Raw genomic sequence first — 57,671 nt, 5'->3', positions numbered from 1 at the left:
ACGGGTGAGTGTTGGCCCCACTGCGTGATCGGTTAATTGCGTTCTGGTGAGTTTTGGCCCCACCCGCAGGCTTGTGGTGAGACTCTCGATGTGCCCGATGGCGAGGGGGCACGTGGTGGGTCTGAAGACCAAGGTCGAGTTGTATGCGGCGATCCGCCGACGGGCCAAGTCCGCTACGACAACCTGACCTCCCGGTCCCGGTGGTGGCCACGCTCGCGGAGCTGAATGCCACCTCGATGAGTGGGACACCGTCGATGACCAGCGGCGGATCGGCTCGCGTGCGCACACTGTGAGCGAGAGTTTCACCATCGAGCGCCCCCTGCTGCGGCCGCTGCCCGACGATCGATTCGAGACGGGCCGCGTCTTCCATCCCCATGTGAACCGTCATTCGCTGGTCTGCGTCCGGATGAACTACTACTCGGTGCCAGTACGGCTGGTGGGCCGCAAAGTCCGGGTACTGCTACACGCCTCGGAACTGGTCATTTTCGACGGCAAGACCGAAGTCGCCCGCCACGAGCGGCTGATCGCCCGGGGTAAGCCCCGGCTGAGGCTGGATCACTATCTGGAGATTCTGCTGCGCAAACCAGGCGCGCTGGCCGGGTCAACGGCGCTGGAGCAGGCCCGCCAGCTGGGAACCTTCACCACCGTCCATGACGCCTGGTGGGCTGCGGTCCGCAAGGCCCACGGCGAGGCCGAGGGCACCCGCGCGCTGATCGAGGTGCTACTCCTCCATCGCGGCATGGCCCACCGGCACGTCGTCGACGGCATCGCCACCGCGCTGCCGGTCGGCGCATTGACCAGTGACGTCGTCGCGATCGAGGCCCGCAAGGCTGCCCACGCCGAGACCGGAATGGCCTCCGCCACTACCTCCTCGCCGACCGGTCCGGTGGGCCAACCGGCCGCGTTGCCGCCGCTGCCCTCGCTGACCGAGCGGCGCCTGGCCGCGCTCCCACCCGACAGCCGACCGCTGCCGTCGGTGGCCGCCTACGACCAGCTCCTGCGCTTTCGTCCACCCGCTACCGGCCAGGGAGATACCCCATGACGATTCACCAGCGTGGTCTCACCGAGCCGGCCGCCGAGACCGCGATCGACCAGGCCTGCAAGATGCTGCGCCTGCCCACCATGCGCAGCCAGTTCGTGGCCATCGCCGACGCCGCCGAGCGCGAACAACTCACCTACCGCGGCTTCCTCGCCGAGCTGCTGATGGGCGAGTGCGAGGACCGAGAGCGCCGCCGCTCCGAGCGGCGCATCAAAGCCGCCGGATTCCCCCGCCAAAAATGGCTGTCCGACTTCGACTTCGAGGCCAACCCCGACATCCCCGCAGCGACCATTCACACCCTGGCCAAATGCGAATGGGTCAAGAACGGGCACCCGCTGTGTCTGATCGGCGACTCCGGCACCGGCAAGTCACACCTACTCATCGCCCTGGGCACCGAGGCCGCCATGGCCGGATACCGCGTCAAGTACGTCCTGGCCGCCAAACTCGTCAACGAACTGGTCGAAGCCGCCGACGAGATGATCCTCAACAAGACCATCGCCCGCTACAGCCGCTACGAACTGCTCTGCATTGACGAACTCGGCTACATGGAACTCGACAAACGCGGCGCCCAGCTGCTCTTCCAGGTCCTGACCGAACGCGAAGAGACCGCCAGCGTCGCCATCGCCTCCAACGACAGCTTCGGCGGCTGGACCAAAACCTTCACCGAACCCCGCCTCTGCGCCGCGATCGTCGACCGGCTCACCTTCAACGGCTCCATCATCGAGACCGGCACCAGCTCCTATCGACTCGCACAGACACGCGCACGCCAGGCAAGCGGAGCCTGAGTCCCAGCCTCCGACCATCCACGCCACCCGATGCCATCGACGGCCGTGCGTTTGGTTTCGTTCGTGAGAAGTGACCGCACTTGTTCGTGAGTTCTGACCGCACTTGAGGGCTGGGACCATGATCAATGTTCGGGAGAGCCGACCGCACCAATTGGGTGGAGGTCGCGGGGTCAGGGGGGCTGGTTTGTCAGTGCTCGGCCCTAGCATGCGGAGCATGAAACGATATGTCGACGAGGACCTGCACGGTGCAGAGTTCCGCGAGTGCGATCTGACCGGGGCACGCCTGATCGGCGTCGTCATGCAGGACGCCGTGATCGACGGGCTTATCACCAACCTCGTGGTGAACGGGGTCGAGGTCACCGAGTACGTCGAGGCAGAGCTCGACCGGCGTAATCCGGTGCGGCTGCTGATCCGCTCCGAGGACCCTGCCGATCTGCGCGAGGCAGCGCGTCAGCTCCATACCCGCTGGTCCGCCACGATCGAGCGAATCCGTCGTACGCCCGGCATCGAGCGCCGCAGCGTGAACGACGAGTGGTCGGCTGTGCAGACGATGCGCCACCTGGTCTTCGTCCACGACTCGTGGTTCCGCCGTTGCTGCCTGGGCTCGACGGAGCTGTTCACGCCGATGGGCATCGGGACGACCGTCGAGCCCTACCGTGGAGCGCACGGGCTTGACCTCTCGCTCGATCCGTCCCTCGACGAGATCGTGAGCGTGCGTGAGGCACAGGCCTCCGAGCTTGAGGCCTGGCTCGACGGGGTCACCGCTGGGCAGCTCGCCGGGCGAGCGCCGGTGCCCGACGACGATGTCTGGCCGCCGTACGCCCGGGGCCGCTCGGTGCGGCGGTGCCTCGGCACGGTGCTCAACGAGACCTTCGAGCACCACGGCTTCTGCGTCCGCGACCTCGACCTGATCGAGGCACAGGACGCTGAGTAGGACCGGCCACGGACTCACGCGGTACTTCTCGAGCATCCGGCGGTACTTGCCTCACATGCCTGATGCTCCGCAGGCACCTTTGATAACGGGCGGCCGCCCGGACGTCAGCGAGCTCGTAGAGGTGCGCTGCCCTGGAGGCCGGCGATGCGGTCCATGAGTGCGGTCGAATCCCACGAACAACGACTTCGCCCAACCATGCCCGCGGTCACAGCCGGCGAACAACCGCGGTCAGGTCACGCGAACGAAACCAGCGGGACGAGCCCACTGCCCAACATGACCACCGAAGCCGATCCGGGCAGCCTACTTGCCTAACGTGACTGACAGCCCCTCAAACAGCTGACCAGAAAGTTCGCTTGAGAACCCAGAAAACAATCGGCCTCGTAGGTGGTGGCGCGGTGCATGTCCTTCATCGCGGTCATCGCCGTTCGGGCGGCCGACATGGACCTGGCCGGGGAACCTGTCCCGCCAGCTTCGGCGCCCGCAGGCAGTAGCTCTCGATGAGCAGCTCGGCGATCTCGTCCCAGTCCGCGTCCGGTTCGATCACCATGCCCACGACCTGCGGGTGCCACCTCGGTTTGTAGAACGGGTGGCCGGTGCCGACGAGCGCGGCGAGCTCGGCACCGTCGGAGCGGAAGGTCAGGACGGTGGCATCCCCGACGAACGGCGCGTCGCGGGTGTAGGCGGGCGGGTACTCGTCGCTGATACCGAGGACGTGGGCGAAGGTCTTCTTGCGGACCAGCCAGCGGGTGCCGACCCAGGCCTGTTCCTCGTAGACGCCGGGGAGTGCGAGGCACAGCGCGCGGAGGCGGTCGAGGACGTCGTCCGGCACGTCGGGGCTGTCCGGCATCGGCGTCTCCCAAAATTGTCGGTGCTCTCGTGCATGATGCCCCGCCATGAGCCTGAACCACGTCGACATCGTCCTGGCGGCTGACCCACTTGCCTGACATGCCTTACCGATCATCAACCGCTGAACAGCCGGAACGCTCAAGACCCTGAGGCAGGCGGCGGAGACCTTCAGTGATGCATCAGCGTCAGGTGGCACTCTCGCTGACTTGATCAACACCTGAGCGAACGCCACTCGATCAACACCTGAGCGAACGCCACTCGCCATGACCTTAGAGCCCGGGTGAGGCACGTGGCGGCCTCTTGGAACGCCACTCGACAGCGGCCGAGATCGGTCCACTTGCCGCACTTGCCTTACAGCGCTGCAGACCACTGACCAGCGAAGTCGCTCGAGAACCCAAGATAACCATCGAGCCGACGAAGGAGGCCCTGCGGCGCCGATCGCCCCGGCAACCCCCCGGCCATCAGCCACAGCCAGCGATCGTCACGGGCTCAACCCGCCATCAAGGCCTCAGCTATGCCTCGGGTGGGGCCAAAACTCACCCGTGATCAAGACCCCCAAGATCGCTAAATGGGGCCAAAACTCGCCGGTAGGTGGAGCCAGCTCTCACCCCTGAAATCAGCACCTTGTGCGGCGCCTCCCACAGTGAGCGCGGCAGTGAGGCCCGCGGCCTTGCCGGGCTCCAGATGGTCGTCTTCGACGAGCCGCCGGCTTACTCAGGTTCCGAGTAGGGCTCTGCTCTCAGCCCGCGACTTCGGCTCGTATCCGGGGCCGTTCGGCGATGAGCTCAACCTTTGGACAGGCTCTCGATGTGCGCAAGTGCCATGTCGATTGCTGTTGCCATCGGTGTGACATCGTGCGCAGTCTGGGCCAGCATGTACCCGCCCTGGAGGGCGGCCATGAGCCCGGTCGCGAGCTGGTCTATCGACGCCTCGGGCGGAAGCGCGCCACCGTCTTGAAGCCGTCGCAACACGCCTGCCAGGAGTTCCTGCCATTCTGTGAACAGTCGAGACAGGGCTTGGCGTGCGAGAGCGTCGTGATCGGAGACCTCGGAGGCCAGCGAGCCGAGCGCACAGCCGTAGGCGCCATGTCGGAGGGCATTGTTCTGGACCAACGCGTCCCGCCAGCGTCGCAGGCCCCGGATCGTCGAGACATGGCCGAGGGCCGCGCGCTCGCGCTCGATGACGCGTTCTCCCACGTGGTCGATGACGGCCCGCACGAGCGCGTCCTTGCCGTCGAAGTGGTGGTACAGCTGCGACTTGCTCACTCCGCTCGCCGCCAGCACGTCATCAAGCGTGGTAGCCCCGACTCCCTTTATGTACATCAGGTCGGTTGCCGCGGCGACGATCCTTGCCCGCGTCTTTGCACCGCGCGCCGTCAGGCGTCGGCCATTGTGCGAGTCGGCGGTCGTCACGGGTTCATGCTACCGATCGGACTACTTGTTCCCGTCCTTGCGGGGCTGTTGTCCTCGGCCGCCGCAAAAGGCGCGAGCGCGAGGTCGAGCGCGGCGTTGAGTGGCCAAGGGTCTTCTGTGATCTGACTCAGGGTGCTGCCTCCATGCAGCGCCGCAAGAATCAGCACCGCGGTCTTCTGGGCGTCGACATCGGCCCTCCGAGTCTGGCCGGAGAAGGAGTGTGTGTCGCCCGTCGCGCCGGACTGCAGCAACCGGTCCACCGTCTCGGCGATGAGCTCGCGCCACCGATCGAGGAAGTCGGCTCGCTCAGGAATATCACCTGTTTGTCTCAGTGCAGACGCGTACGGCGACAGGGGGGTCATGATCTCCTCGACCACCCGGCGGCGCCAGCCGGCCAGCTTCGCCCCGTCAGTGACTCCAGCCAGACATGCGCTCTCGCGGGCCAAGACTTCCGCGAAGTGCGTCCTCATCAATCCCTCCCCGCCAGTCGACACGCTCACGTATCCCGCGATTAATAGGACTTTTTAGTCCACTTTACATCGGCACTTCACTGCCGTCGCACTCCGTTCGGCTAGTACGTGGGCTCGCTCTCACGCGTGCGCCTTGACGATTTGTCGGGACGGGTGCGCCGTCGCCGTGGGCGATCCGTTCGGGGCCTCGGGAACCGCTACCTGCTCACCCTCGCCATCTCGATGCGGGAGCGGAACGCTCGCCACGGCGGTGTGTGCGCGGGCTCAGGGCAGGGTGTGGCCCTCCCGCTCGAGAACGACCGGGAATGAACCGGGATCAGCGTTCGACGGGGCCCGGCTCGAGCGCGGAGGTGTCCAAGTCGCCCTTCCGCAGCCGAAAGACCTGAAGACGCAGGTCGTAGTACCTGTCCGTTTCTCCGACCCACTCCATCCCGATGCGGCGGGCGGCGCGTGTGCCGCGCTCGTTCTTGGGCCGTAGGACGGCGAAGACCTCCTCCTCGCCGTTGCCGAACGCATAGTGTGCCAGGGCATGACCCGCCTCGGCTGCCAAACCCCGGCCCCACGCCCACGGGGCGAGCTGGTAGCCCAACTCCAGGTCGTCGCCCTCCGGCGGCAGCGGAAGAATCTGACCCGAGCCTGCGACGCGCCCGCTCTCGGTCTCCTCGATCACCCACCGACCACTCGGGCGCCCTCCGGATCGCAGAGGTGCGGCGATCCATCCGGTGATCACCGCACGCATCTGGTCGAGGTCGTTGACGTGATCCATCGCGGGGCCGGCCACCGGGAGACCTCAGAGCTGCCGTAGACGTCGAGCGCAGCGGCTGCGTCATCGTGATGCCACGGACGCAGCCGCAACCGGGGCGTGCTGATGGTCGAACCGGCGATAGTGACCTCGTGAGCCAACGCTGCTCCTCGATGCGGGGACGGGGCACGCCCGACGGCGCGCTTAGCGGTTGATAACGCTACGCCGTATTGGACGAAGTCGTCCATCTAGAGTCCGCGCCGGGTGACGTCACAGCGAGCCGGAGACAGCAGACGAAAGAGATGCGGCCTCCTCGGCACTAATCGAAAGAGAGTCAGGGACAGACATGATCTGGGCCAGCCGACAGCGAGGCCCAGAGCGGTCGAGCGCCACGTCCGAAGTGAGGTCGAGGCGCATGGGCGGCGGTACCACCACGTGGTGTCGAACGACCCGCAAGATCGGCCAGCTGAGGTTTCGCCGCCGACACTGATCACCAATCCTCACCAGCAGGAGAGTTGCAGATGGACCCAACCCGCGCACATGAGTTGATCGAGGGTGAGCATGAACGCATCAAGGAACTTCTCGCGTACTCAGCCGGTCAGCGGGCGGCTGACCTGGAGGCGGCCGCCGATGCGAGGACCTCGGTCTTCGATTCGGCGACCCCGCTCGCCCAAGAGCTTCTTGACGATGCTGTAGCCGAGCAACTCAGCGCGCGGTTGGCTGCACTCGATCGGGCCGGCGAGCGTCTGCGGGCCGGTACCCACGGAGTTTCGTTGCTCAGCGGCCGGCCCATCCCGGACGAGCGGCTTGAGGCTGACCCTGCGGCGGAGCTCCTTGTTGATGAGGTCGGGCGGGACGGCATCGCGAAATAGCGCGGTGCTCGCTTCGATTGCCAGCACCTACGCCGGCCCTCCAGGCAACGTCGCTCTCGCGCCACAGGCCCTATCGATCAGCGTGGTAAGAAGCCGAGATCTAGGTGCCCCGAACACCGGTGAACCGCAGATGTCATGCAGGCGAGATTGGATACAGGGAGCTGCCGGATGATGGCGATCGTGGTGACGGATCAGACCACGGCACGGCCGTGATGACGCTGGTCGAGCGGCCCGAGCCGGAGGCGGCGGGGAACGATGTCCTCGTTGAGGTACATGCGTCGGGATTCATCCCCGGCGAGCTGACGTGGCCTGGAACCTGGACCGATCGCCTCGGCCGCGACCGCATGCCGTGGATCCTCGCCCACGAGGTGGCCGGTGTGGTGCGGACCTGGCTCACCGACACCTCCATGGTGCGCAGCTACGTCGACGTGCGCAATCCGAAGCCTCCAGAAACTCCGGGGTGGTTCAGACCAATGGAAAGGCACCGCCCGATGCAGAACGTGACACCAGCGCTTAACCAGGCTCGTCGGGGCAGAACGATCCGGCTGGCATTCTTATCCGCGGTGGTATCCCTGGTGGCCGCGTTTGCCGCGGTGGGGTCGACGATCCCGCTGTTCAACATCTACCGGGCCGAGGACGGGTTCACTAACGCCGGCATCTCCCTGACCGTCGTCGCCTACTCCGCCGCCACCCTCGCCGCATTGTTGGTGCTGGGACGACTGTCCAATCATCTGGGCCGACGCCTCACCTCGATCGCGAGCCTCATCCTGCTCCTGCTGGGCTGCCTGGTACTGCTGAGCGTGCACGACATCGGCATCCTGATCGCCGGTCGGCTCCTGATGGGCCTCGGTGCCGGGCTGGCGGGCAGCAGCCTCACCTCCTACATCGTCGATGCCGCACCGGCCAGGCCGGCCTGGTTGGCCACCGTCGCGTCCAGCCAGACAGTCATGCTCGGCCTCGCCGTCGGCGCCATCGCGTCCGGAGCCCTGGTCCAATTCGGCCCCTGGCCGCGCGAGCTCATCTACCTGGTTGCCGTCGGCTTCCTCCTCCTGTCTGCCGCGCTCGTCGCTGTCAGCCCGGAGACGGCAACTCCGTCACCGGGCGCTTGGTTGTCACTGCGTCCCCAGGTCCGCGTACCGGCCCGGGTAAGGCGTCTGCTCCCCGTCGCGGCAGCGGTGTTCCTGGCCACCTGGGCGACCGGGGCCTTCTACCAAGCCTTCGTGCCGGCGCTCGTTGAAGATCAACTCCACACGCGCAGCCCGCTCGTCCTCGGGCTGGTGTTCGCCGCCTACATGGGTCCCAGTGTTCTCGGTGCTCCTCTCGGCGGCCGGTTCACATCCGCGGCCGCCCAACGCCTCGGCATGATCATCTTCATGGCCGGATGGGTCGGCATCGTCACAGGTATCGCCACCGGCACACTGGTGCTGTTCATGGCCGCAACCATCGTCGCGGGCGCGAGTCAAGGCATCGCCATCAGCGCCGCCACCCGCGGCCTGCTGCACGGCAGCACCCTGGCCGACCGGGCACCGATCTTCAGCGCGATCTACCTGCTCTGCTACAGCAGCGCTGCTATCCCCGCCCTGGTCTCCGGCCGACTTTCCGACACCTTCTCACTGCCGCAGATCGCCCTTGGATACGGCGTACTTGCCCTCGTCGCCACCGTGTTCACTGTCATCGCTGCACGCAACCCGCACCCCGACACGAGCGAGAACAGCCAGCACGGGAGTAATCATGACGAACCTCACCGTCATGCAGACCTCACTCGACCCTGAGCAGGGTGCCGCCGGCCCTCGTCGACGCCCGTCGATCGCCGTGCGGATCGGCGCAATGGGCCAGAACCGGATCGGCGCCCCGCTCCTCCTCGTCCCGACGCTTGCAGCGATCGTTTGGGCCAACGTGTCCCTGGCGTCGTACGAGACGTTCCGGGAGACCCATCTGATGGTCGGTGGAGGCGACCTGCACCTGGACTTCACGCTTCACGCAATGGTGAACACGCGCTGATGGCGGTCCTCTTCACGGTCGGGCTCGAAGTGCGCGAACAGCATCCGCGAATCCATCTCGATCAACGAGCGACTCCAGTCGGCCTACGCCCCGTACGTCGCGTACGTCATCCTTCCGCTGTTCGCCCTCGCCAACGCGGGCGTCGTACTGAGCTCCGAGGTCCTCGCCGGCGCTGCCGGCCCCACCCTGACGTGGGGTATCGTCGTGGGCCTCGTCGCCGGCAAGCTCCTCGGCGTCTTCGGATCGAGCGTCCCCACGCTCTTCATCAACGGCCGCCGGCATGTCGGCCCGTACGACGCGCGATCGCTGCTACGAGCGCTGACGACCGCGACCGACACACCGGTCGCCGAGGAACGGATGCCGTAGTGCCCCAACGATCAACGGCGGGGTACGGCATCCCCGCAACGACCGAGGGCTGTCAGCGGGGCGGTTCGAGCGCAGTGCAACTACACATTTGGAGGAATGAATCGATGAACGGCGAAGAACAGGTGCCGGTAACCGAGGAGCTGATCGACAACGCCGACCAAGGCCGCTTTGAGCTCCATCGCGACGGCGACCTAGTCGGGTGGCTCTACTACACCCACCTGAAGCCCAACCGGTACGCCCTACTGCACACCGAGGTGGAGTCGAGTCATCAGCATCAGGGCGTGGCAGGCGCGATGGTGCGGCGAGTGCTCGACGAGATCCGCGCCCGCGAGGGCACGATCACCGTAATCTGCCCCTTTGTGGCCGACTACCTCTCGCGAACGACCACCTATGCCGATCTGATCGACGCCCGGCATCCTGGCTACTCCGATCGTGCTGCTGCCGAGTCAGCGCGCGCGAAGTCCGGTGGCTGAGACCGCCAGGTCGTGCTCTGCAGAGCCCTCGAACGAGCACTATCGAGGCCTCGCGACTTGGTCGCGCGCCGGCCTGGTTCCTCGGCAGCGTTCTGGGAGATCACCGCAGCGGCGCTCTCATTTTCGCGGCGGTCGTGGTGCTCTCGTTGCTCTGGGCAGTCCGCCGGTCGATCTACCACTCGTTCCGGGACGCCGAGAGGTCAGTCGCCGTCTTAATACAGACGTTGGTCTCGAAATGGGGAATGTCCCGCCGAGCGGACCTCAGGTGCCTCGGGCAAGGTGGCCACTCGCCACCAGCGCCGCGCGGAGCTTCTTCCGGGCGTCGAAGAGCACCTTGTACAGCGCGTTGTGGGTCGAGCCCAGTTCGTCAGCCAGAACATCCATCGGCATGCCGTTGAGGACCGTCGCGACGAACACGATGCGCTGTCGCTCCGACAGATTCTCTTCGACCGCGGTCGAGACCGCCGCCGCGAACTCCCGGACTTGCGCCTCGTCGTCGGGGGCCACGTCGAACCTCGAGGCGATCTTGGACCAATCCTCTTGATCGTAGGGGACCTCCTGGCGACGCCAGAAGTGGCGGTTCATCTTGGTGGCCACGTTGAAGATCACGAATTTGCTCGCCCATGTGGTGAACCGTGCCTCGCCTCGAAATGTGTCCAAACGCTCGGTGATGGCCATCAACGCGTCAGCGGCGGCCTGGCGGGAAATGTCTTCGAGCTCCGGGCCGTCCAGCTTTAGGGTCGGCGCACGCCGACGGGCCTCAGAAATCGCGATGCGAAGCAGCAACGGATAGAGCTCCCTGCACGCCGCCTCTCTGACGGGGCCGGCAGCAGCGAGATCACGCACCCATCGGCGGTTCTCCCGATCAGTTTCTGGGTCGTCCACTGCCTCCTCTTTCGCCAGAGCATCACAACGCCGCGCGCGCTTGTCAGGTCACTCCTCACGCGACACCTGAGCAGTCGAATATTGGACGATTTGGTCCATATATCGCCGTCGACGACAGCCGGTTGTGGTTACGCGGCGTGCACGCCAGGACGTGGACCAGTCCGATCACGTGTTCCCGTACGAGCCGCCCAACCTGGCCGCTTGATCTGGCCATGATCCACGAGGAAGGCGGGACCGCTCGCCGTCCTCGAGTCCTCACGGACGAACGCGGATGATCGTCTTCCCCCTGCGTCGCTCGGTCGGGTTGAGGGCGGCGACGGCATCGTCGAGGGGCGCGACTTGGCCGATGTTCGTCCGCAGTCGTCCGTCACGCACCCGCTGGACGATCTCACTCAGTTGGGCGCGATCGGACTCGACGACGAAGTCGATCGCCAGGCCGTCGTCGGGCCGCGCCTCGGGTGGCCCGACGACGGACACCAGTGTTCCTCCGGCTCGAATCAGGCGTGCGGACCGCCTCTGGATGTCGCCGCCGATGACATCAAAACCCAGATCGACTTCGCCGACGTCTTCCAGCGCGTCGTTCTCGAGGTCGACGAACTCCTGCGCGCCGAAGTCGAGCACCTTCTGACGGTCGGCGGCGCGTCCGGTGCCGATGACGTACGCACCGAACTCACGCGCGAGCTGCGTCGCCATCGTCCCGACTGCGCCGGCCGCGCCGTGGACGAGCACGCTCTGCCCTGCCTGAAGTCGGCCGTGGTCGAACAATCCCTGCCACGCGGTCAGTCCCGAGATCGGCAGGCTCGCGCCCACCGTGAAGTCGACGTCGCCCGGGAGCGGCGCGAGGTTGCGTGCCTCGACGGCCACATACTCCGCCAGGGTGCCGTCGCGATGCCAGTCCGTGAGGCCGAACACCCGCTGTCCCACCGACAGCCCCGTCGTGCCATAGCCGAGGGCGGTGACCACTCCGGCCAGCTCGTGCCCAGGAATCGACGGTGTTCGGTCACGGTCGCGGCGATCGGTCCAGGTCGAGGGCCATTCCATCTCAGTCGGGACGAATCCCGACGCATGAACCTCAACGACGACGTCGTTTATCGCTGCGGGCGGCTCGGGCCGCTCCACCAGCGTCATCCCGGCCGTTCCCGCAGCCTGGTCCGTCACCACGATCGCTTTCATGGGAATCGTCTCCTCGGTCATATGTCTTTTTGATGGAGATGTTGCAGGGACAGAAGCCCGTCCGACATCTCGTGCCAGGGCCATAGAGCGCAGCCGGTCGATCTGGACGGTGCCGGCCGGCCGCGTGCATCGATGGGCGCGTGTCGCTCACGGACGGACGCGCTGATCATCTTGGTGTGGTTACAGACAGTTGTTGTGATGGAACCGGCTGGACACTAGCATAGTGGACGCAATCGTCCAATCTAGTCAGTGCAGCGGCTGTTCGTGGAGGCGTGCCGCCAGCTTGACTTGCCCCTCGTGTCGAGGTGATGCACGCGCCCAGCGAGACCATCGGGCTCCACACACCCTTCCGGGTCTGGCACGGATGCGGTGTGTGGTCAGTTCGCCTAGGAGAGCAGAACGCGCTGTCGTAGCAGGGCGAAGCCGGCGCTGGTATCCGTGCCTTCCGTCGGGCCGTTGCTGTGGGGCAGGGTCAGCCCGGCGACGACGGCCTCTGCGTCCTTGTCCAGGCCGAGAGTGAAGCTGTGCAGGGCAGGCAGGTCATCGGGCGCGTACTGCGCTGATCCACGCGTCAAGGTCATGACCACGACGCTGACACGCTCAGCACCGCCGGCACCAGCCCGGTTGTGACGGGATTGACGGACCCTGGCCTGGTGCCTGGCCTTGTGCGGGGCGTCAGCATCGGCTGCGGCGCTGTGCCCTCGTTGGCCCATTCGGGCAGCGGTGGGGTGACGCTACTTCTGATGGCCGGGGTGGAGGAGCAGCTCGGCCAGTTCCTGGACGCGGGCGCGGGTGATGCCGGTCCGCTGCTCGACGGCGAGGGGATGGCCGGTGGGCTCCAACTCGACGGCCGGGCGTAGTCCGACCGGCCGAGTGTGGAGGTTGGTCTTGAGGTTGAGCGTCGTCGGTTCGTAGGTCGGCAGATCGGAGGAGAGCCAGCCGAAATATGGAGGTTCGGACTCACGGCCCGGGGTTTCCCACAGCTGGCTCATCCGCGCGAAGCTGTCCCGGCTCAGTGAGACCCATACACCCCAGGTGAACGTCTCGGCAGTGTCGATGATGGGGATCTCGATGAGGCTGTGGACGAAGAAGTGCTCTCCTTCGATCACACACTGGTCGGAGGAGAGCACGCTGTCGGACGCGTCGGCCATCTCAGGGGTCCAGTAGGCGGGCGCGGGCATGTGGTAGCTCAGCGGGAGCTCATCATGGTCCCGGCCGCAGCAGGAGCAGGAGAAACCAGAATCAATCGACACGGGCGTCAGCGTAGCGAAGGCGCGGGATCGGGGGAGTCTCCTCTACGCTGTCGGCGACGTGCATGCGGGTTCCGGTGAGCGAGGCCTCGGTTCGCCGGAACGCGAACATTTCGCTCAGGACATGCCGTTTCCCGTACTGCCAGAGACGTTATCGGGAACACGTGCGCCAAGGCCGCTGAGCACGTGGCGGATGGCTACGTCGACTGCCGGCTCACCGATCGGCCGGAGCTGTCCTGCGAGGCGCTTGCAGTTTGTAGAGCGTGCATTTTGCGGGGAAGCGGCGACCTCTGCGGTGACGCCGCTCCCGTCTATTCGGCATGCCGTACTCGCCGTCTGGGCGACAAGGAGATCCCTCGCAATATCTGCGTTGAAGGAAACGCTGAGTATGAGATCTGCCGGAACGGCTGGGGAGTCACGGCGAAGGGCGACGTCTGCGTGGCGGCCACGGCGGTCTACGAGAACTGTCGCGTGCGGTCGGATACTTCCGTGTGCACGGTCAGGCGCACTGGCCATGCGAAGGAAAACTTCGGCTGAGCCGGTCCAGATGGGCGAGGTAGCGCTCGGCGCGACTGGGTGCAGTGCGATCCTCCCAGAACGCTCAATCCCACCAGAATTCCCATGTGTTGAGTTGCATGAGATGTTCGGCGTAAGCGGCCAGGGTGTAGGGCGCCTGCCCCTGCCAGATGTTGTCCGGAGACAGCGCGAAGTGTTCGGCAGCGACATGGAGTGCCTCGTCCAGGGTGGTCGGTGGTGCGGCGACACTCAGGAACAGTTCCGAGAAGCCGGCTCCCACGACTCGTACGCCATAGCGGTCTTCCCAGCCACGTACGACGGCGGCGATCTCGCCGGTGTCGTTGGTGTAGTTCATCGGGCCGCTCCACCCGCAGGCTGACAGTGAGTCGGCTCCGCGTCCGGCAGCCACCAATCCGAGCCGCATAGACGGGTCCCGGGAGACCAGATGGGCGGCGTACTCGCCAGCCAAGACGTCAGGGTCCGCCTGGATCACTCCTGCGGGGGCCAATCCTGGCCACTGTCGGCCGAAAGGCGCAGTCACCGCCAGTCGTTCCGTCTCTGGTAGAGGGTCGCTCTCGGCATCGGATTCCGTGTACTGGCTCCACCATGCGGCCAGCAGCGCGGCGGGATCGTGGAGGTCCGGCGAGGAGATCAAGCTCAGATACAGCTCACCTGACTCCCACGGCCTGAGTGCTCCAGCGTTGTAGTCATCAGACAACGAGCTCAGCATGAGCGGCCACAACCCCGAGCGTTGATGCTCGGTGTGCAACTGCGTCCACAGGTCGCTCGACGCCGGTTCTTCGGTTATCCACAACGCCGGCTCACCTTTGCCTTCGTCGGAAAGGATGATCCTCCCGGGAGGCAGGGCCACGGACAGGGTTCGACCCTTGCCCATCTCTTCGCCGAAGAGGTCGCCGAGACCATCCTGCAGGGGCACGCTGTTGCTCACGCGGGCACCTTAGGACATCGCCGCACGAATCACATCAAAAGAGTCCTGAGTCATAAGCGCCTTGGGCTGTGGCGAGTCGCGGTCCCGTTGGGGGACCACCGCCCGGTGGCGGTCTTCACGGCTGGCAAGCCGGCGGCGAGAACGTATCAGGTCCCTCGGAAGCATCGGCCGCCGGCCTTCGGCTGCTTCGAGGGATAAGGGGATGCCGTGTGATGGACGTCACGCGGTCAGCGCGTATTTGTACGCCGAGCCGAATTCCGTCGATGCCTACCGTCTAGGACATCCAACCCGTAATGAACGGAGTACAACCATGTCCATCACATCTCGGCCGATGCTCTCGAAGCGTCTAGCGACCATCGCCGGCACCGCGGCCATCGCCGCGGGAGCGCTCCTGACCGGTGGGGCCGGCCCCGCCCAGGCGGCGAGCGAGGACCTCCAGGTCACGCTGGTCCTGTGCACCCAGTTCAAGAACACTTTCTCGTGCGCGCAGGACTTCGTGCTGGCCAAGGACCCGATTCCGGCGTCCTCGCCTTTCCGCAGGAACTACTCGCTGATCCACCGCCCGAACAGCGTGATCCAGAGCAACTTCAACGTGCAGGTCTTCAGGAACGTCGCCGACGGGCCGGTGATCGCGCAGACGAAGTCCGTCCTCCTGGTCGACAGGCAGACGGGCAAGACGCTCTCCAAGGCGGTCGGGCCCCTGGTCACACTCACGGCCAACAAGCTGTCGGTGAATAACCTGTCGGTGTCTGAGCCCACCAACCCCAGCCAGGCGAACAGCGGCTTCCAGATCACCTGGCACAAGTGATCCACCTCGCCGGGCCGCACGTGAGTCACCGGTGGTCGGGCAGGCGCGAGTTAGATCCGGTACTGGCCGACCATCGCCAGGTAGGCCGTCAACGCGCCGCCTGCCCAACCACCGGGCCTCCGGGCGTGTCAGGTGTCGCGCCGGCACCATTTCGTAGCGTCCCCACCGTGGCGGCCTGCCGTCCCAGCCGGGCGGCGATCACCTCGTCCTGTTCGTCGAGAACGGCGCGGCGATCTCCTCCTGCAGTTGTCGACGGCGAACTCGGTGAGGGGCGTGGGGGCGTCGTCGGGCCAGGCTCCGTACAGGCCCGGCCAGTGGACCTCGACCGGCGTTTCGTCGCCTGGGCTGTAGACGTGGACGAACCCGTCAAGACGCTGTTGCCGGTGAAAGCAAATAGGTTTCGTGAAGCCCTTCCTGGGTCGCCGCCGGGAAAGAGTAATTGTCACAGTCTGTGGATCGTGGGTGGTTCAAGGGCGTCCTCACCGAATGGGAGAAGCGGCCCGTCGACGTCGAGGAAGAGCAACGGGCGTTCGGTATTACCGGTCATGCCGCGCCAACCTCGTCACATTCGACGAGGACGCCGCGTTACAAGCGGGCTCCGGCACGCAGGAGAGCCACCAGGTGAGGTGTGTTGGCCGAGCGCCAGCACTGTTGGGTGGACTCCATGAGATTGAACGTCGTCGCCAGACCTTCCGCACGGGAGCCGGCGCCGAGAGCCGCCGGTGGTCGAGGGGCAGCCGCGGTGCGTCGCGTACGCGCCGCGCGTAGGTGGCGAAGCTCATGGCGTGGTCTGCAGGGCGTCGCGGGCTGCCATCAGTGCGAATCCGAGCAGGTTCAGGCCCTGCCAGGTCGCCGGGGAGGCGGCGCGGTCGTCGGTGGCGGTCAGCCCGATGCCCCAGATCCGGTCGCGGGGGCTGGCCTCGACCAGGACCCGGTTCCGGGTCGCGAGCAGGAACCGCCTCAGCTCCGGGTGTTGCTCGAACTTGGCGATGGTGCCGCGCACCACGACGTCGAAGCGGTGGGCGTTCCACACCTGCTCGTCGAAGCCGCGTACGGTGCGGCCGAGTGTCTTGGCCTCGCCGGGATGGCCTGCGGCGAGGATCTGCCCGGCGGCCTCGGTGTCGCCGAACAGCCATGCCTTGTGCGCCATCATGTAGTGCTCGGCGGTGGCGAAGGTGTGGCCGTCCTCGGTGAAGGCGGCCGGCCACCACTGCGACAGGCAGCCGGGGCCGGCGCCGCCGTCGCGGGCGGGTTGGTGGCCCCAGAAGTACAGGTAGCGAAGGGCCTGGCCGGCCTGTTCCGCGGCGATGGCCTCGTCCACACTGCGGGGCAGCAAAATGTGCTCGGACACGTCCACACCGTGTCATACGCGAGCACGGCCGTGCCAGCGAGTTATGGCAGAGGCCGATCTGCCCTGGCTTCGGCGCGCAGCGCGATCGGCTCATATGGTCGGACTGCGGCGCCGCGCCGGCTGCAAGACGTTGCGGGATGATGCGAGGAATCGGTCGCTATTGCTCCCGGGGGGTGGGGGCTCGCCGGTCCAGGGACTGGACCCACATGGCCGCGACCGCTCCTATTCTCCCCGGTGGGTCTTGATTCGCGTAGGACAGGAATGACAGACCCCCACCGGAAGCCTCGCCCGCGGACCGCTGTGTACGCCGAGCACCGTCCGGACCGGATTCAGGGAGATTGTCAGATGACGCCTGAGGAGCAACGTCTCATTATGTCGCTTGTGGTAGTGCCGGGGCGTGGCCGTCAAGGGGATCCCCGTGATGTCCTCGATCATTTTGAGACGCATGACGGCCGAGCGCTGGGTCGCGATCTACTGCGAGAAGCCGTTGACCGAAGGGATGCTGTGGATGTCGAGATGGCGCTCATTGTATGCGCGGTATTCGGTTACACAATGGACCATTTTGATTCGCTCGTGCGTCTCTGTTCGGCAGACTGGCATTACAAGCATGAGGATGTCGTGACGGGGTTGGGTGAGTTGCGCACTTCACATGCCGTCGATGCCCTGTACCTGGCGACGCAGTGGGTCCCTGAATACCTTGACTACGATGAAGGCCGCGCCCTGGCGAGGAAGGCTATCTGGGCAATTGGCGGGACGCCTGGAACAGAGGCCGGACAAGCATTGGCACGACTGCTGAGTTCGAGTGATGAAATTCTTCAGGAGGCGGCGAGGGAGCAGCTCGGACGTCGGGATGGCCGACATCTGAGCTGAAGGACGTCAAGAGTCCTGTCCACACCCAACCGGTGTCGCGAGGCCGAGCCCACATCGCACACCTGGCGCCGTCCGATGCCGGCCGCGCAGGGGTACGGGACAGCCCCCACCGCGACCAGCGCGAGCACGTCGTGGGTGAGGGCCGCCATCAGGTGGCCGCTTGGCAGCTGAGGTCGGCGACCGCGGCGGGCTGTGAGACGCGGACAGGTGGGGCTGCCGATGGCTTCGACGACGAACGAACCGGCGCGCTCGACCATGGCGCGGTGGGCGGGTGGCGTGGTCATCCGGGCGGACGAACCGTCTTCCAGTCACTGATCGCCGACATTCCTCCCTACCTCTGCAAAACCGCGGCGTCGGGCGGCGCGGACCTCGGCGTCGGCGACGTCGTCTGCGAGAGCTGTGTAGAGCTGTGTAGAGCTGTGTAGAGCTGTGTAGAGCTGTGTAGAGCTGTGTAGAGCTGTGTGGTCTCGCCTGCCCTGGCGGGGGAGGCTCCGCGTCAGGCCCGACCGAGGACGCAGAACTCGTTGCCCTCCGGGTCGGCCAGGACGATCCACGGGACGTCGCCCTGGCCGACGTCGACGGGCGTGGCGCCGAGGGTCTGCAGCCGGGCCGCCTCCGCGGCTTGATCGTCAACGGGGTACGGCAGCAGGTCGAGATGGACGCGGTTCCACACGGTCTTGCCGTCGGGTGTGCGGAGGAACTCAAGGTACGGCCCGACACCCTTGGCGGAGCGCAGCAGCGCGTGATCGTCGGTCACCTCGTGCAGGGTCCAGTCGATCGCCTCGCCCCAGAAGCGGGCCATGGCCCGCGGGTCCGCGCAGTCGACCACCACCGCGGCGATCGGCCCGGTGTCCCGGTAGATCTCCCGAGGCTCCAGCACGCGGAACACGTTGCCCTCCGGGTCGGCCAGGACCGTCCACGGGACGTCGCCCTGGCCCGCGTCGGCGGGTGTCGCACCGAGCTCCTTCAGGCGCGCGACCAACTCCGCCTGATGGGCCGCCGATGTGGTGGCGAGTTCGAGGTGCGCGCGGTACTTCACCGTTTCGGGGTCAGGGACGGTGACGACATCGATGTAGAAACCGGCGGGGTCCGGCCAGTCGAAGCCCTCGGGCTCGAGGTTGGTCACGCCGGGGCCCTCGCTGGAAACACGCCATCCGAGTGCCTCCGCCCAGAACCGGCCGAGCGCCGAGTCATCCCGAGCTTTGAAGTTCACCTGAACGAGTCGCAGCGACATATCCCCAACCCTATGCTCAACGGATCAACAGGGATGATTCGGGCGCCTTCGGCTCAGCTGTTCGTGCTGACCGAGGAGGAGAGTACGCCGACGTGCACTAAGAGGACGTGTCGGTGGAGCACCTGCTGCTCGCGCTGCTGGACGAGGGCGTCGATGGTGCGGCCGGTCGGCGACGGTGGAGTACGGGCCAGTAGCGTGCGCCCGCCAACCTCGTGCAGCGCACATTTCATGGGATGATTCCTCGATACCACGGCGCGCCCACGGGATGGATGAAGGAGGTGCGGCGGTAGGCGCACACTTCTCGGTCACCGTCCTGGCTCCCGACCTTCCTGCTGCTGAAAGTTGCACAGAATTCCTATGAGAGCCGTCGGCTGTGCTCGAAAGATGGACCACAGGTACGGGGCGTTCACGATTGTTCTTGACGGCGAAACATAGGACGTTATACGTTGCGCGAGTTCTATTCATGGGATGTCTCTTAGCCAAACCGCATGGTGTTCTAGCCTTCGGAGGCACCTCTCAAAGCAAGCGCTCTACCGCAGGGTGTCTCAACGAATGATGGCCGTACCGCACGGTGGACCAGCCGCGGTGGCACCGGCGGTACTCGGCCGCAACCATCACCCCCAACTCGCCGCGAGGAGTTTCGATGAACATGCCGCTGAACCGTCGACGCTTCATCGCGACCACTGCCGCGACCGTCGGCGCTGCCGCGCTGCCTTCAGCGATCTTCGCTGACCGAGCGGCTGCCGCCTTGCCGCCGCAGCTGACGCTGCCGCAACGCGGCATCTACGACACGGCCGCCGCGGCCAGTTGGACCGATGCCTTCCTGACCGGCAACGGTGAGTACGGGGCCATGCTCTACGGCGCGCCCGCCTTGGAGAAGGTGGTCTTCACACATCATCGGTTCGTGTTGCCCAACGGCACCCGTAACGTGACTCCGCCGGTGCTGTCGGGCCGGTTGGCGGGGGTCAGGGACAAGGCGCTTGCCGGTGACTTCAACGGTGCCACCGGCGACTTCACCTCCGGCTGGTCGCTGCGCTGGACTCAGACCTTCCATCCGGGCTATGAGCTGCAGATCAGCACCCCGGGAATGACGACGGTCAGCAATTACGCCCGGATCACCGATTTCAGGACCGGTGAGGTCACCTCGACGTGGACCGACGGTAACGGTACGTGGGCCCGGCGGGCTTTCGCCTCCCGAGCCGACCGGGTCATCGTTCACGAATTCATTCCCGCACCGGGCCGGACGATCGACACCACGCTCAGCGTCAACCCGGCCCTGAGCGGCGTGCCGGGGTCCGTCGGTTTCACCACTCTGGCCACGGTCGCCAACGGTGACGGCTACTTGAACCTGCGGGGCAGATACCCCGCCGGGCAGGGAGCGTTCGGCTATGAGGGCGTCACCCGGGTGGTCGCGACCGGCGGTTCGGTACGGGCGAGCGGGTCGGCCATTGTCGTGGCCGCGGCGACCAAACTCGTGCTGCTGACCAAACTCGATCGCTACGAGTCGTCCACCGCGTGGGACGCGAACCCCCTGCACACGGCGCTGGCCGCGCTGAGCGCCGACTACGCGACGTCGCTCACGCGGCATACCGCTCTGCACGCCGAGCTGTACGACCGTTCACGCCTCGACCTGAACGTCAGCGCCGCCGATCGGCAATTGTCGACCAGTGAGCTGATCGCGCGGCAGAATTCCAACCGCAACGTCATCGACCTCGCGTTGCTGGAGCGGATGTACGACTCCGGCCGTTACCTGTTCCTCAGTTCCAGTGGCGTCCTGCCGCCGCGGTTGACCGGCCTGTGGACGGGCGCCTGGGACGCGGCGTGGGCCGGCGACTTCACCACGGACGCCAACGTCAACTTCCAGGTCGCCGGCGGCAACATCCTGTCCCTCACCGAAGCCATGGACGGCTACTTCAACCTGATCCTCGGCCAGATCAACGACTGGCGCACCAACGCCAGAAACCTCTACGGCACTCGCGGCCTGCTCGCTCCCTCCCGGACCGACGGCGAGTACGGCAAGATGCTGCATTTCGACGGCGGGTTCCCCGGTCACACCTGGATCGGCGGCGCCGACTGGCTGCTCTATCCGCTGCTCGAGTACTACCAGGTCACCGGTGACGCCACCTTCTACCGCACCAAGCTCGCTCCGGTCCTGATCGAGCTCGCGTTGTTCTACGAGGATTTCCTCACCCGCACCGACGCCAACGGCAAGGTCATCTTCGTGCCGTGCTTCTCCATGGAGAACAGCCCCGGCAACACGGGCAAACAGCTGTCGATCAATGCGTCCGGCGAGATCGCCGCAGGCAAGCACGCGCTGCAGGCCGCCATCGACGCCGCCAATTTCCTCGGCACCGAGCAGGGCCCGGGCCAAGGCGTGCAACGCTGGACCGCCTTGCTGTCCAAGATGCCCGATTATCGAATCAACGGCGACGGGGCGCTCGCGGAATGGTCGTGGCCCAGTCTGACCGACCGGTACAACCACCGCCACGTACAGCACATGTACCCGGTCTGGCCGCTGCACGAGATCAACCCCGAGGACAAGCCCGACTTGATCCGCTACGCGAGCCGCGCCCTGGATCTGCGAGGGGACGAAGGAGGAGAGGCCCACGGCGCCATCCACCGCAGCCTCGCCCGAGCCCGGCTCAAGGACGGCGGCGGCGTGTACGGCAACCTGCGGAAGATCCTGGGCAACAACATGATCTTCCGGTCGCTGATGACCTCGCACAACCCGAACCTGGCGATCTACAACGCCGACGCCGCCAATTCGCTGCCCGCGATTCTCGCCGAGGCATTGATCTATACCAGGCCCGGCATTTTGGAGTTGCTGCCCGCGCTGCCCGACCAGTTCGCCAAGGGCACGATCAACGGCGTACGCGGCCGCAACCGCATCCGGATCGAGTCGCTCACCTGGGACCTCGGCGCCCGGACCGTCACCGCCACCGTCATCTCCGACATCACCCAGACCGTAACGCTCATCTGCCGGCGCGGGATCGCTTCCATCACCACCAGCGCGAGCATCGCCACCTCACCGTTGGGGGGCCACGCCCGCCAGGTGTCACTCACCGCGGGCACGACGACCCAGATCACCGTCGGCCTGAGGGGCGGCGGCCCGTCCACCGGCGTCGTCCGCCTGGTCAACCGCAACAGCGGCAAGGTGCTGGACGTCTCCGGCGGCTCCACCGCCGACGGCGCCGCCATCGTCCAGTGGTCCTGGAACGGCGGAAGCAACCAGCGGTGGCAGATGTCGCAGAACTCCGACGGCTCGTTCCGGCTCTCCGGTGTCGGCAGCGGCAAGGTCCTCAGCAGCCCGAACGCCAACCAGGGCGCCGCCCTCGTCCAGACCACCGACAACAACGGCGCGAACCAGCGGTGGAAACTCGTCTCCGCGGCCACAAGCGGCTACTACCGGCTCGTCAACAGTGGTAATGGATTGTGCGTGGACGTCGAAGCCGGCTCCACAGCCGACGGCGCCCGAGTCATCCAATGGGCCGGCAACAGCGGCGCCAACCAGGAATGGCAGATCGTCGCCATGTGACATCGGGGACCCAGCCTCGTTCCGTCGCACTACCCCGCTGGCTCCCCATTTCCGCACGTTGGAGTGATTGCAAGGCCATCGTTGCCGTAACTCCCCACACCGGTACGAGACCGAGTCGATTCCGGGCGGGTTCCCGCGAGAAATCGACCCGGTGAGCGGGCAGTTCAGCCCCAGAGGGCTGAGTTGCCAAAGTTGGCGGGTTCGGTCTCTGGTGGGAGGTGATCTCACTCAGGCGTCGTCTCATTTGGCCAGTCGGTGGTAGCAGATGAGGGCGGCGGGGATGGCGACGAAGGAAGCGAAATGGTCGGCCCGGCGCTCGTAGCGGCGGTGTAAGCGGCGACAGCCGGTGAGCCAGGAGATCGCGCGCTCGGCGACCCAACGGTGGCGTCCCCGACGTTGGCTGGATTCGATCCCGCGGCGGGCGATGCGCGGGACGATGCCGCGCCCGCGCAGGAAGGCCCGCAGGTGCGGGTAGTCGTATCCCTTGTCGCCGTGCAGTTTGGCGGGCCGGCGTCGGCGAGGGCCGCGGCGCGAGCGGATCGGTGGGATGCCGCACACCAACGCGACCAGTCCAGTTCTCCACGCGAGCCGAGTTCATCGAGCAGGATGCGGGAGAGCTTGGCCCACACGCGGGCGGCGCTCCACTCGGCGAAGCGGCGGTGCACGGTCTGCCAGGAGCGCCAAGATCGGCGGCAACTCCCGCCAGGTGCAGCCGGTGGTGGCAACGTAGATGATCGCTGCCAGGATCAGGCGGTCATCGGCCCGCCTCCGGCCGCCGCCCTGCGGGCGCGTCGGCGACGGCGGCACCACCCACTGGAACAGCAGCGACACGGCGGCCAGCGGTCGCCGCGCCGCGTCCCGCATCTGTCCATCACGGGCGCACCGTTAATTGGGTCGACCCTCGAGACGCACCGTCCCTACCATCCCGTAAGGCACTCGAAAGGATTTTCCGATCATGAACCCGGTTGGCGAGAAAGAGATACGCGATTGCTTCGTCAACTGCTCCAAGGGGGAGGCTCGCAGGCTCAACCTGCCCAGGAACCTGTCCGAGCTTCCCTGGGCCGACCTTGACTTCCTGGGCTGGTGCGATCCGGGCGCGCCGGATCGCGGCTACGTGGTCACCGAGCGGAAGGGCCGGCTCGTCGGCATCACGTTGCGCCTCGCGCAGGACGTGCGCAGGAGTTTCACCAAGAGCACCGTCTGCTCCGTCTGCGTGACCCCCCACGCCGGGACCGGGGTCACCCTGTTCACCGCGCCCAGAGTCGGCGCGGCAGGTCGCCAGGGCAACACGGTCGGCACCTACATGTGCGCCGACCTGGCGTGTTCGCTCTACATCCGGGGCAAGAAGCAGACGGAGTTCGGCATGCAGTTCGAGACGCTCACGGTCGAGGAGCGGATCGTCCGCACCGTCGTCAACCTGGAGGCCTTCCTGGACAAGGTCTTCGAGGACAACGTGAGTTCCGCGACGGCCTGAGGCCGCCGTGGCCAGGACAGCCCCCACTCCTGGTGAGCGCGGTCATCGGTGCCACGCTCACGCCGGCCTTCGAGGGCCTGGAGGGCGGCTCGGAGACGGTCACCGTACGGCTCACCTGAAGAAGGCCGGATCGCCGTGTCCGCCGGGGAAAGCCGGGTAGTGCCGACGGGTGCTCGATACGCATGGGGGAGTCACCGGAGGCCTAGGACGTTACCTGCTGTCGGCCACCCTCGCGCGGGGAGCGGACGCGGGCGGGCCGGTCGGCCTCGTTCTCCTGGCCACGAGCGCGGATGTGCCGCGCCCCGCACTCGTCGGTGGTCTGCTCGCCACGTGCCTCAGCGCGCCGCATGTCATGGGTCCCGTGCTGGCGCGCCTGCTCGACCGGGCCGCCGACGGCCGCCGGGTCCTGGCCGGCGCGTTCGCCCTGTACGGCGTCGTGCTCGCCGCCGGGTCCGCCGCCGTCGGGCATGTCCCTGTGGCGGTGGCCATGGCGCCGGTGATCGTCGCGGGGTTGTGCGGCCCCCTCCTCACCGGGGGGCTCAGCAGCCGGCTGGCCGGCCTGGCCGGGCCGGATGAGGTCGCCCAGCGGCGTGCCCAGGGATTGGACGCGGTCAGTTACGGCATCGGCGGCAGCGCCGGGCCGGCCGCTGTGGCCGCGCTCGCCGCCGCCGCGGATCCCCTCGTCGCCATGCTCGCGCTGAGCTTCGCCGCGATCCTCGCCGCGGCGATCGTCTTGGCTCTGCCCTCCGGGCGCACTCCCCGGACCCCCGCCGAGCACGTGCTGCCCGTACGGCGGGCCCTCCGGGAGATCGCCACTTCGGGCCCCCTGCGCCGGGTCGCGTACGTGACGATGATCACAACTGTCCCGGGCGGCGCGATCGCCGTCGTCGCGGTCGCGCTCGGCCGGCAGGTGGGCGCGAGCACGGTCTCCGGCGCGGTGCTCACCGCGGCGTTCGGGCTGGGCAACTTCCTGGCCTCGTTGTCGCTGACGGCGTTCCCGCTGAAGGGCGAGCCGGACAGGCTCGTGGGGCGGTGCGCGGTGGTGGTCGCCGTCGCCTTCGGGCTGTGCGCGATCGCGCCCGGCCTTCCCGTGGCGGTCCTGGCGTTCGGTTTGGCCGGCGCGGCGAACGCGCCGTTGTTCACCGCGACGCTGGCGGTCCGGTCGGTGTACGCGCCGACGGGGGCGCGGGCGCAGGTCTTCGTCTCGATGGCCGGCCTGAAGGTGGCGGCGGCCGCGGTCGGCGTCGGCCTGGCCGGGGCGTTCATCGCCTACGGGCCCCGGCTGCTCCTCGTGGCCGGCGCCGTCCTGATCCTCGCCGCCGCCGCGGCCGCCGCGGCCGACCGGCGGTTCGCCCCGGCGCCCGCCGAGCCTGATGCCGCGCCACGTGCCGACGCGGTCCGCTGACCCGCGGCGCGCCGGGCGAGTCAGCCGGCGGCATCGCGTTCGCGCAGAGCCGGCACGGTGCGCAGGGTGAGGAGGATCCCAGCGATCCACAGCAGGGCCGACAGGGCACCGGCCCACCGCAGACCGCTGGTGAATCTCGCGGGATCGGCGGGGTCCTGCACCATGGCGCCGAGGACGGCGACGCCGAGGGCGCCTGCGGCCTGACGCGCGGTGTTGTTGACGCCGGACGACAGGCCGGGGCGGGAGGGCGGCCCGGCGCCGAGCGCGGCCGCCACCACGGAGGGCGTGAGCAGGCCCATGCCGAAGCCGAAGCCGAGGAGGGTGGGGAGGAGTACGGCGTAGGAGCCGGCGGGGGTGACCACCAGCAGGCAGGCGGCGCCGAGAGTGCCGAGGAGCAGCCCGGCGAGCATGAACGGCCGGGGTCCGAAGCGGGCGGCGAGCCGTCCGGTGAACGGCGCGCACAGTGCGAGCGGGGCGAACAGGGGAAGCAGCATCGCGCCGGCGGACAGGGCGTCGTGGTGGCGAACCCCCTGGAGGTAGAGGGTGATGACGAAGACGAGGCCGATCCCGACGAAGTTCATCAGGGCGGCGACGACGTTGGCGCCGACGAAGCCCGAGCCGGCGAGGACAGACGGCGGGAACAGCGGGTCGGGCGCCCGGCGCTCCCGCCAGATGAGGGCGGCGATGCCGAGGAGGGCGACCGCGGCGGCCACGGCCGTCTGGGCGGAGACGCCGGAGCGGCCGTAGGCGATGGCGCAGTAGGTGAGGGCGAGCAGGGCGACGGCCGCGATCAGCACTGCGGGGGCGTCGAGCCGCCGGCCGGGGGCGGGTTCGTCCTTGCGTACGCGGCGGAGCGTGAGCACGATGGCGACCGCGACGACGGGCAGGTTGACGAAGAAGACCGAGCGCCAGCCGACGGCGGTGACGAGCAGGCCGCCGAGCACCGGGCCCGAGGGCAGCGCCAGGGCGGAGACGCCGGCCCAGACGCCCAGGGCGCGGGCCTGTTCCGCGCGTTCGGGGAAGGTCTGGTTGACCACGGCGAGGGTGCTGGGCAGCAGGAGCGCGGCGGCGAGGCCCTGCAGGGCGCGGGCCGTGACCAGCGCGGCGATGCCGGGGGCGAGGCCGCACAGCAGGGAGGCGGCGCCGAAGAGCGCGAGCCCCGTGACGGCGATGGTGCGGTGTCCGAGGCGGTCTCCCACGACACCTGCGGCGAGCAGGCAGGCGGCGAGGACGACGGTGTAGGAGTCGACGACCCACTGCATGCCGGGCAGGCCGGTGTGGAGGCTTGAGCCGATGTGCGGCAGGGCGACGTTGACGACGGTCACGTCGAGTTGCACGAGGAACATCCCGGCGCACATCACGGTGAGGATCGTCCGGCGTCCCCCGGACGCCGCGGCCGTGACGGGGCCGGGGCCGGTACGAGGTGTTCTCGTCGACGACATACCGGCATCGTCTCCCGTGAAGAGTTCGGCCGGCGCCGAACCGTGGCGGGAGGCGAGGGGCGGCGTCCGGGGCGGTGGGCCGCGAAGACCGGCGAACGGACGCGGGACATCCGCCGGCTGGAGCCGTGACGCTTCCACTGCGGCACGGAGCCCCGAGGCCCGCCGAGGGTGAAAGATTCATCTGCTGTGAATCGACGGCGGGCGAGGCTGAGGCCTCCATCAGGCGGCTACCACAGCCGATTGCGAATCGGATGGACGAAGACGATCACTCCACGGTCTGAGGTTTCCCTCCCTTATCACGCGCCGTTGCCTTCCGGTCGGCCCGGTGAGACGTTGTGCGCATGCGGAGTGCGGGATCAAGGCGGTTCGGTGTGGCCGGTGTCCTGGCCGCGTTCGCGATCGTGGCGGGGACGGGGTGGCCGGCCGGCTTCCCCGCGGCCGGTGCCACGGGCGGGCTTGCCGCCAGTCCGACACCCACCGGCAGTCCGTCGCCTTACCCCACCGGGGGACCGGAACTGGTCTACGTGGCCAACGTCCACGGCCCGGTGACGGCCTATCCGGCCGGTAGCACGGGTGCCGTGTCACCGGCGCGGCAACTGGCCGACCCGGGTGACCCGAACACCTACTGGGGGCCGTGGGGGATCGCCTTCGACATCAGCGGGAACGCGTACGCGCAGAGCTTCCTGTCGGATGCGACCACCTTCGTCTACGCGCCGGGCGCCACGACGCCGGGCCGGATGTTCCGCGTCGCCGGGCCGGATTCCCGGGCGGTGGCGGTGGACGCCTCGGGGTACGCGTACGTGGCGACGGGGCAGGCCGAGGCGGGGATCTCTGTGGCCGCGCCGGGTGCGAGAGGCACGGCCGCGAACATCTATACGGTGCCCGCGGTACGCCAGATCCCACTGGACGAGACGGGGTTCTATCCGTGGCCGGGCGTCCTGACCACGGACACGTCCGGACATGTGATCGCCGCGGTGGTGCGCTCGATCGGCAACGCGGTGGAGGTCTTCAACGGTGGCCGGTCCGGCGGCAACACACCGGTACGGGTCATCGCCGGGCCGCACACCGGCCTGGGGAGCTGCTCCGCCACCTGCGACCATCTCGTGGTCTTCTACTCCGCCTTCACCGGCCGGCTCTACGTCGCGGTCAGTCAGGGCCAGCAGACCCGCATCAACGTGTACGCCGGCACCGCGAGCGGGGACGCCGCCCCGGTGCGCGTGATCTCCGGCCCGGCGACCGGCCTGGCCGGAAAGGTGATCACCGGCATCTCCGGCAGCCAGGTCGACGGCACCGTCTACGTGCTCACCAAAGCTGCCCCGTTCGACAGCCCCGGCAGCATCCTCGCCTTCGACCGGCTGGCCGACGGCAACACGCCGCCGCGGCGTACCTTCACCGACGGCGGCACCGGGCTACGCGACGGACTCGGCATCGCGGTGTCGTTCGTCCACTGATCCGGCACCTACCGCGCCGTCTGCCCCCCGGCGCCGGCCGCCGTAGAGGGCGCCGGGTTCTCCGCTTGTCCGCCGTCGCGGTGCGGCGTTACCGTGCGGCGGTGGATCTGTTCTCCCGTTCGTGGACGGCGTTGCGCACGGCGGTCGCCGAGACGCCGGACGAGGACTTCGATCGGCCCTCGGGCTGTACCGGCTGGCTCGTGCGGGACCTCGTGTGCCACCTGGTCATCGACGCCCAGGACGTCCTGATCACGTTGGTCACGCCCGCCGAGGGCACGCCGACCGTGGACTCGGTCACGTACTGGAACCTGGTCGAACCGCCGACCGGCCAGGACCCGCTCGACGCCTTGATCCCCCGGCTGGCCGCCGCATACGGCGAGCCGTGGTTGCTGAAGTTCCATCTGGACGACGTCGGTTCCGCGGCGGGGCGGGCCGCCGACCTCGCCGATCCCGCCGCCCGTGTCGGCACCCGCGGGGAGGTGCTGACCGCCGGGGACTACCTGTCGGCGTACGTGCTCGAATGGACCCTGCACCACCTCGATCTGATCGCGTGTCTGCCGTCGGCCGCCGAGCCGCCGGCCGAGACCCTCGCGGCGGCGCGCGCGGCGCTGGAGCGGATCGCCGGGCACCCGTTCCCCGCCTCGTTCTCCGACACGGACGCGTTGCTGGTCGGCACCGGACGCCGCGCGCCGGCCGACGTGGAGAAGGCCGCGCTGGGCGGTTTCGCGGCGAGGCTCCCGCTCATCCTCGGCTGACTGTGAGGATGTAGGTGAGCGCCTCCCGGTCAGGGTCTGGCCCATCGTCTGACCGACCTGGGCGTCGGCCGACGCCTGGCGTCGCGTCCACGCACCACTGACCAGGGCCGAAGGCCGGTCACTCCAGCGACGGCTCCGCGCGTACTCGAGCGCACGCGCCCCCGGTTCGACTCCTCAGGGCCCGGGGGCACGTGCGTTTCACGGGGTCACGTGTAGAGGAAGTAGTAGCGGTACCGGCCCTCCCACTGGCACGAATAGCCCTCCCACCAGCCCTGGGCGACACCGTAGTTTCCGATTCGCTGGCACTCCGAGTAGTCCCTGAAGGCGCCGACCAGCTTCTCGGCCTGCGCCGGGGTGGCGCCGATCGTTAACGACACTCCGAGGACCATGACGGCCGAGATGAGAACAGCGCGTACCTTTCGCATTCGTCCTCCTGCGACTGGGGAGATCATGACGGTGGACATTATCACTCAACTACGCGCCAGTGAGATTGTCACGTCGGCTCAGTGGCGGGAAGGACGTGAAACTTTCACGGGCCTTGTCGTGGAACGACACATGTTTCAGGGATGTTTACCGCCGGTAACGCCGGTGTGCCTCCGCAGTCGCCTGACTATCGGTGATTCCGGCCGCTGTCAATTCCGGGCCGGGCGGCCTTGAAAGACCCCGTGGGTACGTATCCGACTGCCTGTGCATGCCATGGATGATCTGAGACTCCAAACGCGCTTCGTGTCCGTAAAGCACGATTCACGCCGCGTTCCCTGTTCGACTGGGGCGATACGAAGAAAACTTTGACCGCCGTCACTTACGTGTCATATCGTCTCCCCGCCCATATCGATGTGAGCCGCAACCTCGAGCAGAACGTTGTTCTCGCAGGCGTTACGGTCGGCGTGCGAATCGCGGCCGTCCCGGCGCCGGAGGAGACACGGACGGCCACTGGAGAAGCGGCGATCATCCGACCAACCGGAGACGCACCTTGCAAGCTCGAATCGGCACGGCCACCATCATCGGCATGGCGATGACCATGCTGGCCGCCATCGGTGTGTCGGCGGTCTTCGCGCCGCCGGCCCACGCCACGCAGGTGATCACTGACATCTCTTACGCCCCCGCACAGCCGGCCGGCAGCAGGGGTCATCAGCTGGACCTTTATCTCCCGTCCACGGGTGTCGGCATCACGCCCCGGCCGCTGCTGATCTGGCACAGCGGCTCGGCGTGGTCGAGCGACGACGGCAAGACCGGCGCGGACGCGATCGCGGCCGTCTTCAATCCTCTCGGCTTCGCCGTGGCCGGCGTCAGCGTCCGGTCCAGCGGTCAGGCGATCTTCCCCGCCCAGGTGTACGACATCAAGGCGGCCATCCGCTGGCTGCGCGCGAACGCCGCCACGTACCAGATCGACCCCAATCGCATCGCGATCATGGGCGACTCCTCGGGCGGCTGGCTGACGGAGATGGCCACCCTGACCGGCGGCGTGACCTCGCTGGAGGGCACCATCGGCACGACCGGCGTCTCCAGCGCCGTTCAGACGGGACTCGCCTTCTACGGCCCGACCGACTTCCTGCAGATGAACGCGCAGAACCTGCCCACCGGCGGGCTGGACCACAACTCTCCCGCCTCCCCGGAGTCCCTCCTGGTTGGCTGCCCCATCCAGACCTGCCCGGCCGCGGTGGCCCAGGCCAGCCCGCTGACGTACGTCGACAGCAACGACCCGCCGCTGATGTTCCTGCACGGCCAGGCCGACTTCCTGGTGCCGCACGGGCAGAGCGTCCTTCTCTACAACAAGATCAAGTCCCAGTGCGGTGACGCGACGTTCGTCTCGGTGCCCGCGGCGGATCACATGATGTCCCAGGTCATGGACCCCGCGCAGTACGGCATGCAGACCGTCCGCACCACCACCGACTGCACCGAGACCGTCGGCACCGGCACGCTGAACCCCACCTGGGCCAACTTCGCGACCTTCCTGCGCGGCGGGCTCAAGATGGGCAACTCCTGCCAGGTCACCTACGCCAGAGGCGCTGGGAGCGGCACCTTCAACGGCAGCGTGACCATCAAGAACACCGGCACGACCCCCATCGACGGCTGGACCGTGACGTGGACCTGGCCGGGCAACCAGCAGATCACGAACGCCTGGAGCGCCACGGTGACCCAGTCCGGCACCCAGGTGACAGGACGCGACCTCGGTTACAACTCCTATATCGGCCCCGGCTCCAGCCAGAGCCTTGGCTTCACGGCGAGCTTCACCGGGACGAACGGCATTCCGGCCCAGTTCAAAGTCAACGACATCGTCTGCACGACAGTGGTCGTCTGAGACGACGCGCGCCGGGCCTGAGCCGAATGGCGACGGCCCGGCGTCGTTCTCGCGCCGTCCGGATTCCGGCTCCTTTTGCATTCGGGGAAACCGCGGCGTGGAGTGGAAAAGCGATTTCCAAATTGAAGCACGTTCCGTCGAGCCTCGATCACGCGCTGTCGCCGATCGGACCGGGGGCCTTCATATTGCTTCACCCGATGGCCGCCCCTATCCTTGCCCGTGACGGCTCGCCGGCTTATTTCACCTTTTCAGTGACCGGCCGGGAGTCTCTTGAAATCCCGGGACCCGAATGGACCGGGTAAGCCGCCTTCCCATGTCGAAGGCCGTTGTCCGGGATCGTCGATGAGTTAGGGGACGTGTGCGTACATCCAATATGTTCGTCAGGAGCCTCGGCGTCTATGTGCCTGACAGCGTGAGCGTCGAGCAGGCGGTTCGCGAGGGCTGGTACCCGGCCGAGGAGGCCGAGAAGTTCCAGCAGATCGGCGCGGCGGTGGCCGGCGACATGCCCGCGCCCGAGATGGCGCGGCTCGCGGTCCTGGACGCGTACGACCGCTGGGGCGGGTCCTCCCCGCGCGATCTCGACCTTCTGCTCTACCCCTCGGTCTGGCATCAGGGCCCGAACGGCTGGCAGCCCCAGCACTACCTGCAGATGCACCTCCTCGGCGGGAAGGTGCCGGCGTTCGAGATCCGGAGCGGCTGCGTAGGGATGATCAGCTCGCTCGAGCTGGCGGCGAGTTACCTGCAGGCCGACGCGGGCCGGGAGACGGCCGTGGTCGTCTCCTCGGACAACCACGGCACCCCGCTGGTGGACCGCTGGCGGATGACCCCCGGCGCGCTGATCGGCGACGCCGCGGCCGCGCTCATCCTCGGCAAGGAGTACGGCATGGCCGAGCTCCTGTCGGTGAACGCGACGGTGATCCCGGAGGCCGACGCGGTCAACGACGGCGCCTACCCCCTGTTCCCCCCGGACGCCACCGTCGGCAGGGGGCTGAGCTTCGGGGACCGGCACGAGGAATTCCGTCAGCGGCTGCTCCAGAAGCAGGGGACCGGGATCCACCTGACGATCCAGAAGACGATGATGCAGCAGGTCGAACAGACCTTGGACGAGGCCGGGATCGGGCTCGGCGACATCACGCGGGTGGCGTTCCCGCACGGCCGTCGCGAGGACCTGGACGGGCAGATGTCCTGGCTGGGCGTCGACGAGGATCAGACCACCTGGGACTACGGGCGGCGCGTCGGCCACTGCGGCGCGGTGGACCAGTTCATCGCCTTCGAGCATCTGATCGCGACCGGCGGGCTCGTAGCCGGCGATCACCTGCTCATGGTCGGGTTCGGCTCCGGAACCTCCGTCGCCGCGGCGGCGTTCAGGGTCCTTTCCGCCTCTCCCGTCACGAGAGGAGCACGCGCATGACCGAGATCACGCAGAGGTTGGTCGACTACATCCAGGAGAACCTCGTCCTGGAGGGCGACGACATCAAGGTCGACGAGACGACCCCGCTCCTCGTGTCGGGTCTCCTGGACTCCCTGCGGACGGCGCGCCTGCTGAACTTCCTCCGGAGGGACGTCGGCGTCCGGATCCCCGCCACGAAGCTCGACCCCGAGAACTTCAAGGACGTCCTGACCATCGTGGCGATGGTCAGAGAACTCGAATCCGTCTAGCGGGGCGAGGACAGAGTCATGCAGTTGGCGGACACGTACATCAGCGGAGTGGGAGCCTTCCTCCCGCGGACCGTCGTCAGCGTCGAGAAGGCCGTCGCCAAAGGCTGGTACCCGGCCGAAGAGGCCGAACTGCACAACCTGGCGGGGACGGCGGTGGCCGGTGACCTGCCGGCTCCGGAGATGGCCCTGCACGCGGCGCAGAGCGCGCTCAAGCGCAGCGGGCGGGCGCCTGCCGACCTCGATCTCCTCCTGTACGCCTCGACGTGGCATCAGGGGCCGGACGGCTGGCCTCCGCACTCCTACCTGCAGCGTCATCTCGTCGGCGGGGACGTACTGGCCACCGAGATCCGGCAGGGCTGCAACGGGATGTTCATCGCCCTGGAGCTCGCGGCCGGCTACCTGGGCGCCGCTCCCGGCCGGCAGGCCGCCCTGCTGGTCGCCTCCGACAACTACGGCACCCCGCTGATGGACCGGTGGCGGATGGGCACCGGCTACATCGGCGGGGACGCCGCCAGCGCGCTCGTGCTCACCAAGGAGGGGGGTTTCGCGCGCCTGATGTCGGTCTGCACGACGACGGTGGCCGAGGCCGAGGAACTGCACCGGGGCAGCGAACCCCTGTTCCCCCCGGGCGTCACGGTCGGGCGCCGGATCAGCTTCGCGGCCAGGAACGAGCAGTTCCGGCAGCAGGTCATGCCCAAGGGCGAGGCCACCGCGGCGCTGTTCAACATCCAGCGGGCCCTCATGGAGGTCGTCGAGCGCGCGCTGGAGGAGAGCGGGATCGAGGCCCGCGATCTCACCCGGGTGGCGTTCATGAACTACTCCGAAGAGATCGTCGAACAGCGCTGCATGGCCGTGCTCGACCTGTCCATGTCCCGCTCGACCTGGGACTACGGCCGCACCATCGGCCACTGCGGGGCCAGCGACCAGGTTCTTTCCCTCGACCACCTGCTCACGACCGGGCAACTGGGCCCCGGCGACCACATGCTGATGCTCGGCACCGGGCCGGGAGTGACCGTCTCCAGCGCCGTCATCAAGATCCTCGAAAACCCTCAATGGGCCGTAAATCGAAGGGAAATGAACGCAGATGGCCGCTAGTCCGCGCGGAGCCCTGATGGAACCAGTGGCGGTGATCGGGATCGGATGCCGTCTTCCCGGCGACGCCCACTCACCGGACGAGTTCTGGGACCTGTTGTGCGAGGGCCGGAACACGACCCGGCCGCTGCCCGCCGAGCGCTGGCGCCGGTACGAGAACCGGAGCCCCGAGTACGCCGCCGCGCTGCGCGACGCCGTGCGTCACGGCAGTTTCCTGAGCGACATCGAGGGCTTCGACGCGGAGTTCTTCGGCCTGTCGCCCCGCGAGGCCGAGCTGATGGACCCGCAGCAGCGGATCCTGATGGAGACCGCGTGGGAGGCCCTGGAGCACGCCGGCCTGCCGCCGCACGAGCTGGCCGGCACCGACGCCGGGGTGTTCATGGGGGTCTGCACCGCCGACTACGGGGGCCGCCTTCTGGAGGACCTGCCCCAGATCGAGGCGTGGACCGGGATCGGCGCCGCGACCTGCGCCGTCGCCAACCGCATCTCCTACTCCCTGGACCTGCGCGGGCCCAGCATGGCGATCGACACCGCTTGCTCGGCGTCGCTGGTCGCGCTGCACCTGGCCGCGCAGAGCCTGCGGCTCGGCGAGAGCGACGTCGCCCTCGCCGGCGGCGTCAACCTGCTGATCACCCCGGGCCAGACGCTCACGCTCGGCACGGCCGGAGCCCTGGCCCCCGACGGGCGGTCCAAGTCGTTCGACGCGTCGGCCGACGGCTACGGACGCGGCGAGGGCTGCGGCGTGGTCGTGCTCAAGCGGCTGTCCGACGCGCAGCGCGACGGCGACCGGATCCTCGCGCTCGTCATCGGCAGCGCCGTGAACCAGGACGGGCACACCAACGGCATCATGGCGCCGTGCGGGGAGGCCCAGGAACACGTGATGAACCGGGCCTGCCGGCAGGCGGGCGTCGCGCCGTCCACCGTCGACTACATCGAGGCGCACGGCACCGGCACCCGGCTGGGCGACCCGCTCGAGGCGGGGGCGCTCTCCTCGGTGTTCGGCGCGGGGCGGGCCCCCGGCGACCCGTGCCTCATCGGCTCGGTCAAGTCGAACATCGGCCACCTCGAAGGCGCCGCCGGCATCGCCGGCGTCATCAAGGCGGTGCTCGCCCTCCACCGCGGTGAGATCCCTCCGAGCGTGCTGAACGGCCTGAACCCGGCCATCCCGTGGGGGGACTCGGGCCTGCGCGTGGTGACCGAGAGGTCGGCCTGGCCGGAGCACGGCCACCCTCGCCGGGCCGGCGTCTCCAGCTTCGGGTACGGCGGCACGGTCGCGCACATCGTGCTCGAGCAGGCTCCTCCGGCACAGGAGGCGCCCCGGGGCGAGGGGACGGGGGAGCGGCTGTTCCCGCTGTCGGCCGTGTCGGAGAAGGCGCTGCGGCAGTACGCGGGCAAGCTCGCCGATCACCTCGGGAAAGGGCTCGACCTGGCGTCGGCGGGGCACACGCTGGCGCTCCGGCGTACCCATCTGGCCCGTCGTGCCGTCGTGATCGGGGCGGACGGGGATGAGCTGGCGGCCGGCCTGCGCAGGCTCGCGGACGACGTGCCGGCCGAGGCCGTCCTCACCGGGGACGTGCTGCCCGATCTCGGTCCCGGGCCGGTCTGGGTCTTCTCCGGGCAGGGGTGCCAGTGGCGCGGAATGGGCCGGGAGCTGCTCGCCGTGCCGGAGTTCGCGTCCCTGGTCGACGAGGTGGAGCCGATCTTCGCCGAGGAGATCGGCTTCTCTCCCCGGCAGGTCCTGGCCGACGGCGATCTCGACACGATCGACCGCGTGCAGACCATGATCTTCGTGATGCAGCTGGGCCTCGCCAGGCTCTGGAACGCGTACGGGGTCGCTCCGAAGGCCGTCATCGGCCACTCCGTCGGTGAGATCGCGGCGGCGGTGACGGCCGGCGCGATGACCGTCGCCGACGGCGCCCGCCTGATCTGCCGCCGCTCCCGGCTGCTGCGCAAGGCCGAGGGCAAGGGGGCCATGGTGATGGTCGACCTGTCCTTCGAGGAGGCGGCCGGCAGGCTGGCCGGCCGTACCGACCTGGTGGCGGCGATCTCGTCGGCGCCCGGCTCCACCGTGCTGTCCGGCGACGCCGCCGCGGTCGAGGAGGTGGTGAACGAGTGGCCGGCCGAAGGCATCGTGGTGCGGCGGGTGGCGTCGGACGTCGCCTTCCACAGCCCGCACATGGATCCCCTGGCCGTCGAACTCGCCGCCGCCACCGCCGATCTGTCGTTCGGCGCCCCCCGCATCCCCATGTACACGACCGCGCTGGAGGACCCCCGGTCGACGCCCGTCCTGGACGGCGCGTACTGGGCGGCGAACCTCCGGGAGCCCGTGCGGCTGGCCGCGGCGACGACGGCCGCGGCGCAGGACGGCTACCGCGTCTTCCTGGAGATCTCCCCCCACCCCGTGGTCGCGCACTCCGTCACCGAGACGCTCTCGGAGAACGGGTTCGAGGACGTGTTCGTCGGCACGTCACTGCGCCGCAACCAGCCGGAGCCGCAGACCTTCCTCATCGCGGTGGGCACGGCGCACTGTCACGGCGTCGATGTGGACTGGAGCCGGCTGCAGCCGTCCGGCGGCCTGGCCGATCTGCCGCCGTACGCCTGGCAGCACCGCCGCCACTGGCGGGAGTCCTACATCGAGGACGGCAACCCAGGGCACGACGTGCACTCCCACACCCTGCTCGGAGCCGGGACCGGCATCGCCGGCAGCCGAACCAGGGTGTGGCGGACCGGCTTGGAGGACGCCAACCGGCCCTACCCGGGCAGCCACGCCCTCAACGGGGTCGAGATCGTGCCCGCCGCCGTGCTGGTCAACACCTTCCTGCACGCGGTCGAGGACGAGGACGTCACGCTCACCGGCGTGCAGATGATGCATCCGCTGATGACCGCGCAGCGCAGGCAGATCCAGGTCGTGCACGAGCCTCCGGCGATACGGCTCGCGGCCCGTACGCCGGGCGGCCCCGGCGAGCCCGAACCCGCCTGGCTGGTGCACGTCACCGCGGACGTGGCCGCTCCGGGACAGGTGAAGCCCGACGTGCTGCCGGACGCCGGCGCTCTGTCCCCGATCGACCCGGGTTTCGTGCACAAGCGGCTGGCCGGCGTCGGTGTGCCCTCGACGGGCTTCGACTGGACGATCGAGACGCTGCTGAGCGGAGACGGCGTGCTGCGGGCCACGGTCCGCACCGAGGAATCGGGGAGCTGGGCCTCCGCTCTGGACGCGGCGATGTCCGTGGCGCCCTGCGTGTTCCCCGGCGACCCGGTGCTGCGCATGGTCGTGCACATCGACGAGGTGGTGCTGACCGGCACGCCGCCCCCGACGGTGATCATCGACGCGGCGGTGGACCCGGCCGCCGACGACACCGTGCGGGCGCTGCTGGCCGACGTGGACGGCCGGGTGGTGGGACATCTCGCGGGGCTCCGCTATCCGGTGATCGACGCGCCCACCCCGGACGAGGAGGATCTCGGGCAGCCCGCGGAGTCGTTCGCCGGCCTGGCGCCCGAGGTCCTGCACGAGCGCGTCCTGCCCGAGGTCCGCGCGGAGATAGCGGCCGTGATGAGGCTGGACCCTGAGGACCTGGCGACTCGGCGTCCCCTCGTCGAGCAGGGGCTGGACTCGGTGATGACCGTTATGGTCCGGCGGCGCCTGGAGAAGCGCTTCGGCTGCCGTCTCCCCGCGACCCTGCTGTGGCAGCAGCCCACCATCTCCGCGATCGCGGATCACCTGGTGGAGCTCGTCTCGACTTCGGGACGGGACGCGGCGGCGGAGACCGTTCCCGAGAGCATGCCCGCGATCGGAGGCTGAGGCCGCAGGCCGGGCGGCCCGAGGGGCGATCCCCTCAGGCCGTCCGGCGGTCGTCGGCGGCTCTCGCCGTCAGGCGTCCCGCGAGCGGTAGACGAGTAAGTCCTTGTTCGGCGGAGTTGATCGGCCGGGGCGGCACGTAGCCTTTCCTCAACATCACCCAGTCTGAGGAAGGGCTCGATGGCCGACGCCTCCCTCTCCCGACGAAGCGCCGGAAGCGAACCGGCGCTCGTGGTACCCGGTGCCGCTTCGCTGACCGTCCAGGTCCTCGGTCCCTTGCGGGTGTGGCGTGACGGTGTCGAGGTCGACACCGGCCCGCGGCAGCAGACCTACCTGCTGGCCCTGTTGCTGATGCGCGCGGGTAGACCGGTCAGCTCGTCTGAGCTCATCGACCTCGTCTGGGACGACAGCATGCCGACGTCGGCGTTGAACATCGTGCACAAATACGTCGGGACGTTGCGGCGGCTGCTCGAACCGGACCTGCCCGCTCGTGCTCCCGGCTCCTACCTGCACCGCCGTGGCAGCGGCTACCAGTTCGACGACAGCCGCGTGGCCCTCGACCTGAGTGAATTCCGCCGGCTCCTCGGTCTCGCCCGCGGCGCAGTGGACGCTCACCGGTTCGAGGAGGGAATCGACGCTTACGAAGCGGCTCTGTCGCTGTGGCGAGGGTCGGCGGGTGACGGGCTGGCCCTCAACGCCGCCGCCGGCCCTTTGTTCGCCTCCGTCAACCGCGAGTTGCTCGACGCCTGCGTCGAGGCCGCTCGCGCCGGCGTGCCTCGCGGTCATGCCAAACGCATCTTGCAACCGCTGCGTCTCGCCGCGTGGATGGCCCCCTTCGACGAGATCGTTCAGGCGACGCTCATGACCACCCTGGCGGCGTCGGGACAGCGGGTGGAGGCTTTGTCCGTGTTCGACACGGTGCGGGCACGGCTGGCCGACGAGCTGGGCATCGATCCCGGCCCGGCGCTTCGTGAGGCGCACCGGCAGGTTCTTCAGCAGCCCGAGGCCGTCTCTACACCCCGCGCCCCCGGCCCTTCCCCGAAAGCCGCGTCCAGGTCCACGTCCGGCGCGCACTCTCCGAACAAGCGGTCCGATCGTCTCGTGGGCCGGCAGGAGGAACTCGCCCTCCTCCGCCATGCCGTCGGCTCGGCCGCCTTCGGCCGGGCGCGGATCGTCCTGGTCGAGGGTCCACCCGGAGTCGGCAAGAGCCGGCTGCTCACCGAGGTCACCGGCGAGGCCGCCGCGAACGGCGCCCTCACCTTCTGGGGCCGATGCCACGAGGGAGAAGGCGCCCCGTCGATGTGGCCCTGGGTCCAGATCGTCGAGGCCCTGATCGCGGCGCTGCCGCAGGAGGACCGGGCACGTTGGACCGCCGAACTCGGCGACCTGCTGCGGCACCCCGCACGCGATGCCGAAGTCTTGGCGCGGCCGGACGCCAAAGCGCAGTTCCGCCTGTACAGCAGCGTCGTCGCGCTGTTCGGCGCGGCGGCCGCGCGCCGGCCCGTGGTCGTGGTCGTGGACGACCTGCACTGGGCGGACCAGGCCTCGCTTGCGCTGTTCGCGCACCTGGCCGCGTCGCTTCCGGACCGGAGCGTGTTGATGGGTACCTTGCGCGGCCATGCGCCGACGCCCAGCCAACACGTGCGGCGCATGCTGGCGACAATCGCGCGCCAGGAGCGTCACCGGCGTGTCGTTCTCGGTCCTCTCGGCCCGTCTGATGTCGCCGAGCTGGTCCGCCAGGAGACCGGGCGGTCTCCGAGTCCCGGCGTCGCGCGGAACATCCAGGCCCGCACCGAGGGCAATCCCCTGTTCGTGCGTGAGCTCGCGAGGTTCCTGGCAGAGGAGGGCCACCTGTCCGACCAGGCGGCAGCCCAGGCGGCCGTCCCGGCCACGGTGCGCGACATCGTCCGCGACCGGATGAGCAGGCTCGACGACGGGGAGCGCCGCCTCCTCGAGATCGCGGCCCTGATGGGCCGCGACATCGACGCCGGCCTGCTGGCGGGCGCGTCCGGCCTCGAGGTGTCGCAGTGCCTGGCTCGCCTGGAGGCCCTTGAAGCGCTCGGCCTGGTCGAGGTGGCCTCCGGCTCCCCGGGTGACTGGCGGTTCGTGCACGATCTCGTCCGCGAGTCGGTGGCCCGCTCGACGTCGCGATCGAATGCGGGCCATTTCCATCTGGCCATCGCGGCCGCGCTCGCGCGGATCCAGGAACCGGCCGAGCGTCATGGTGAGGCACTGGCCCACCACCTGTGCGCGGCGGGCCCGCTCGCCGAGCCGGAGCAGACGGCGCGGGCACTCATCGTCGCGGCCCGCATCGCGGCAAGACGGTCTGCCTACGAGGCTGCGGAAAAGCACCTCGGCACCGCGACCCGGATCGCACGCGGCGCCGGACTCCCCGGTCTTGAGCTGGCCGCGCTGACTGAGCTGACCGCCGTCGCGGGTATCCACGCCGGCTTCGTCGGAGCCACCCTGGACCATCTGGACCGCGCCGAGCAGGTCGCCCGGTCGCTCGGCCGGGAGCGGGAGGCCACCGGCTTCCTGTTCTCCCGGTTCCTGGCCCACTCCCAGGGCATCCAGCTCGACGCCGCCGGTCGTCTCGCGCGCCGGCTGCTTGATCATGGCCGGCGCTCCTCCGACCCTGTCGTGCGGGCTTCCGGCCATCACGCGTGGGGAGTCCACCAGTGGAGTTCGGGCAACGTCGGTGAGGCCTGCCGGAACCTGAGCCGGTCCGATTCGCTGATCCGTGCCGAGCGAGACGCCGAGCCGCTGCGGCACCGGCTGCAGATGATGACGCCGGTCATGCTGGCGCTGAACACCGCGCTGCACGGCGACCTGGTCGCCGCGCGCCGGCTTTTCGACGTGGTGGAGTTCGACGCCGGCGACGACCCCTATGCCATCAGCATCTGGGGCTCATTCGCCGTCACCGCGGCGGCCGCCGCGGGAGACTTCGCCTGGGCGCTGCGGGCGGCAGAGACGGCGATCGACGCCGATCCGGACTTCTCCTTCACCTTCTCCGGCAGCTACCCGCGGCTGGCGCGGCACTGGGCGAAGGCCATGCCCGGCGGTGACCCGGTCACCTCGGCCATGGAGATGGAGCGCATCATCGAGGCCACGCTGGTCGACCCCCCTCGGTCGAACCTGGCCACCTGGTACGCGCTACTGGCCGAGGTCCGGCTTCGCGCCGGCGATGTCCCCGCCGCCATGACCGCACTGGACAAGGCCGAGACGTTCATCGACACCTACGGCGAACGGTATGCGGAGGGCTTGGTCCTCCTCATCCGCGCGAAGGCACTCCGCGCCGGCGGCGAGGTCCAGTCCGCCGTGCGCACCGCCCACCGAGCGCTCACCCTCTCGCAGGAACGCGAAGCCCACCTGTTCGCAGCGCGCGCCAGCAGCTTGCTCGCCGAACTCCCCGGCAGCGGTGAAGACGACGTTCTGGGCCTGCACGCGGATCACGGCTAGACCGGCGCGTCGCGGAGCCCGTGTGCAGCCGGGGCGGCGACTTCAGACGACGGCGGGTCGCGACCGGCCCTACCGCGTCGACTCGATGAAGCCGTTGACGATCGAGGCGAGCCTGGGGCCCTGGTCCTCCTGGACGAAGTGGCCCGCGTCGGCGATGGTGGTGTGCGGCCGGCCCTGGGCGCCCGGAATGCGCTCGCGCAACCACTGGTCGGGAGAGGGGACGGCGTAGCCCGGGTCTTCGGTGTTCGGCGCCTGCGGCAGCAGGATCACGTGGTCGCTGAACGCGCACAGGAACGGTACGGACAGCGTTTGCAGCACGGCCCACGCGTTGCGGTTGGGAACGGTGGCCTCGTCCCAGGCGGTGATGGGCACCAGGAGGGGGAACTGGCGGGCGCCCTGCCGATAAGTCTCGTCCGGGAACGGCGCGTCGTATCCGGCCTTCACCGCCGGGGTGAGCTCGCTGATCGTGCCCGCCTCGATGACGGATCCGGCGTCGAACGGATCGGCCCGCTGACTGTACTGAGTCCACGCGTGAAAGGCCCGGCCGACGTCCTGGTCCCCGGTCGGGAGATAGGTGTTGGTCGCCACCACGCGGCGGAACCGGCCGGGATGTTCGGCCAGCAGACGCAGCCCCAGCAGGCCACCCCAGTCGTGACACACCATGGTCACGTCGACCAGGCCGAGCCTGTCGAAAATCGCTTCGCGCAGCCAGTCCACATGACGCTGGTAGGTATACGCGAAACGGGACGCGGGTTTGTCGGAGCGGCCGAAGCCGACCAGGTCGGGGGCGATGCAGCGATGCCCGGCGGCCACGAGCGGCGGGATCACGTGCCGGTACAGGTAACTCCAGGACGGTTCCCCGTGAAGAAGCAGGATCGTCTCCCCGGACGGCTTCACCGCGCCGGCCGGCCGCTCGTCGACGTAATGCATCCGCAGCCGGTCACCGGTGCCGTCGCCGGCGTCGACATGCACGTAGTGCGGCTCGAACGGGTAGTCGGCCAGGTTCCGGAATCGGGACTCCGGCGTACGCAGCACCTTCATGCGGGGGGCCGGCGCCGATCGCCGCTTCCCGTCACGCTCCGGGGGTGGAAACCGGAGCAGACCGCTCGCCGCGGCGGCGGTCCCGGCGCCGAGCATGTGGCGGCGGGTCAGGAAGGCCGGCGCGGGAGCGTCGTCACGGTCGTCTGAGCTGTTCGCGGTCATCGTGTTCCTCGCTGTCTCGGCCGATCCGTCGTCGGCCGGGTGGTCACGGCAGGAAGTGAGGTGGACGGGTTCGAGGTCGATCGACCATCAACCTGAACACATATGTTCAGGTTCTGACCCTACCATCAAATCGAACATCTGCGTTCAACTTAGCGCCACGATCTCTCGGCGATGCGGCGGCCTGGAGGCTTCGCCAGTCAAACCCGAACGCCAGTGTACGAGTTAGATGCTAGCCTGGAATCCGAACATGCTTGTTCAGGTTAATCGCCGCGAAAGGGAGATCTTCGATGCGAAACATCGTCAACACCGAGCAGGGCGTGGCATGGAACGGCTATGACGGCGTTCACTGGGCCGACAACGCCGAACGCTGGAACACCGTGGTCGGCGAGATCAATGAGGAGCTGTTCGCCGCCGCCGCGATCGAGGCGGGCGCCCGCGTGCTCGATATCGGGTGTGGCGCGGGGCAGACGACCCGGCTGGCCGCCCGCAAGGCCGAGGACGGCCACGCGACGGGGATCGACCTGTCGGCGCCGATGCTCGCGCGGGCGCGTGCCACCGCGATCGAGCAGGGCATCGTCAACGTGCTGTTCGAGCAGGGCGACGCCCAGGTCCACCCCTTCCCCGCGGGCGAGTTCGACGTCGCCATCAGCCGGGGCGGAGTCATGTTCTTCAACGATCCGGTCGCCGCGTTCGCCAACATCGGCTGTGCGCTGCGCCCAGGGGGCCGCCTTGCTTTCGTCTGCCCGCAGGAGATGGCCGCCAACGAATGGTTCGTCGTCCAGATGTCGGCCCTGCTCGGGCACGAACCCCGGCCTGCGGCGGGTGCCCGCGGCATGTTCTCGCTGGCCGACCCGGAACGCATCCACGATGTGCTCACCGAGGCCGGCTTCGGTGACGTCACAGCGGAGCCGGCCGTCACGCGCATGGTCTACGGCAGTGACGCCGCCGACGCCGCCGAGTTCTACCTCAGCACCGGACCCGTCCGGTTTCATCTGCGGGAGGCCGGTCAGTCCGACGTCGATCAGGCGCGCGAGCGGGTGACCGCCGCGCTGCGGCCCTACGAGAGGGGCGGCGTCGTCGGGTTGCGTGCCAGTTGGTGGGTGGTGAACGCCACCAAGCGCTGAAGGAGGCGCGTGGGCGACGGCAAGACCGTCCATGCGCTCGCTGTGAGCTGTATCACCCATCAATCCGAACGGCCATGTACGACTTAGTGCTAGAGTAAAACTCGAACATGGTTGTTCGGGTTAATTGGAGGTCCTGCCGCGCCGCGATCGGCGTCGACACACTCCACCGCGACCATCCTCGCGACATAAGTCTTCCTACCTGTAAGGAGGTGAATCGCCATGACCTCGATCCGCAAGGGCTGGTTTCCCAGGTAGACAGGCATGACCCAGGAAGTCGATCTCAATCCGATTCGGTCACGAGATCGTCGTGCCGGGTCCGGGGGGCTTGATGCCCCGGCAGTCATGCCGCCCCTCGGACCCGGCTTCGACGCCCGCGCGGGCACCTGCTGTGACCGTTATGACAGGGAAAAGCGAATCTCCGCATGGCAGAACCCTCTTCCTCCACGACCGAATCGCAGGACGTCTCAGCGGCCTCACGAAGCCGAGCACGCGGCAAAGCCGGATACGGTGCCGTGTTCGGAGTCGGAGAATTCCGGGCGATCTTCACGGCCCATGTCCTCTCCATGCTGGGAGGCGTCTTCGCCGACGCCTCGCTGGCCGTGCTGGTGTTCCAGCGGACCGGTTCGGCGCCGCTGACGGCGCTCGTCTTCGCCCTCGGCTTCCTGCCCTACGCTCTCAGCGGGATCCTGCTCTCGGGTGTCGCCGACCGATACCCCGCCCGCCGGGTGCTGGTGGCCTGCGACCTGCTCTCGGCCGGCTGTGTGGCGTTGATGACCGTTCCGGTGACCCCGCTCGCGGTGTTGTTCGTCCTCCGCTTCGCCCTCTCGATGATGTCGCCGTTGTTCACCGGCACCCGGGCGGCGAGCCTGGCAGACATCCTGCCGGAGGACTTGTACGTCCTGGGCCGCTCGCTGGTGCGGATGGTCTCGCAGGGGTCGCAGATCGTCGGCTACGGACTTGGCGGACTGGCCCTGGTATGGCTGTCACCCCGCGCCGCGCTTCACGTGACCGTCGGCACCTTTCTCTGTTCCGCGCTGCTCCTGCGCCTGGGCACCCGCGACCGCCCGGCCCGGGCGTCGGGGCGCGAGGCGATGATGCGCGCTTCTCTCGCCTCCGCCCGGCGGTTGCTCGGCGTCCCCCGGATCCGCTCGCTGCTGCTGATGTGGTGGATCCCGCCGATGTTCTTCATCGTGGCCGAAGGAACCGCCGCGCCTTTCGCCGACGCCGCGGGTGCGGGCTCGGCGGGGTTCGGGCTGCTCATGGCCGCGATGCCCGCGGGGACGGCGGTGGGCGAGGTGCTGGCCGGCACCCTGCTCGGGGCGGCCGGCCGCGAGCGGATCGCACTGCCGCTCGCAGCGGGGTCCATGCTGCCGATGGCCGCGTTCGCCGTCCATCCGCCGTTGCCGCTCGCGGTCGCACTCCTGTCGCTCACAGGGCTGTGCGGCGCCTACACGCTCGGCATGGACCAGTGGTTCGTGCAAGCGGTGCCCGCGGAGGCGCGGGGCAGCGCCATGTCCCTGCTGGGTGCCGGGCTCATGACCCTCCAGGGGCTCGGCGTGGCCGCCGGCGGCGCCATCGCCGCGTTGATTCCTCCATACGCGGTGATCTGCGGAGCCGGCACGGCCGGGACGGCCTGCGTGTTCGTCATCCTGCGATCGGTGCGCGCGACGCGGACGACGGCGCCCGCCACGGACGCGGAGACGTAGACGCGAGACCACGGCCGATCTGGATCTCGGCTCCTCCAACTCCTCGACTACGCGTCGACATGGTGGCTGGGGGACTGGCTGATCCATGGGCAGGAGGGTGTTTCCCGACCGCTACCCTCAGGCCGTCGCGAAGACGTCGTTATCGCCGGCTGGATGAGGCGGAGCGCGGCGGCTGGTCCCGCAACGAGCTCAGTCAGGCCGGCGGTGGCCCGTGGGTGCCCGCGCCGGAGACGACCTGGCCGTCGCGGAAGGTCAGAACCTCGGCCGACAGCTGACCGGTCTGATGCCGGAAGTTGATCACGATGGTGTCGACGCCGGCGTACACACCCGGCGGGCGGCCGGGTGGGACGCGCAGGTCGCGGACGACCGCGGTGCGGCGGAGGTCGAACGGGCTCTCCCAGGTGCCGCGACAACGGGCCCGGCGGTCTTGACGCGCCGTGGATCGTGTCTCACGACCCCGCGGAGATATCCGAGCGCACGAAGATCCTTCCGGCTACTGCGCCGGAGATCAGTTGGCGGCATCATTGGCTCATGGCCGAACGGGTGCTGCCGGATGTCCGCTCTCACACTTCGCCCGCCGCCGCACAGGACCTCCACGCACATCCCCAGCCGCCGTCGCGGCTCGCCGCCGCCGTGAAGCGGCCGGGCGGACGTCGAGATGGTGAGCCGCGCCCACGGACGACCGGGGCCGTGGCCGTCCTCACGGCCCGCGGACCGCGCGAGAGCCACCGGTAAACATGGCCGAGGGCGTGTGGTTCGGGGTGCTGGGGCCGCTCCGCGCCGAGGTGGACGGCCGTCCCGCGCGGCTGGGCGGGCCTCGTCAGCAAGCCGTGCTGGCGCTGCTGCTGATAGCGGAGAGCAGGACCGTCTCCGCGGAGCGGATCCTCTCCGAGGTGTGGGACGGCTCCCGCCCGCCCTCGATGACGACCCTCCACGGGTACGTCGGGGACCTGCGCAGGGCGCTGGAGCCGGAACGGGCGCCCGGCGATCCGGCCAGGCTGCTGGTGCGCGAGGGGTCCGGATACGCCCTGCGCGTCGCCCCCGCGGCGGTCGACGCCGGGCACTTCGCGGATCTGGCCGCTCGGGGCCGGAGGGCGCTGGAGGGCGGCGAACCGGAACGGGCCACAGAGCTACTCGGGCAGGCGCTGGCGCTCTGGCGGGGCCCGGCCTACGCGGACTTCGCCGGGGCCGCGTTCGCGGCGCCCGACGCGACCCGGCTGGAGGACCTGCGGGCCACGGTGCGTGAGGACCGGCTCGCCGCCGTCATCGCGTCGGGGCGGCACGCCGCCGCCGTGGGTGAGCTGGAGGCGCTGGTCGCCGAGCAGCCGCTCCGGGAGCGCGGCTGGGAACTGCTGGTCCTCGCCCTGTACCGGTCGGGGCGGCAGGCCGAGGCCCTCGCCGCGCTCCGCAGGGTGCGCAGACGGCTCGCCGACGAGCTCGGCATCGACCCTGGACGCGGCCTGCGCGAACTGGAGGCCGCCGTGCTCGCCCAGGAACCGGCACTCGCTCAAGGGGCGCGGCCCGCCCAGGAACCGGCACTCGCGCAAGAACCGGCGCTCGCCCGGGAAACGGTGGCCGCCACGGCACCGGCGGGCCCCTCCCGCGTGCTCTCCCGCCACCCCGCGGCCCCGGCGCCACCCGTGGGCAATCTGCCGTTCGCGCTGTCCAGCTTCGTCGGCCGTGGCGGCGATCTCGCGGCTGTCGCCGAACTGCTGGAGGGGCACCGGCTCGTCACGCTCACCGGCCCAGGCGGGGTCGGCAAGACCCGCCTGGCCCTGGAGGTGGCGCGCGCCCGCACCGACGCCGACGGGCCGTGGCTCGTCGAGCTGGCGGGGCTGCGCGCACCCGGACTGCTCACCGCCACCATCGCCGCCACCCTGGGCCTGCCCGCCGCGTCGTCCCCCGGCCGGCTGGCCGGGATGCTCGCCGGCCGCGACCCGCTGATCGTCCTGGACAACTGCGAGCACCTGCTGGCCCCGGCCGCCATGCTGGTCCACACCCTGCTGACCCGGTGCGGCGCCGTACGGATCCTCTGCACCAGCCGCGAACCCCTGGACATCACCGGTGAGGCGGTCCACGAAGTGCCGCCGCTGCACGCCGCGACGGAGGCCGCGGAACTCTTCCTCCGTCGCGCGGCCACCCAGGCCGGCTGGACGCCGGGGCCGGACGACAGGGAGAGGATCGCCGCCCTGTGCGCGGGGCTGGACGGGATCCCGCTGGCCATCGAGCTCGCCGCCGCGCAGTGCCGGACGCTGTCCGTCGGCCAGATCGCCGATGCGCTGGAGGACCGCTTCACTCTGCTGGTGGGCGGTCCGGCCGGACGGCCGGACCGCCATCGGACCCTGCTGGACACGGTCGCCTGGAGCGACCAGCTGCTGCGACCGGCGGAACGCCGGCTTTTCCACCGGCTCGGCGTGCTCGGCGCCGGCTTCGACCTCGAGGCGGCCGCCGCCGTCGGGGGAGTGACTCCCGTCCTGGCCCCGCTGTCGGCGCTGGTCCGCAAGTCGCTGGTAACCGCAGAGCCGGGCACGGCGCCGCGCCGCTACCGGATGCTGGAGACACTGCGCCAGTACGCCGTGGGCTCGCTCTCCCCGGAGGAGCTGGCCGCAGCCCGGGAACGCCATCGCGCCTGGGCCCTGTCCCGCGCGGAAAGCGCCGAACGCCACATCCGCGGCCCTCAGGGGGTGGCGTTGCTGGACGGCCTGAGCCGCGACCAGCCGGAGTTCCGGGCCGCGTTCGCGTCCGCTTTGGAGGTGGGGGACGGCGAATACGCGCTGCGGCTCGCCGGGGCGCTCTTCTGGTTCTGGTTCCGCCGGGGTCACGTCGCGGAGGGACTGGCCTGGCTGTCCCAGGCTTTCGCGGCCGCCCCCAGGGCCGGCGCGGGTGTCCGGGCGCGTGCCCGGTTCGCCGTCGCGGGACTGCGCTACGTCGCCGGACAGCCCGCGCAGGCTCACGAGGAGGCCCGTACGGCCGTCGAGGAGGCCCGCGAGGCCGGGGACCCGGTGACAGAGGCGAGCGCGACCGCCTACGCCGGCTACCTCGGCCTGCTCGCCGGGGAGGCGGTCGACGCCGCGGCCCTCGCCGGCACGGCCGTCGAGATCGCACGGCGCACCGCCCAGGTCTGGCTGGAGGCGGAGACCCTCATGATCCAGGGCATGGTACTCCGGGTCCTGGGCGACCTGCCGGGCGCCGACGCGGTCTTCCGGGAGGCGATCGCCGCCGCCCACGCCAGCGGCCACGACTGGGTGGCGGACGGGGCCGCCTGGTGCGACATGAAGACCGCCTCGGACCGCGGTGACGGGCCCCGGGCGCTGGCCGTCGCGGGGGACATCCTGGCCGCGATGGACCGGTACGGAGACATCTCCTTCTGGCTGGTGACGGTGCACAGCGCGGCCCGAGCGCTCACGCTGACCGGGCAGGCCGAGGAGGCCGCCCTGCTGATGGGCGCGGTCGAGGCCATCGGCCGGCGGGCCGGCGTCTCCCCGGAGCTGATGGACCCGCTGGACGGGCCGCGTGAGGCGGCCGCCGTACGCGGGGCACTGCCGCCGGACGAGTACGAACGTCATGCGGCACGCGGGCGCGCGCTGTCCCAGGAGGACGCGAGCGCCCTGCTCACGAACCTGATCGACGGTCACCGGCTCCCGCGATAGCGGCCCACCCGTCCGCCGGCGCGGCCTAAATAGACCGTTCCAAGCCGGTTCCAAGCGACCGCCAAGCGGCCGCGCACATTCTCGTCTCGTGAACGCGGCGCCGCGCACTCAGGGCGGCCGGACAACGAGGTGAACCATGATCGAGCGAATGACCCGGGTGAGGACACCATGACGGACACCGGCCGCCCTCCCACCGGGCACGCCGTCGTCCTCGGAGCGGGCGTCGGCGGGCTGCTGGCGGCCCGGGTGCTCAGCGAGACGTTCGGCCGGGTCACGGTGATCGACCGTGACGCGCTGCCCGAGCAGGGAGTCCCGCGGCGCGGCGTGCCGCAGGGCCATCACGCCCACGGGATGCTCTCCCGGGGCTGCGAGATCCTCGACGACCTGTTCCCCCGTCTGACCGACGACCTGATCGCCACCGGCGCCGTCCCCTGCGACGTCCAGAACGACGTCCGCTGGTACAACGACGGCCGGCGGCTGCGGTCGGCGCCGTCGCCGCTGCGTGGCCTGATGATGAGCCGCCCGTACCTGGAAGGCACGCTGCGGGCCCGGGTGGCGGCCCTTCCGGGCGTCGTGATCCACGGGCGCTGCGAGGCGGTCGAGCCGATCGCCGGCGTGGACGGAACGGTCACCGGAGTGCGCCTGCTGCGGCAGGGGCACGAGAACCCCGAGGACATGGCGGCGGACCTCGTGGTGAACGCCACGGGCCGCGGCAACCGGGGCGCGGAGTGGCTGCGCCGCCTGGGGTGCGAGCCCCCGGCGGAGGACCGCGTCGACTCCGGGCTGGTGTACGTCTCGCGCGAGTATCGCCGCCGGCCGGGCGACGCCGACGCCGTCGCCCTCATCGTGGGGCACAGCGCGTCGGTCCCGAGGGGCGGGGTCGCGCTCAGCGCGGAGGGGGACCGCTGGCTCGTCACGCTGTACGGCATGGGCGACGACGTCCCGCCGGTCGACCCGGACGGGTACCACCGGTTCGCGGCCCGTCTGCCGGTCCCGGACCTGCACGACCTCCTGCTGCGCCTGGAACCGCTCGGGGCTCCGCGGCTGATGCGCATCCCGGTGGCCGTCCGCCGCCGTTACGAAAGGCTGGGCCGCTTCCCCGAGGGCTACCTGGTCTTCGGTGACGCCCTATGCCAGTTCAACCCCACGTACGGGCAGGGCATGACGGTGGCGGCCTGCGAGGCCGTCGCCCTGCGCGACTGCCTGACCGACGGCGGGCGGCACGGCCTGGCCCGCCGCTTCTTCGAGCGTGCCGCCCGGATCATCGACGTGCCGTGGGACATGTCCGCCGGGGGCGATCTCCGGTTCCCCTCCGTCGAAGGCCCGCGCACCCTGCGCGTGAAGCTGCTGAACGGCTACATCTCCCGCGTCCACCTGGCCGCGGAGAAGGACCCGGTGGTCGGGCGCGCCTTCCTGAGCGTCGCCAACCTGCAGACCCCTCCGCAGCACCTGTTCTCGCCGGGAGTCATCGCACGCGTGCTCCGTCCGCGCGCCGGCGGCGCTCAGGACACCCCTCTGCTCACCGCCCGGGAAGAGATCCCGGCCGGTCACTGACCACTCCCGGCCCATCCCGGGCCGGGAGCCGCAACCCGAGAAAGCGGTCCGGAGAGGACCGCGGGAGAAAGGCGATTTTATGATCAAGCACATCACCGGCATCACTCTGGCGAGCGCGGCCGTACTGGGCGGCCTGGCCGTCGCGGGCCCGGCCTCCGCGCAGACGGCCACCGCGGGCAACGCGGTCTGGGTCGACCCCGGCGCCACCAGGTCGTTCCTGGCCATGTGCCCTTCGTACGCGCCCACGATGCTGACCGGCACGATCGTCGTCACCGCCGGTCCCGGGGTGTCGGTCACCACCAGCCTGGACACCGACTCCGACGCGTTCAGCCGCGACAAGCTCACGGTGACGGCCACGAATGGCAGCGCCGTCCGCGTCTACGTCACGGCCAAGGCCTCCTGCACCAGCTGACCGTCCTCATCGCCCCATCCCTGCCGACGTGGAACCGGGGGAGGCCGACGTCCGCGCGGGCCGGGCGCACGTGATCTCCAACATCGGGCGTCCGGCGACGGCGTCGTGAACACGGCGCGAGTCCTTCCGGTCGGTCAAGGCAGAAATTCGACGTAACCGTCGCTTCCGTGCACCCGGATCCGCTGCCCATCGGGAATCAGCCGGGTGGCGTCCACCACACTGACGACAGCCGGCAGGCCGTACTCCCGTGCGATCACCGCGCCGTGTGTCATCAATCCACCGACCTCCGTCACCAGGCCTGCGATGGCGACGAAGAGGGGCGTCCAGCTCGGGTCGGTGTGAGATGTGACGAGGATGTCACCCGGTTCGAGATCGGCCTGGGCCATGTCCAGGATGACGCGGGCGCGCCCTTCGACGGTCCCGGCGGAGACCGCCAGGCCGATCAGGGCGCCGGCCGGCACGTCGTCGCGCCGGTACGCCCCGGTGATGACCTCGCCGTCCGAGGTCATCACCCGGGGCGGCGTGAGCGCGTGGTACGACCGGAACGCGTCCTTGCGCCGCTGGATCAGCTTGTCGTCCACCTGGTTCGAGCGCACGGCGTCGTGGAACTCCTGGAACGTGAGGTAGAAGACGTCCTCCTTCTCGGGGAGCACGTCGGCCCGCACGAGCCGCCCGGCCTCTTCCAGCAAGGCCTGCTTGTAGACGAAGTAGCGGCTGATGATGCCGTACTTCGGGTACTCCCGGTAGCCGGTGAAGGTCCGGACCCGGTCGATCATCCGCCTGGTCTCGTCGGCCTTCTGCTCCCCGTCCGGCAGTGCCCGCAGGCGTTCGAGCACCTCCTGCGCCTTCTTCAGCGCCTTCTGCCGTCCCTGCTCGAAGCGCCGCTCGGCGGCGCCCGGCTCGAAGTTCCTGACGTTGTCGAGGATCACGGGCACGAGCGTGGCGGGGCGTTCGCGCCAGCGCGGCCTCGTGATGTCGATCTCGCCGACGCAGCGCATGCCGTACCGGTCGAGGTAGGCCTCGATGGCGTCGCGGGCCTCGGTCCCGCCCGCGAGCTTCGGCAGCTCGTCGAGGAAGCCGTCGTCCTCGACGCCCTTGAGGAACGCCACCACCTCCGGATGCGGGCGGATCACGTCCGCGACGTCGAGCAGTGCCAGCCCCATCTCCGACGTGACGTTGCCGGGGGCGGACAGCGTGAGGATGTCGGCCGCGTTCTGCTCACCGAGCCATTCCCGCAGCCGGTCGTTGAGCCACCAGGTGGCCTCCATCCCCGCCATGATCGCCTGCATGCTCAACGGATCACTGAGGACCCGCTTGTGCTCCTGGAAGGACTCCAGCAGGAAGCCGAACAGCGCCGGTCCGGTCTTCGCCCGGATGTCGCGCCGCAGGGCGGCGATGGACGCCTGGCTGCGCTCGATCAGCTCGGTGACGATGGCCGGATCGGTCGCGATCGGGTCGGGCGCGCCGCCTGCCGGCGGCCCGCCGGGACCGCCGTCCGGGGGCGTCAGAACGAAGTCGTGGCGCTCGAAGAGGGTCTCCAGCGCGTCCTTGGTCAGCGGATCGGACCTTCCCGCCATCTCCAGGAAGGCGGTACGGCCGGCGGGCGAGGCCAGCATCCGGGTGGCGTCGACGAACAGCCTCCCGCCGGCCTCGTGCATCGGCGCCATGGCCGTCAGCTGCCACATGGAGAGCCCCAGTGGCTTCATCGGGTCGGTCATCATCTGCTGATGACCGACGGAGAGATAGACGTGGTTCTCCCCGTCGCGGGCCGCGGGGATGGGGAACAGCGTGGTGATCGGCCGGCTCTGCACGATCTGGAAGTCATCGCCGGCCAGGCACCATTCGATGTCCTGCGGGCGGCCGAAATGCGCCTCGATCCGCCGTCCGAGCCGCACGAGCCGCACGACCTGCGCGTCCGTCAGCGCCGGCTGCTCCTGCCGCCGCGGGTCGATCGCGACTTCCCGCGTCCCGCCGGCCGGCAGGGCCTCAAGGGCACGCTGTTTGACGGCGACCGCCTTGGCGACGACCTCGCCGTCGCGCACCTTGAAGACGTCCGGGTTCACCAGGCCGGAGACCAGGGCCTCGCCGAGGCCGAAGCCGGCGTCCACGGTGGCGACCTTCCGGTTGCCCGTGACGGGGTCGGCCGTGAACAGGATGCCGGACGCATCCGGGAGGACCATCCGCTGCACGACCACGGCCATGTGGACCTTCCGGTGGTCGAAGCCGTTCCGAAGGCGGTAGGTCACGGCCCTCTCGGTGAACAGCGACGCCCAGCACCGGCTGACGTGCCGGAGGATCGCCGCCGGCCCCACGACGTTCAGGTACGTGTCCTGCTGGCCCGCGAAGGAGGCCGTCGGCGTGTCCTCCGCCGTCGCGCTGGACCGCACGGCGCAGGCGGCTCGCTCGCCGAGCCGGGCGAGCGCGCGGGTGATCGCCCCCGCCAGATCGCCCGGGACGGCGATCTCTTCGATGGTCCGGCGGATCTCCGCGCTGAGCGTGCCGATCGCCTCCCGGTCATCCGGGTTCAGGCGCGACAGCCGATCGAGCCGGTCGTCGATCGACGGCGCTTCCGCCATGATCCGCCGGAAGGCGGCCGTCGTCACGCAGAACCCAGCCGGCACGCGGACGCCTTCGACGCGCGACAGCCCCCCCAGGTGCGCGGCCTTGCCGCCGGCGACGGCGACCTGTGTCTCGTCGATCTCCTCAAGATCCAGCACGTACTGCCCGGTCATCGCGACACCTCCCAGGCAGCGCTGCTCAGCAGCGGTGCGAGGTCGCCGCGTCCCCCGTACATCGACAACACACCCACGTCGTGCTCCCCATTTCCGCATCGGTGCCGTGTCCGGCCGCCGATTCTGCGGCACGACCCGGGTCTTGCCGCAAGCCCCCCTGTGCGCTATACGTTGGAAATGGCAGGGAGAACATCTCCTTGCCTTCGCTTTCGCCGCCCGGCCGGATGCCAGGCGTGCGGTTCTGTGCGATCGGCGCGTTCTACTCCCTCATCGACTCCGGCCCGCTCGGCGCCGCGGTGGTGCGGCGCACGATGAGGGCGGGCTGAATGGCCGGGTCCGGCGCGGGGTACATCGCACCTTTCGGCCGGTCGGCGTGCATGCGTGACAGCAACGCGGCCACGCAGCGGCGCCCGACCTCGCCGAAGTCCTGCCTGATCGTGGTCAGGGGAGGCACGAGGTACTCCGCCTCCGGGATGTCGTCGAAACCGACGACGCTGACGTCCTCCGGCACGCGGACTCCGCGCTCGGCGAAGGCGCGCAGCATGCCGAGCGCCAACTGGTCGCTGCCGGCGAAAACCGCTGTCACGTCGTTCCGCTCGGCGAGTTGCAGGCCCGCACGGTAGCCGGAACGGGCGCTCCAGCCGCCGCGGATCGGAGGCGGTGGGGCGATTCCGGCCTGCTCAAGGGTGGCGCGCCAGCCGTCGAGGCGTCCCTGCGCGTCCAGCGAGTCGTCGGACCCGGCGATGTGCCACACGGTGCGGTGTCCCAGCTCCAGCAGATGGGTGACCGCGAGCCGGGCGCCGGTGAACTGATCCACCGAGATCGCCGGTATCGGCGTGCGGGTGTCCGGCGAGACCGCGACGGCGGGCATGCCCGGGGGCAGACGGTGCAGCGCCGCGGTGGCCGCGGTCTGCGGTGCGATGACGATCAGGCCGTCGACTGACTGGTCGGTCAGCCTTCCGCATGCCGCCAGCACGCCGTCATGGTCGGCGTGCTCCACCGCCGCGATGCTCACCCCGTAACCGGCGGCCCGGGCGGCGCGTTCGATACCCAGCATCGTCGCGGCCGGCCCGTACAGGTCCGTGTTGAAGCCGATCACGCCGACGACCCGTGAACGACCCCCCGCCAGGCCGCGCGCCAGCGCGTTGGGGTGGTAGTCGAGCTGGCGGACCGCCGCCAGCACCCGTTGCCGGGTGAGGGCGCTCACGTGCGGGTGTTCGTTGAGCACCCGGGACACCGTCTGGGATGACACACCGGCCAACCGGGCGACGTCGGTCATCACCGCCGCCCGGCCGTCTTCGCGAGCCGCCATGGCTGTTCTCCATTTCAACGCCCGGCGAGCGCGACCCGGCCCGCCGCTTCACAGCGTCGTAGTCGCGGGCCGTCCGGGCGCGCCGCCGCGCCGGACCGCCTGCCGGCGCCGCCTGCCGGCGCCACCTGCTTCACCACGACCGTCGTCGCCGGGGAGTTCACGTGCGGCGGCCCGGATCGGCCGGTACGGCGGTGGAGGCGCGCGGGACGAGACGGCAGGGAAGGGCCCGCAGACCGTGCACCGGATCGCCGTTCACGGCCGCCAGGAGTAGCTCGGCCGCCGTACGGCCGATTCCCTCCAGATCCATGTCGACGCTGGTCAGCGCGGGCCGGCACCCCTGAACCATGACATCCCAGTTGTCGAAGCCGACCAGGGCGACGTCGCGGGGGATGTCCCGGCCGGCCTCGCGCAGCCCCTCCGCCATGCCACGGGCGATCTGATCGCTGCCGCAGAACACGGCGTCGATGCCGGCGCCGGTGGAAAGCAGGATTCCGGCGGCCTGGCGTCCCCACGCCTCGCTCCACTCGCCGTACAGGGTCATGGACGCGGGCTCGAACCCTTCCGCGGCCAGGGCCTCCGCTGCCGCGGTGGCGCGGACCGTCGCCGAGTGGTGATGTTCGGGCCCGGTGACGTGGACGATCCGGCGCCGGCCGATCGCGAGGAGGTGCTTCACGGCCCGCCGCGCACCGTCGGCCTCGTCCGGGACGACCGAGCAGTCCTGCGGGTCCGACGAGCTGGTGAACGCGTACACCGCCGGCACCGGGAGGTCCGGGCCGATCGGCGCGCGGGTCTCGGTACGCCGGCCGGTCACGATGATCCCGTCGACTTTCCGGCTGAGGAGGGTCCGGACGTAGTACCGCTCGCGAATAGGGTCGTCGCGGGCGTCGCACAGGAAGACCGACATCTGTCCCGCGCCGAGCGCGTCCTCGGCGCCGATCATCAGCGGGATGCTGAACCGGCCGATGCTGTCGGTCGTGATCATGCCGACGGTGTAGGTGCGCCCGCTGTGCAGGCTGCGCGCCGCCGCGTTGGCGACGAACCCGAGCTGCTCGGCGGCCTGCTGCACACGCAGGCGGGTCTCGGGGCGCAGGGTGCCGCGACCGTTGAGCGCCTTGGACACGGTTCCGGGGGAGACCCCGGCCAGTGTGGCCACCTCGTGGATCGTGGGTGGCCGGCCGACGTTGCCCAGTGTTTCCTCCGAGTTTTCCTAGCGGTGCACACGGCCCCGGTTAATGTGACTGTAACCAGCTCTTGACATGCACGCAAGATGTTGCTTAACGTCATGGCAATCGTTTTCCTGACTTTCCGAGGCTATCCCGGGGAAGCCCCTCCTCGGTCCAGGCCCATGCCACGGCGAAGGCAGGGAGACGAGGACCGCTGATCCGCATCCCGCCTCGCTGACCCCCCGTGCCAAGGGATCGCCATGACTTCTCCCAATGCCAGGCGCCGCCGTGTCCGGACCGCTGCCGCCGTCACGCTGTCGCCACGTTCCAGCCGGTGATCCTGAACGACAACCAGCAATGCCCCGTGACGCCGCCGCTCATCGTGGCTCGGCGGTACAAGGCCGCCGGTGTGACCGCCGGCGCCGTCGAGGACTGAGGAACCCCCCGCATGCCCCACTCTGTTTCGTACGGCCCCACGGTGCCCACCCCTCAGGCGATCTCCGTACTCAGGCCGCTGCCCACCCACGCGGTACGCCTCGGAACCGGCGGGCTGCTCGGTGACTGGCAGGACCGCAATGCCGCCGCCACCCTCCCGCACTGTGTCGGGCGACTCCACGCGTACGGCAACCTCGACAACCTCCGCCGCGTCACCGGCGACTTCGGCGGTCCCTTCGCCGGCTACTGGTTCGCCGACACCGACGTCTACAAGACGCTCGAGGCGGCCCTGTGGGAGCTCGCCCGCTCGGGCGGGTCGTCGGAGTTCGTCACCGGCACAGCCGAGCTGCTGGAGAAGGCCCAGGACCCCGACGGCTACCTGAACTCCTACTTCCAGGTCGACCATCGCGACCGCCAGTGGGCCGAACTGCCCTCCAGCCATGAGATGTACAGCGCGGGCCACCTCGTCCAGGCCGCAGTCGCCGCGGCGCGCGGCGACGCGCACGCCCCGGCGGCCCAGCAGATCCTCGCTGTGGCGCGTCGCTTCGCCGACCTGCTCGTCCGGCGGTTCGGCCCGGACGGCGTGGACGCGCTCGACGGGCACCCCGAGGTCGAGACCGCGCTGGTCGAGCTCTACCGGGTCACCGGCCACCGCCCCTACCTCGACCTCGCCGCGCGCTTCGTCGAGCTGCGCGGGCACGGCCTGCTCGGCCCGGACAGCCGGTTCCGGCAGCGCCACTACTACCAGGACCATCAGCCGGTCCGCGACGCCGACGAGGCCACGGGCCACGTCGTCCGCCAGGTGTACCTGGCGGCGGGCGCCGTGGACGTGGCCGTCGAGACCGGTGACACCGCACTGCTGCGCGCCACGGAGAGGCTCTGGGAGTCGGCGATCTCAGCCAAGACCTACCTGACCGGCGGGCAGGGCTCACGGCACCGTGACGAGGCCTTCGGCGACCCGTACGAGCTCCCGCCTGACCGCTCCTACGCCGAGACCTGCGCGGCCATCGGCGGCTTCCACTGGGCGTGGCGGC

The 57,671-nt window shown here is 69.3% G+C and carries 45 protein-coding genes and 2 pseudogenes (1 of these 47 only partly in view); 28 read left to right on the top strand and 19 right to left on the bottom strand.

The genetic code is table 11. From position 1 onward, the window contains the following. The first annotated feature begins 289 nt into the window (after positions 1 to 289). The 3 genes from AB0B72_RS25090 (at position 290) to AB0B72_RS25080 (ending at position 2,758) form a co-directional block, all read left to right on the top strand. Positions 290 to 1,042, top strand: a complete 753-nt coding sequence (locus AB0B72_RS25090) for a hypothetical protein (protein WP_367741370.1) — start codon at positions 290 to 292, stop codon at positions 1,040 to 1,042. Next, positions 1,039 to 1,824, top strand: a complete 786-nt coding sequence (istB, locus tag AB0B72_RS25085) for an IS21-like element helper ATPase IstB (protein ID WP_358342804.1) — start codon at positions 1,039 to 1,041, stop codon at positions 1,822 to 1,824. The genes AB0B72_RS25090 and istB overlap by 4 nt, the downstream gene beginning before the upstream one ends. Positions 1,825 to 2,038: 214 nt before the next feature. Next, positions 2,039 to 2,758: a DinB family protein gene (locus tag AB0B72_RS25080; RefSeq protein WP_367741369.1), complete on the top strand. Its 720-nt coding sequence runs from the start codon at positions 2,039 to 2,041 to the stop codon at positions 2,756 to 2,758. Between the two features lie 415 nt (positions 2,759 to 3,173). Here the strand turns inward: AB0B72_RS25080 and AB0B72_RS25075 are convergent, their stop codons facing one another. The 4 genes from AB0B72_RS25075 to AB0B72_RS25060 all read right to left on the bottom strand — a co-directional run bounded on the left by AB0B72_RS25075 (position 3,174) and on the right by AB0B72_RS25060 (position 6,267). Then, positions 3,174 to 3,605, bottom strand: coding sequence for an MmcQ/YjbR family DNA-binding protein (locus AB0B72_RS25075; protein WP_367741367.1), 432 nt, complete (start codon positions 3,603 to 3,605; stop codon positions 3,174 to 3,176). A gap of 784 nt (positions 3,606 to 4,389) precedes the next feature. Continuing rightward, positions 4,390 to 5,016, bottom strand: a complete 627-nt coding sequence (locus AB0B72_RS25070; RefSeq protein WP_367741366.1) for a TetR/AcrR family transcriptional regulator — start codon at positions 5,014 to 5,016, stop codon at positions 4,390 to 4,392. Further along, positions 5,013 to 5,486, bottom strand: a complete 474-nt coding sequence (locus AB0B72_RS25065; RefSeq protein WP_367741365.1) for a hypothetical protein — start codon at positions 5,484 to 5,486, stop codon at positions 5,013 to 5,015. Before AB0B72_RS25065 ends, AB0B72_RS25070 begins: the two co-directional genes overlap by 4 nt. A 316-nt stretch (positions 5,487 to 5,802) precedes the next feature. Continuing rightward, a complete protein-coding gene (locus tag AB0B72_RS25060; protein WP_367741364.1) occupies positions 5,803 to 6,267 on the bottom strand; it encodes a GNAT family N-acetyltransferase in 465 nt (154 codons plus the stop codon). Positions 6,268 to 6,749: 482 nt separating this feature from the next. Here AB0B72_RS25060 and AB0B72_RS25055 point away from each other — a divergent pair, with 482 nt between their 5' ends. The 5 genes from AB0B72_RS25055 (at position 6,750) to AB0B72_RS25035 (ending at position 9,940) form a co-directional block, all read left to right on the top strand. Further along, on the top strand, positions 6,750 to 7,100 hold the full coding sequence (locus tag AB0B72_RS25055) for a hypothetical protein (RefSeq protein ID WP_367741363.1): 351 nt from the start codon (positions 6,750 to 6,752) through the stop codon (positions 7,098 to 7,100). Positions 7,101 to 7,312: 212 nt separating this feature from the next. Next, positions 7,313 to 8,872 carry an MFS transporter gene (locus AB0B72_RS25050; RefSeq protein WP_367741392.1) on the top strand — a complete coding sequence of 520 codons (1,560 nt, stop codon included), beginning with the start codon at positions 7,313 to 7,315 and terminating at the stop codon, positions 8,870 to 8,872. After that, positions 8,832 to 9,101, top strand: coding sequence for a hypothetical protein (locus tag AB0B72_RS25045; protein WP_367741362.1), 270 nt, complete (start codon positions 8,832 to 8,834; stop codon positions 9,099 to 9,101). Before AB0B72_RS25050 ends, AB0B72_RS25045 begins: the two co-directional genes overlap by 41 nt. A gap of 42 nt (positions 9,102 to 9,143) precedes the next feature. Continuing rightward, complete coding sequence (locus AB0B72_RS25040; protein ID WP_367741391.1) at positions 9,144 to 9,467, top strand: Na+/H+ antiporter NhaA; 324 nt, start codon at positions 9,144 to 9,146, stop codon at positions 9,465 to 9,467. Next, entirely contained in the window at positions 9,467 to 9,940 is a 474-nt protein-coding gene (locus tag AB0B72_RS25035; protein WP_367741361.1) for a GNAT family N-acetyltransferase, read from the top strand. Before AB0B72_RS25040 ends, AB0B72_RS25035 begins: the two co-directional genes overlap by 1 nt. 261 nt (positions 9,941 to 10,201) lie before the next feature. Here AB0B72_RS25035 and AB0B72_RS25030 read toward each other — a convergent pair whose 3' ends face one another. From AB0B72_RS25030 to AB0B72_RS25010, 5 genes are all read right to left on the bottom strand, one after another. Beyond that, entirely contained in the window at positions 10,202 to 10,825 is a 624-nt protein-coding gene (locus AB0B72_RS25030) for a sigma-70 family RNA polymerase sigma factor (protein ID WP_367741360.1), read from the bottom strand. Positions 10,826 to 11,080: 255 nt separating this feature from the next. Next, complete coding sequence (locus AB0B72_RS25025) at positions 11,081 to 11,998, bottom strand: NADP-dependent oxidoreductase (protein WP_367741359.1); 918 nt, start codon at positions 11,996 to 11,998, stop codon at positions 11,081 to 11,083. Positions 11,999 to 12,384: 386 nt separating this feature from the next. Further along, positions 12,385 to 12,579, bottom strand: a complete 195-nt coding sequence (locus AB0B72_RS25020; RefSeq protein WP_367741393.1) for a hypothetical protein — start codon at positions 12,577 to 12,579, stop codon at positions 12,385 to 12,387. A gap of 153 nt (positions 12,580 to 12,732) precedes the next feature. Further along, positions 12,733 to 13,251 (bottom strand): DUF2199 domain-containing protein, encoded by a 519-nt coding sequence (locus tag AB0B72_RS25015; RefSeq protein WP_367741358.1) that lies wholly within the window; start codon positions 13,249 to 13,251, stop codon positions 12,733 to 12,735. Positions 13,252 to 13,849: 598 nt separating this feature from the next. Beyond that, on the bottom strand, positions 13,850 to 14,713 hold the full coding sequence (locus tag AB0B72_RS25010; protein WP_367741357.1) for a DUF4253 domain-containing protein: 864 nt from the start codon (positions 14,711 to 14,713) through the stop codon (positions 13,850 to 13,852). Positions 14,714 to 15,023: 310 nt separating this feature from the next. Here AB0B72_RS25010 and AB0B72_RS25005 point away from each other — a divergent pair, with 310 nt between their 5' ends. Then, positions 15,024 to 15,521 carry a hypothetical protein gene (locus tag AB0B72_RS25005; RefSeq protein ID WP_367741356.1) on the top strand — a complete coding sequence of 166 codons (498 nt, stop codon included), beginning with the start codon at positions 15,024 to 15,026 and terminating at the stop codon, positions 15,519 to 15,521. A gap of 778 nt (positions 15,522 to 16,299) precedes the next feature. Here the strand turns inward: AB0B72_RS25005 and AB0B72_RS25000 are convergent. Further along, on the bottom strand, positions 16,300 to 16,878 hold the full coding sequence (locus tag AB0B72_RS25000) for an NADAR family protein (RefSeq protein WP_367741355.1): 579 nt from the start codon (positions 16,876 to 16,878) through the stop codon (positions 16,300 to 16,302). 339 nt (positions 16,879 to 17,217) lie between these two features. Between AB0B72_RS25000 and AB0B72_RS24995 the strand changes: the two genes are divergently transcribed. Further along, entirely contained in the window at positions 17,218 to 17,742 is a 525-nt protein-coding gene (locus tag AB0B72_RS24995) for a hypothetical protein (RefSeq protein WP_367741354.1), read from the top strand. Positions 17,743 to 18,238: 496 nt separating this feature from the next. On the opposite strand, the gene AB0B72_RS24990 is transcribed toward AB0B72_RS24995, so the two are convergent. Next, complete coding sequence (locus AB0B72_RS24990) at positions 18,239 to 18,976, bottom strand: VOC family protein (protein WP_367741353.1); 738 nt, start codon at positions 18,974 to 18,976, stop codon at positions 18,239 to 18,241. Between the two features lie 104 nt (positions 18,977 to 19,080). Between AB0B72_RS24990 and AB0B72_RS24985 the strand changes: the two are divergent. Further along, a pseudogene (locus AB0B72_RS24985) lies at positions 19,081 to 19,170 on the top strand (Clp protease N-terminal domain-containing protein); the annotation flags it as partial. Between the two features lie 449 nt (positions 19,171 to 19,619). Next, positions 19,620 to 22,511, top strand: a complete 2,892-nt coding sequence (locus tag AB0B72_RS24980) for an RICIN domain-containing protein (protein WP_367741352.1) — start codon at positions 19,620 to 19,622, stop codon at positions 22,509 to 22,511. A gap of 240 nt (positions 22,512 to 22,751) precedes the next feature. On the opposite strand, the pseudogene AB0B72_RS24975 reads toward AB0B72_RS24980, so the two are convergent. Next, positions 22,752 to 23,375, bottom strand: a pseudogene (locus tag AB0B72_RS24975) (transposase). A gap of 91 nt (positions 23,376 to 23,466) precedes the next feature. Here AB0B72_RS24975 and AB0B72_RS24970 point away from each other — a divergent pair. Together AB0B72_RS24970 and AB0B72_RS24965 are read left to right on the top strand one after the other, a co-directional pair. Next, complete coding sequence (locus AB0B72_RS24970) at positions 23,467 to 23,985, top strand: FBP domain-containing protein (protein ID WP_367741351.1); 519 nt, start codon at positions 23,467 to 23,469, stop codon at positions 23,983 to 23,985. A 169-nt stretch (positions 23,986 to 24,154) separates the two neighbouring features. After that, positions 24,155 to 25,390, top strand: coding sequence for an MFS transporter (locus AB0B72_RS24965; RefSeq protein WP_367741350.1), 1,236 nt, complete (start codon positions 24,155 to 24,157; stop codon positions 25,388 to 25,390). A gap of 20 nt (positions 25,391 to 25,410) precedes the next feature. Here AB0B72_RS24965 and AB0B72_RS24960 read toward each other — a convergent pair whose 3' ends face one another. Next, positions 25,411 to 26,832, bottom strand: coding sequence for an MFS transporter (locus AB0B72_RS24960; RefSeq protein WP_367741349.1), 1,422 nt, complete (start codon positions 26,830 to 26,832; stop codon positions 25,411 to 25,413). A gap of 371 nt (positions 26,833 to 27,203) precedes the next feature. Between AB0B72_RS24960 and AB0B72_RS24955 the strand changes: the two genes are divergently transcribed. Continuing rightward, on the top strand, positions 27,204 to 28,283 hold the full coding sequence (locus AB0B72_RS24955; protein ID WP_367741347.1) for a hypothetical protein: 1,080 nt from the start codon (positions 27,204 to 27,206) through the stop codon (positions 28,281 to 28,283). Positions 28,284 to 28,384: 101 nt separating this feature from the next. Beyond that, on the top strand, positions 28,385 to 29,038 hold the full coding sequence (locus tag AB0B72_RS24950; protein ID WP_367741346.1) for a maleylpyruvate isomerase N-terminal domain-containing protein: 654 nt from the start codon (positions 28,385 to 28,387) through the stop codon (positions 29,036 to 29,038). Positions 29,039 to 29,244: 206 nt separating this feature from the next. Here AB0B72_RS24950 and AB0B72_RS24945 read toward each other — a convergent pair whose 3' ends face one another. Beyond that, positions 29,245 to 29,463 (bottom strand): hypothetical protein, encoded by a 219-nt coding sequence (locus AB0B72_RS24945; protein WP_367741345.1) that lies wholly within the window; start codon positions 29,461 to 29,463, stop codon positions 29,245 to 29,247. A gap of 548 nt (positions 29,464 to 30,011) precedes the next feature. Here AB0B72_RS24945 and AB0B72_RS24940 point away from each other — a divergent pair. The 6 genes from AB0B72_RS24940 (at position 30,012) to AB0B72_RS24915 (ending at position 41,346) form a co-directional block, all read left to right on the top strand. Continuing rightward, complete coding sequence (locus tag AB0B72_RS24940; RefSeq protein WP_367741344.1) at positions 30,012 to 31,340, top strand: cellulose binding domain-containing protein; 1,329 nt, start codon at positions 30,012 to 30,014, stop codon at positions 31,338 to 31,340. Between the two features lie 358 nt (positions 31,341 to 31,698). After that, positions 31,699 to 32,751, top strand: coding sequence for a ketoacyl-ACP synthase III family protein (locus AB0B72_RS24935; RefSeq protein ID WP_367741343.1), 1,053 nt, complete (start codon positions 31,699 to 31,701; stop codon positions 32,749 to 32,751). Further along, a complete protein-coding gene (locus AB0B72_RS24930; protein WP_367741342.1) occupies positions 32,748 to 32,999 on the top strand; it encodes an acyl carrier protein in 252 nt (83 codons plus the stop codon). Before AB0B72_RS24935 ends, AB0B72_RS24930 begins: the two co-directional genes overlap by 4 nt. An 18-nt stretch (positions 33,000 to 33,017) precedes the next feature. Next, positions 33,018 to 34,094 carry a ketoacyl-ACP synthase III family protein gene (locus tag AB0B72_RS24925; protein ID WP_367741341.1) on the top strand — a complete coding sequence of 359 codons (1,077 nt, stop codon included), beginning with the start codon at positions 33,018 to 33,020 and terminating at the stop codon, positions 34,092 to 34,094. 16 nt (positions 34,095 to 34,110) lie between these two features. Beyond that, the gene (locus AB0B72_RS24920; RefSeq protein WP_367741340.1) at positions 34,111 to 37,890 is read left to right on the top strand and encodes a type I polyketide synthase; all 3,780 of its coding nucleotides are present in this window, start codon (positions 34,111 to 34,113) and stop codon (positions 37,888 to 37,890) included. Between the two features lie 177 nt (positions 37,891 to 38,067). Beyond that, positions 38,068 to 41,346, top strand: coding sequence for an AAA family ATPase (locus AB0B72_RS24915; RefSeq protein ID WP_367741339.1), 3,279 nt, complete (start codon positions 38,068 to 38,070; stop codon positions 41,344 to 41,346). Between the two features lie 69 nt (positions 41,347 to 41,415). On the opposite strand, the gene AB0B72_RS24910 is transcribed toward AB0B72_RS24915, so the two are convergent. Continuing rightward, complete coding sequence (locus tag AB0B72_RS24910) at positions 41,416 to 42,549, bottom strand: haloalkane dehalogenase (protein WP_367741338.1); 1,134 nt, start codon at positions 42,547 to 42,549, stop codon at positions 41,416 to 41,418. Positions 42,550 to 42,836: 287 nt separating this feature from the next. Here AB0B72_RS24910 and AB0B72_RS24905 point away from each other — a divergent pair, with 287 nt between their 5' ends. Further along, positions 42,837 to 43,673, top strand: a complete 837-nt coding sequence (locus AB0B72_RS24905) for a class I SAM-dependent methyltransferase (protein WP_367741337.1) — start codon at positions 42,837 to 42,839, stop codon at positions 43,671 to 43,673. Between the two features lie 512 nt (positions 43,674 to 44,185). After that, on the top strand, positions 44,186 to 45,379 hold the full coding sequence (locus AB0B72_RS24900; protein WP_367741336.1) for an MFS transporter: 1,194 nt from the start codon (positions 44,186 to 44,188) through the stop codon (positions 45,377 to 45,379). A 193-nt stretch (positions 45,380 to 45,572) separates the two neighbouring features. On the opposite strand, the gene AB0B72_RS24895 is transcribed toward AB0B72_RS24900, so the two are convergent. Continuing rightward, positions 45,573 to 45,704 (bottom strand): hypothetical protein, encoded by a 132-nt coding sequence (locus AB0B72_RS24895; RefSeq protein WP_367741335.1) that lies wholly within the window; start codon positions 45,702 to 45,704, stop codon positions 45,573 to 45,575. A gap of 412 nt (positions 45,705 to 46,116) precedes the next feature. Between AB0B72_RS24895 and AB0B72_RS24890 the strand changes: the two genes are divergently transcribed. The 3 genes from AB0B72_RS24890 (at position 46,117) to AB0B72_RS24880 (ending at position 50,995) form a co-directional block, all read left to right on the top strand. Beyond that, positions 46,117 to 49,029, top strand: a complete 2,913-nt coding sequence (locus AB0B72_RS24890; RefSeq protein WP_367741333.1) for a BTAD domain-containing putative transcriptional regulator — start codon at positions 46,117 to 46,119, stop codon at positions 49,027 to 49,029. Positions 49,030 to 49,197: 168 nt separating this feature from the next. Next, positions 49,198 to 50,583 carry an NAD(P)/FAD-dependent oxidoreductase gene (locus AB0B72_RS24885; protein WP_367741331.1) on the top strand — a complete coding sequence of 462 codons (1,386 nt, stop codon included), beginning with the start codon at positions 49,198 to 49,200 and terminating at the stop codon, positions 50,581 to 50,583. A gap of 79 nt (positions 50,584 to 50,662) precedes the next feature. Further along, on the top strand, positions 50,663 to 50,995 hold the full coding sequence (locus tag AB0B72_RS24880) for a hypothetical protein (RefSeq protein ID WP_367741330.1): 333 nt from the start codon (positions 50,663 to 50,665) through the stop codon (positions 50,993 to 50,995). 134 nt (positions 50,996 to 51,129) lie between these two features. On the opposite strand, the gene rph is transcribed toward AB0B72_RS24880, so the two are convergent. From rph to AB0B72_RS24865, 3 genes are all read right to left on the bottom strand, one after another. Beyond that, on the bottom strand, positions 51,130 to 53,727 hold the full coding sequence (gene rph, locus AB0B72_RS24875; protein WP_367741329.1) for a rifamycin-inactivating phosphotransferase: 2,598 nt from the start codon (positions 53,725 to 53,727) through the stop codon (positions 51,130 to 51,132). A gap of 259 nt (positions 53,728 to 53,986) precedes the next feature. Further along, positions 53,987 to 55,039 (bottom strand): LacI family DNA-binding transcriptional regulator, encoded by a 1,053-nt coding sequence (locus AB0B72_RS24870; protein ID WP_367741328.1) that lies wholly within the window; start codon positions 55,037 to 55,039, stop codon positions 53,987 to 53,989. A gap of 157 nt (positions 55,040 to 55,196) precedes the next feature. Further along, positions 55,197 to 56,192, bottom strand: coding sequence for a LacI family DNA-binding transcriptional regulator (locus AB0B72_RS24865; RefSeq protein WP_367741327.1), 996 nt, complete (start codon positions 56,190 to 56,192; stop codon positions 55,197 to 55,199). A 458-nt stretch (positions 56,193 to 56,650) separates the two neighbouring features. On the opposite strand from AB0B72_RS24865, the gene AB0B72_RS24860 reads away from it, so the two are divergent. Continuing rightward, positions 56,651 to 57,671: the 5' portion of a glycoside hydrolase family 127 protein gene (locus tag AB0B72_RS24860; protein WP_367741326.1), read on the top strand. 926 nt of this gene lie beyond the right edge of the window; the window shows 1,021 of its 1,947 coding nt (coding positions 1-1,021); the start codon lies at positions 56,651 to 56,653; its stop codon lies beyond the right edge, outside the window.

This window comes from Microbispora sp. NPDC049125 (assembly GCF_040802045.1).
Classification (GTDB): domain Bacteria; phylum Actinomycetota; class Actinomycetes; order Streptosporangiales; family Streptosporangiaceae; genus Microbispora.
Note: the sequence above shows the minus strand (reverse complement) of the source record. Positions and strands in the feature narration are given on the sequence as shown.

What these genes read in the sequence shown, in the direction of transcription:
- AB0B72_RS24970 (WP_367741351.1), top strand. Translation starts at nt 23,467, where the DNA reads ATGAACCCGGTTGGCGAGAAAGAGATACGCGATTGCTTCGTCAACTGC.
- AB0B72_RS24945 (WP_367741345.1), bottom strand. Translation starts at nt 29,463, where the DNA reads ATGCGAAAGGTACGCGCTGTTCTCATCTCGGCCGTCATGGTCCTCGGA.
- AB0B72_RS25080 (WP_367741369.1), top strand. Translation starts at nt 2,039, where the DNA reads ATGAAACGATATGTCGACGAGGACCTGCACGGTGCAGAGTTCCGCGAG.
- istB (WP_358342804.1), top strand. Translation starts at nt 1,039, where the DNA reads ATGACGATTCACCAGCGTGGTCTCACCGAGCCGGCCGCCGAGACCGCG.
- AB0B72_RS24920 (WP_367741340.1), top strand. Translation starts at nt 34,111, where the DNA reads ATGGAACCAGTGGCGGTGATCGGGATCGGATGCCGTCTTCCCGGCGAC.
- AB0B72_RS24915 (WP_367741339.1), top strand. Translation starts at nt 38,068, where the DNA reads ATGGCCGACGCCTCCCTCTCCCGACGAAGCGCCGGAAGCGAACCGGCG.
- AB0B72_RS24980 (WP_367741352.1), top strand. Translation starts at nt 19,620, where the DNA reads ATGAACATGCCGCTGAACCGTCGACGCTTCATCGCGACCACTGCCGCG.
- AB0B72_RS25025 (WP_367741359.1), bottom strand. Translation starts at nt 11,998, where the DNA reads ATGAAAGCGATCGTGGTGACGGACCAGGCTGCGGGAACGGCCGGGATG.
- AB0B72_RS25075 (WP_367741367.1), bottom strand. Translation starts at nt 3,605, where the DNA reads ATGCCGGACAGCCCCGACGTGCCGGACGACGTCCTCGACCGCCTCCGC.
- AB0B72_RS24960 (WP_367741349.1), bottom strand. Translation starts at nt 26,832, where the DNA reads ATGTCGTCGACGAGAACACCTCGTACCGGCCCCGGCCCCGTCACGGCC.
- AB0B72_RS24880 (WP_367741330.1), top strand. Translation starts at nt 50,663, where the DNA reads ATGATCAAGCACATCACCGGCATCACTCTGGCGAGCGCGGCCGTACTG.
- AB0B72_RS24990 (WP_367741353.1), bottom strand. Translation starts at nt 18,976, where the DNA reads ATGTCGCTGCGACTCGTTCAGGTGAACTTCAAAGCTCGGGATGACTCG.
- AB0B72_RS25055 (WP_367741363.1), top strand. Translation starts at nt 6,750, where the DNA reads ATGGACCCAACCCGCGCACATGAGTTGATCGAGGGTGAGCATGAACGC.
- AB0B72_RS24890 (WP_367741333.1), top strand. Translation starts at nt 46,117, where the DNA reads ATGGCCGAGGGCGTGTGGTTCGGGGTGCTGGGGCCGCTCCGCGCCGAG.
- AB0B72_RS25050 (WP_367741392.1), top strand. Translation starts at nt 7,313, where the DNA reads ATGACGCTGGTCGAGCGGCCCGAGCCGGAGGCGGCGGGGAACGATGTC.
- AB0B72_RS24910 (WP_367741338.1), bottom strand. Translation starts at nt 42,549, where the DNA reads ATGACCGCGAACAGCTCAGACGACCGTGACGACGCTCCCGCGCCGGCC.
- AB0B72_RS24930 (WP_367741342.1), top strand. Translation starts at nt 32,748, where the DNA reads ATGACCGAGATCACGCAGAGGTTGGTCGACTACATCCAGGAGAACCTC.
- AB0B72_RS24870 (WP_367741328.1), bottom strand. Translation starts at nt 55,039, where the DNA reads ATGGCGGCTCGCGAAGACGGCCGGGCGGCGGTGATGACCGACGTCGCC.
- AB0B72_RS24905 (WP_367741337.1), top strand. Translation starts at nt 42,837, where the DNA reads ATGCGAAACATCGTCAACACCGAGCAGGGCGTGGCATGGAACGGCTAT.
- AB0B72_RS24995 (WP_367741354.1), top strand. Translation starts at nt 17,218, where the DNA reads ATGACGCCTGAGGAGCAACGTCTCATTATGTCGCTTGTGGTAGTGCCG.
- AB0B72_RS25045 (WP_367741362.1), top strand. Translation starts at nt 8,832, where the DNA reads ATGACGAACCTCACCGTCATGCAGACCTCACTCGACCCTGAGCAGGGT.
- AB0B72_RS24885 (WP_367741331.1), top strand. Translation starts at nt 49,198, where the DNA reads ATGACGGACACCGGCCGCCCTCCCACCGGGCACGCCGTCGTCCTCGGA.
- AB0B72_RS25005 (WP_367741356.1), top strand. Translation starts at nt 15,024, where the DNA reads ATGTCCATCACATCTCGGCCGATGCTCTCGAAGCGTCTAGCGACCATC.
- AB0B72_RS25020 (WP_367741393.1), bottom strand. Translation starts at nt 12,579, where the DNA reads ATGACCTTGACGCGTGGATCAGCGCAGTACGCGCCCGATGACCTGCCT.
- rph (WP_367741329.1), bottom strand. Translation starts at nt 53,727, where the DNA reads ATGACCGGGCAGTACGTGCTGGATCTTGAGGAGATCGACGAGACACAG.
- AB0B72_RS24925 (WP_367741341.1), top strand. Translation starts at nt 33,018, where the DNA reads ATGCAGTTGGCGGACACGTACATCAGCGGAGTGGGAGCCTTCCTCCCG.
- AB0B72_RS25065 (WP_367741365.1), bottom strand. Translation starts at nt 5,486, where the DNA reads ATGAGGACGCACTTCGCGGAAGTCTTGGCCCGCGAGAGCGCATGTCTG.